At 64.9% G+C, this 57,671-nt stretch carries 30 protein-coding genes and 2 pseudogenes (1 of these 32 running past the window's edge); 21 read left to right on the forward strand and 11 right to left on the reverse strand.

The window, feature by feature from the left end:
- Nucleotides 1-5,846: 5,846 nt before the first annotated feature.
- The 5 genes from ACSYGN_RS41605 to ACSYGN_RS41625 form a co-directional block, all read right to left on the reverse strand.
- Complete coding sequence (locus ACSYGN_RS41605; protein ID WP_460406255.1) at nt 5,847-5,990, reverse strand: hypothetical protein; 144 nt, start codon at nt 5,988-5,990, stop codon at nt 5,847-5,849.
- 23,410 nt (nt 5,991-29,400) lie between these two features.
- Nucleotides 29,401-29,778, reverse strand: coding sequence for a Mu transposase C-terminal domain-containing protein (locus ACSYGN_RS41610; RefSeq protein ID WP_460406257.1), 378 nt, complete (start codon nt 29,776-29,778; stop codon nt 29,401-29,403).
- Entirely contained in the window at nt 29,739-30,743 is a 1,005-nt protein-coding gene (locus tag ACSYGN_RS41615) for an integrase catalytic domain-containing protein (RefSeq protein ID WP_460406259.1), read from the reverse strand. Before ACSYGN_RS41615 ends, ACSYGN_RS41610 begins: the two co-directional genes overlap by 40 nt.
- A gap of 76 nt (nt 30,744-30,819) precedes the next feature.
- The gene (locus ACSYGN_RS41620) at nt 30,820-31,320 is read right to left on the reverse strand and encodes a hypothetical protein (protein ID WP_460406261.1); all 501 of its coding nucleotides are present in this window, start codon (nt 31,318-31,320) and stop codon (nt 30,820-30,822) included.
- A gap of 27 nt (nt 31,321-31,347) precedes the next feature.
- Nucleotides 31,348-32,646 (reverse strand): helix-turn-helix domain-containing protein, encoded by a 1,299-nt coding sequence (locus tag ACSYGN_RS41625; RefSeq protein ID WP_460406263.1) that lies wholly within the window; start codon nt 32,644-32,646, stop codon nt 31,348-31,350.
- A gap of 406 nt (nt 32,647-33,052) precedes the next feature.
- On the opposite strand from ACSYGN_RS41625, the gene mauJ reads away from it, so the two are divergent.
- On the forward strand, nt 33,053-33,925 hold the full coding sequence (gene mauJ / locus ACSYGN_RS41630) for a methylamine utilization protein MauJ (RefSeq protein ID WP_460406265.1): 873 nt from the start codon (nt 33,053-33,055) through the stop codon (nt 33,923-33,925).
- Between the two features lie 95 nt (nt 33,926-34,020).
- Here mauJ and ACSYGN_RS41635 read toward each other — a convergent pair whose 3' ends face one another.
- Complete coding sequence (locus tag ACSYGN_RS41635) at nt 34,021-34,761, reverse strand: hypothetical protein (RefSeq protein ID WP_460406267.1); 741 nt, start codon at nt 34,759-34,761, stop codon at nt 34,021-34,023.
- Nucleotides 34,762-34,907: 146 nt separating this feature from the next.
- Nucleotides 34,908-35,645, reverse strand: a complete 738-nt coding sequence (locus ACSYGN_RS41640) for a hypothetical protein (RefSeq protein WP_460406269.1) — start codon at nt 35,643-35,645, stop codon at nt 34,908-34,910.
- 576 nt (nt 35,646-36,221) lie between these two features.
- Between ACSYGN_RS41640 and ACSYGN_RS41645 the strand changes: the two are divergent.
- Nucleotides 36,222-37,009: pseudogene (locus ACSYGN_RS41645) on the forward strand (IS5 family transposase).
- On the opposite strand, the gene ACSYGN_RS41650 reads toward ACSYGN_RS41645, so the two are convergent.
- Nucleotides 36,957-37,484 (reverse strand): hypothetical protein, encoded by a 528-nt coding sequence (locus tag ACSYGN_RS41650; protein WP_460406271.1) that lies wholly within the window; start codon nt 37,482-37,484, stop codon nt 36,957-36,959. The pseudogene ACSYGN_RS41645 and the gene ACSYGN_RS41650 overlap by 53 nt on opposite strands.
- Before the next feature lie 199 nt (nt 37,485-37,683).
- Here ACSYGN_RS41650 and ACSYGN_RS41655 point away from each other — a divergent pair, with 199 nt between their 5' ends.
- The 11 genes and pseudogenes from ACSYGN_RS41655 (at nt 37,684) to ACSYGN_RS41705 (ending at nt 46,962) form a co-directional block, all read left to right on the forward strand.
- Nucleotides 37,684-37,977, forward strand: coding sequence for a hypothetical protein (locus ACSYGN_RS41655; protein WP_460406273.1), 294 nt, complete (start codon nt 37,684-37,686; stop codon nt 37,975-37,977).
- Nucleotides 37,978-38,025: 48 nt separating this feature from the next.
- On the forward strand, nt 38,026-38,694 hold the full coding sequence (locus ACSYGN_RS41660; protein WP_460406275.1) for a hypothetical protein: 669 nt from the start codon (nt 38,026-38,028) through the stop codon (nt 38,692-38,694).
- Nucleotides 38,691-39,500: a TniB family NTP-binding protein gene (locus ACSYGN_RS41665; protein WP_460406277.1), complete on the forward strand. Its 810-nt coding sequence runs from the start codon at nt 38,691-38,693 to the stop codon at nt 39,498-39,500. The genes ACSYGN_RS41660 and ACSYGN_RS41665 overlap by 4 nt, the downstream gene beginning before the upstream one ends.
- Nucleotides 39,479-39,883, forward strand: coding sequence for a hypothetical protein (locus ACSYGN_RS41670; protein ID WP_460406279.1), 405 nt, complete (start codon nt 39,479-39,481; stop codon nt 39,881-39,883). The genes ACSYGN_RS41665 and ACSYGN_RS41670 overlap by 22 nt, the downstream gene beginning before the upstream one ends.
- Nucleotides 39,884-40,157: 274 nt before the next feature.
- The gene (locus ACSYGN_RS41675; protein WP_460406281.1) at nt 40,158-40,832 is read left to right on the forward strand and encodes a hypothetical protein; all 675 of its coding nucleotides are present in this window, start codon (nt 40,158-40,160) and stop codon (nt 40,830-40,832) included.
- A gap of 377 nt (nt 40,833-41,209) precedes the next feature.
- Nucleotides 41,210-42,139, forward strand: coding sequence for a hypothetical protein (locus ACSYGN_RS41680; protein ID WP_460406283.1), 930 nt, complete (start codon nt 41,210-41,212; stop codon nt 42,137-42,139).
- Between the two features lie 1,020 nt (nt 42,140-43,159).
- Nucleotides 43,160-43,569 (forward strand): annotated as a pseudogene (locus tag ACSYGN_RS41685) (roadblock/LC7 domain-containing protein).
- Nucleotides 43,566-43,910 (forward strand): DUF742 domain-containing protein, encoded by a 345-nt coding sequence (locus ACSYGN_RS41690; RefSeq protein WP_460406285.1) that lies wholly within the window; start codon nt 43,566-43,568, stop codon nt 43,908-43,910. Before ACSYGN_RS41685 ends, ACSYGN_RS41690 begins: the two are co-directional and overlap by 4 nt.
- Nucleotides 43,891-44,517 carry a GTP-binding protein gene (locus ACSYGN_RS41695; RefSeq protein WP_460406287.1) on the forward strand — a complete coding sequence of 209 codons (627 nt, stop codon included), beginning with the start codon at nt 43,891-43,893 and terminating at the stop codon, nt 44,515-44,517. The genes ACSYGN_RS41690 and ACSYGN_RS41695 overlap by 20 nt, the downstream gene beginning before the upstream one ends.
- The gene (locus ACSYGN_RS41700; RefSeq protein ID WP_460406289.1) at nt 44,514-45,746 is read left to right on the forward strand and encodes a cytochrome P450; all 1,233 of its coding nucleotides are present in this window, start codon (nt 44,514-44,516) and stop codon (nt 45,744-45,746) included. The genes ACSYGN_RS41695 and ACSYGN_RS41700 overlap by 4 nt, the downstream gene beginning before the upstream one ends.
- Nucleotides 45,736-46,962: a cytochrome P450 family protein gene (locus tag ACSYGN_RS41705; RefSeq protein WP_460406291.1), complete on the forward strand. Its 1,227-nt coding sequence runs from the start codon at nt 45,736-45,738 to the stop codon at nt 46,960-46,962. Before ACSYGN_RS41700 ends, ACSYGN_RS41705 begins: the two co-directional genes overlap by 11 nt.
- An 810-nt stretch (nt 46,963-47,772) precedes the next feature.
- Here the strand turns inward: ACSYGN_RS41705 and ACSYGN_RS41710 are convergent.
- The 3 genes from ACSYGN_RS41710 to ACSYGN_RS41720 all read right to left on the reverse strand — a co-directional run bounded on the left by ACSYGN_RS41710 (nt 47,773) and on the right by ACSYGN_RS41720 (nt 51,025).
- A complete protein-coding gene (locus ACSYGN_RS41710) occupies nt 47,773-48,444 on the reverse strand; it encodes a hypothetical protein (protein ID WP_460406293.1) in 672 nt (223 codons plus the stop codon).
- On the reverse strand, nt 48,441-49,061 hold the full coding sequence (locus ACSYGN_RS41715; protein WP_460406295.1) for an RNA polymerase sigma factor: 621 nt from the start codon (nt 49,059-49,061) through the stop codon (nt 48,441-48,443). Before ACSYGN_RS41715 ends, ACSYGN_RS41710 begins: the two co-directional genes overlap by 4 nt.
- Before the next feature lie 1,442 nt (nt 49,062-50,503).
- On the reverse strand, nt 50,504-51,025 hold the full coding sequence (locus ACSYGN_RS41720; protein ID WP_460406297.1) for a MarR family winged helix-turn-helix transcriptional regulator: 522 nt from the start codon (nt 51,023-51,025) through the stop codon (nt 50,504-50,506).
- A 506-nt stretch (nt 51,026-51,531) separates the two neighbouring features.
- Between ACSYGN_RS41720 and ribB the strand changes: the two genes are divergently transcribed.
- The 8 genes from ribB to ACSYGN_RS41760 form a co-directional block, all read left to right on the forward strand.
- Nucleotides 51,532-52,203: a 3,4-dihydroxy-2-butanone-4-phosphate synthase gene (gene ribB / locus ACSYGN_RS41725; protein WP_460406299.1), complete on the forward strand. Its 672-nt coding sequence runs from the start codon at nt 51,532-51,534 to the stop codon at nt 52,201-52,203.
- Nucleotides 52,200-53,459 carry a 1-acyl-sn-glycerol-3-phosphate acyltransferase gene (locus tag ACSYGN_RS41730; protein ID WP_460406301.1) on the forward strand — a complete coding sequence of 420 codons (1,260 nt, stop codon included), beginning with the start codon at nt 52,200-52,202 and terminating at the stop codon, nt 53,457-53,459. The genes ribB and ACSYGN_RS41730 overlap by 4 nt, the downstream gene beginning before the upstream one ends.
- Nucleotides 53,460-53,468: 9 nt before the next feature.
- Nucleotides 53,469-54,071: a hypothetical protein gene (locus tag ACSYGN_RS41735; protein WP_460406303.1), complete on the forward strand. Its 603-nt coding sequence runs from the start codon at nt 53,469-53,471 to the stop codon at nt 54,069-54,071.
- Nucleotides 54,068-54,826, forward strand: a complete 759-nt coding sequence (locus ACSYGN_RS41740; protein ID WP_460406305.1) for an SDR family oxidoreductase — start codon at nt 54,068-54,070, stop codon at nt 54,824-54,826. Before ACSYGN_RS41735 ends, ACSYGN_RS41740 begins: the two co-directional genes overlap by 4 nt.
- Nucleotides 54,826-55,245 (forward strand): SRPBCC family protein, encoded by a 420-nt coding sequence (locus ACSYGN_RS41745; RefSeq protein ID WP_460406307.1) that lies wholly within the window; start codon nt 54,826-54,828, stop codon nt 55,243-55,245. The genes ACSYGN_RS41740 and ACSYGN_RS41745 overlap by 1 nt, the downstream gene beginning before the upstream one ends.
- A gap of 1 nt (nt 55,246) precedes the next feature.
- Entirely contained in the window at nt 55,247-55,654 is a 408-nt protein-coding gene (locus ACSYGN_RS41750) for a hypothetical protein (RefSeq protein WP_460406309.1), read from the forward strand.
- A gap of 667 nt (nt 55,655-56,321) precedes the next feature.
- Nucleotides 56,322-57,332 (forward strand): beta-ketoacyl-ACP synthase III, encoded by a 1,011-nt coding sequence (locus tag ACSYGN_RS41755; protein ID WP_460406311.1) that lies wholly within the window; start codon nt 56,322-56,324, stop codon nt 57,330-57,332.
- Nucleotides 57,333-57,525: 193 nt separating this feature from the next.
- Nucleotides 57,526-57,671 carry the 5' portion of a hypothetical protein gene (locus ACSYGN_RS41760; protein ID WP_460406313.1) on the forward strand. Its footprint extends 40 nt past the window's final position, so only the first 146 of its 186 coding nucleotides appear in the window; it begins with the start codon at nt 57,526-57,528; its stop codon lies beyond the right edge, outside the window.

Here is a 57,671-nt window from a genome sequence, read left to right on the forward strand (position 1 = left end):
TTTTTTGCTATTTTTTTTTTATGGTATTTTTTTTTTTTGCCATGCCATCAGCGATATGCTCTATGTGCGACTGCCTCTCCTATTTGCCCTTTACTGCGCCCCGATTGTTATTGCAAACAGGATCGTAATCATTTGGGACGCGTTTGGGATCGCCTGTAGACCGGCTGACTTTTGTTGTTTATGGCACTTGTATCTGCTGTCTGGATGTGCTCTGTTTTGTGGATACATTTGTTCTATTGCTGGTATGGTGGGTATACTGTTGGTGGGCCCATAATTGATCGGGCTTTGTGATTTGGTGATCAGTGGTGGGCCCGGATCCGGTTGTCACGACCCTCACGTTCCATTCGACTCGGGGCTCTTGGTTCAGGTTGCTGCTCCCGGGGGTGTCGAGCCACCCCGAGCGTGCGCGCGGATATCGCTTGGCAATCTCGTGGTGCCAGCGCATCACGTCGGGTTTACAGGCCATTATATTGGTATAGGGCGAGTATCACTGGGCGCCGGTCGGTTGTGCTCATGCCTGGGCGTTTACGCTGGGGCAGATGAAGGGCCCACCCCCCGGGCTGGACCGGCCGAGCGGTTGATTGCTTTATGGTGCTCTGCTTGCTTCTCAAAAGCTCGGTCAGCAAGGGCCATCGCCAAATGGTAGGCAAGGAACTAAAGGAAACAGGATGTTGTATGCTGCCGCCACCGAATCAGCGCGGCACGCTGTTTCTTTGTCGTTTGTCCCGGGGCCCTTTCTGCTCCTTTTTGATTTTGTCTTTCTGGCAGAATCAACGGTCCCGTTTTCACTGCACCGCGCGTCTCGCCCCCGACTCGAATCCCAACTGTTCTGCAGCGCCTTTACCTCGGGCTGGTTGTTGCGCTGTTCGACTCCATTCGAAGTAGGCGCAACCCGCCGCGGGCGGCCTCCCCCAGCGGCGTTAACCTGTTTGCGGCAATCGTAGCTGGAGGGCCGCAAAGTGGCACCGTGCGCCGTCCCGATGCACTTCTGACGTGACCGGCAAGGGGGCGAGGCGGCTATGATCATGAAGATCAAGTGAAGAGTAACCCGGGCAGGGCATTCGTGCGATTTGCGATTCCGACTGCGGCAGCCAGCTGCGCCGGACTGGAACTTGATCTGCTGATTTTTGTGTGCTGAATTTGCTGTGATGCCGCGGCTGATTGCCAGATTAGGGGCGGACTCTTCACTCTATCTTTATATTGGTGGGTGTGGGGGTTTGTTGCGGGGTTAGGTTCTGGCACCTTGTAAAGCTTGGTTGGATGTCAGACGCGTTCTGGGCGGTGCGGTTGCCTACGCGGCGGCCGGCTTATTCTATTCTGTGGGCCTCTCCTTAACTACTTACCCTTTCTCTCTCCTACTCTCTCCCTATTCGGCACCGAACCCAAAAACTTACAACCACACAAAACGCACTCTACCGCCTCGGCAGCGGCCTCTTCTCGCTTTCCTCGAGGTCGGGTCTTTCGCGAAGCTTTTTTTGCTTTGCCTTTGCCAACTTTCTGACAGCTTGTTGTGCCTAGCTGCCTAGCTGCACAACTGCACCCTGCAACGCGCAGCCCGAATCTCGACCAGGAAAGAGGAAATCGATTAGTTTATTACAGGTTTTTTTGTGGTTTTTTTTTTTTTTGCCTCATTGCGAGGAGGGGCGCGTCGGACAATCCATTGTGATTGGAGCGCTTGTCTTTTTCGCCAGATAGCACTTCTTCGAAAGAGGGGGGGAGAGGTCCTTGGCCCGGGGGCGCCTCGGGAAATTTCGTTGTGGCGCATATTCCGGGTTTTTCCGCTGTCAGAATGGCCGCTTTTGTTTATGATTCTTCTTACGTGTGCGCCCTGGTTTTGTTCGAGTTGCTGGTGTTGGAAGAATAAAAAAGGGAAGGAATTAAAAGGAAGAAAAAAGAAAAGAGAGCTTTTTGCTTCTGGACGGGCGGGGACGCGCTTCCTCTTCTTTTTATTGAAGGAAAACTGAAGAGCTTTAGAGCTTTGTTTTTTCTGCAATAGAGATTTGCGGGGGCACGGGGACGCTCGGGACGGGGGTGCAGGGGACGCTCGATATTGAATTCTTCGATTGAATTGATGAATATTTATGACATTAATTACGCTCGTTAGATAAATCGCTCCGATATATGATATTTCGAATATATAGTGGAAAATTTTGATGAGTATTAATATACATTCCGACTTCGATTGAAGATAATAATGGATAATTGATAAAACGCTTTTTCGATTTATGATCCGAAAATCGTTCGATTATGTTACGATCGAAAATAATGTGGTTGGATTTAATTTTCGAATGACTCGATGATGGGATATTTTGAAATGAGGTCTTCTTTTCTTCTTTTCCTCGTATAGATTTCGACCAGGGGAATCCGCCCGGATTCGTCAGGCGCGGCAGCGCGCGAGCGCCGCCCCCAGCGACTGGCGAAGAAAAAAAAAAAAATAACAATAAGCCACTCCTCGCCGACTGTGGCTCCCTCGCACTTCCGAAAGGCTGAAGCAGCGACGCACGAGAATGAGCAAGTGGAAAGCAGGCAAAATTAATTATAATTTGTTTCGCCTCGGAACAAATGCACGCGCCCCCACCCCCCACCCCCACCCCCGCCGTCCACGAACCAGACTATCCTCCGGGCAAAATTCTTGCCTGGTACGTTATTTGCCAGGGGGGGGGGAACTGAGGGTGGAGGGGGAAGGGGGGGGGGGTACTGGTTGAATTTAACAGATGTTTTCAGGCAGTTATTGGAGTGTAATGTGAAAAGTGTGTCGCTCCCAGCTGGACCAGATTTGGATTGCGCTTTGTGCGCTTTTTTAATCCGATTTGTCGCCGCTGCCCGTTTGGTTTGTTTTTTATCATTGTCATTCGCGATTGCAGTATGTGCGCGGCGCTGCCGCCCCGGCCTGCGTCTTATGACCAAGTACAGATCTTCATTTGCCTTGGCGGGCGGGCCCGGGGGCGCCCACCCCCCCCCCATCCATCAGAAGGAGGGAGGCGCTGGCAGGGGAGAAAGGCTGGGCTTTCTTAGGCGGAGTGTGCCTTCTTCAGGCCCGGCTCTGCTTTCTCGGTTGGGCACGCCAACAGAAGCCAGGCTTATGGCGCCCCGCCCGCTACCGCATATAAAGAAGATGGCCTTCCATCCTCTTCTTGTTACTGCCGCATGCATTCATCTCCTGCTGCGTCCGTTACTGCAACCGGAGCGCACGGTAGGCGGTGAGCCGCAATGGGGATTGATTTTCGCGGCGCGCCGTTCCGGAGCGGAAGGGCCGCGGTACGGCGTGGGCGGTAAGTCGCAGTGTCGTACCTCGTCCTAATCGCCAGGCCTATTTGGTGTGCTCGCGTACCCTGGTTGCTTTCGCTTATCGTCCTTTTATCGCGCCGCGTTCGCCGTTCCACTCTGCTTTCTCCCCTTTGTCCTTTTCCTGCATCAGCAAAAATCCTGGTTCGTCGTCGAACTATCGCCGTTTTTTTTTGATGATTGTTCTGTAATGCCGCTCGGCAAGTCTGCAGCCGGTGCAACACCGGCGTCCGGTACAGTGTGCTGGTCAACAGCACGCTGGTGGAAAGGGCATATTACGTATGAACCTCTACCGGCCTCGGCCCACGCCTCTCTTGCTCTCACTCCTGCCTGCAGTCGTCTGCTCTCGCAGGGCCAAGCCCGCCATAGCCCGCAATATCTTTGCCGCCACATACACCCACCACCATCGATCGCAATGGCGTTATCGGTTTCGTCGTTTCCGCCATGGCGCGACCGGTTCGTGCCCGCGCGCGTCGTCGGTTTGCTGTTACGTTTTTGCAATCGTACTACCAACCCGACCACAACCGGTCCCTTTCCTATCTAAGCGCCCTCAATGAAATTCGGATTATTTATTCTATATCTTATTAATTGATTTTTGATTCGTTTTCTATTTATTCGAACATTCAACCAGGCTCCGTGATATTGGCCGATTGCTGGCCATGAAGGCAACCAAAATCAGTGTGGATGCGCCGACCGCCGCAATTCGCCCGCCCCCGCCGCCAACGGGCTGCCTGTCGACCCCGCCGCATCCATCGAGACTTTCATTCAGCGCCGCACCTATAGGCCCGCACAGGCCGCTGAACAAGCGGTTGTTTTGTCGTTTACGGGGGGGGCCTGGTATTGGCGCGGGGTTTAAGGTAGAATTCGCCGCACACAGTTTTGTTCTTCCGTCAGGATTCGCCCGTATCGTACATAGGCCAGGGTGCCATGCCGCCGCGAGGCTGCCTTCACCGCTAGCCCCCGGCCGGCCGGACCTTTCACTTTTACCCTTCTCAACTTTACACCAACCCCCCCCCCCTTTATTAAATCCCCCCCCCCTCCCCCCCCATCCCTCCCTCCCTTCACCCCCAACACCCTTCCCCCTCTCCCAATACATTCCCCCCCCCATCACCTTTTACTATCTCCTCTCCCTCTATTCCGTCCCTTGTTTCTCTCTACGTGCTCTCTTCCCCCCCCCACATACCCTCTCGTGTGTGTACCCATCTTAACACTCCTTACGTTCAGATTTATTCTCGTGTCTCACTCCCCCTCTACCACTATTCCTTTCTCTCCACAGTTTGCATATCAGTGAGGTGTGCATATCTCTCTACTACCTGTTCTCTGTCCCTCCCTCACACTTGTAACCCACTACCTTCCTCACCCAGAAAGATATCCCCCCCTTCCCCCCCCCTCCCCAATCCCCACTCATCAATCAGACCACTACTCTCTATCCTGTATCTCGTTCTGTCTCCCTCATCTGTGTTCCCATACTCACCCACCCTATCACTTGTTGTCGCCTTCACTTACACTCTACTCTTTCCATGTGTCCTTCCTCCACTGACACTGCAAGTGTTTGTCCTTCCTGTAACACCCGCTGCCTGTCCAGTAATTTCAATCCACCTGTGATATCCTTCCACCTTACCACCATCTCCCTCCGTTTTACTTTCTCCCCCCATATTTCACCCATCTTGTCCTCACTTATCTCCTCTCGCATCCTAATCTAAACATTACTCTTCTGTTTCATCGAACAACATTCTTGCTCTCAATTCCCTGTTTCCACCTCCCTCTCCAACTCCCGCTCGCTCTCAATTTCCCTGTAATTTTACAATGTCATCTCTAAGAAACAAGACCTACCGTCCATTCTGTTTGTGTTATCGCTATGTGTCACCCACAACAAGTGTAATTTGTAATCCTGTCCATGTGACCCCGTAGTGTCACCACTTACACCTTTGCCTACATCGCCTTCTATCCATCAATGAGACCCTACCTTCTGATGTTGTCCTCCACCGTACATGTTGCACAGACTATCCTCAGCGTCCTACGAATACTCCCCCTTCTTTACACAACTTCCCCCTGTGAAAATATCCCTTCTACTAGTGAATCTCACTCTCTGTCATCCTCTCTCTCCTCACACGCAAACAATTACTCCAAGAGTGATCCCCCCAGATCTAGAGTATAGAATCCTCTATCCTCCACTCACTCTCTCCACCAATGTAACATTCTCTTCCATTATATTTATGCCTCTTCCAACCTCCTCCTCCTTGATCCCAAATCCTATCCCCTCAAACCCCATACCTTCCCATCACACTTCTCCTACTCTCTACCACCTTCTTCCTCTTTCACCACTTCCCTCCCTCTTCCTCCTCTACTTGTCCTTGTCCCCATCCCCCATAAACAAAAAAATAAACACTAAAAAAATTGTTTTTTTTCAAATGTTTATAAGAGAAAATGTTTTATACTGCATCTCTGACCATCCACCCTGCACTACAACACCCAACTTACCATTTCCTACCTTCTTCTAGACCACCTTTCCCACCCACTACTCCCCCGCTGTTCCTTTACTACCATCTGTGCCCATACCATTAGTCACCAACCCTGACCCTGCCCTCCCCTCCTTCCAATCCATTTAAACTATTATCCATCTTCTCCTTAATTTTCTTTATTATTATCTCCCTAGTACTCACATTCATCATTCCCACCCTCCTAACCATCTCCCTCCTCTCCATAACCCTCTCCCCATCCCCTCCCCCCACCCCTCACATCAACCTCCCCCCCCCCCCCCCCAACCACCCTCTCCTTACTTATAACCATATTACTAATGACACTTCCTTAAAAATTCTTTACTGCGACTATACTATTCCTTCCCACTTGTCTTTCCTCCCTCTTCTGTACTTACCATCCCAACTGTCCTACACCGTGTCCAATTATCCCACCCTTCTCACCTCCATACTCTGTATCCAACGTATCTCCCCCCCACATCACACCACCACTCACCTCTTCATTACACCACACTCCCCCTCTTACCTCCCCCACTAGTCACACCCATTCAAAAACACGAGATTGACCAATTGTCACCTCTTCATCCTCCCTCATACTGTATGCCCTCCCCCTCACCTCCTGCCCACATATCCTTGTGTGTGTTGTGCCTTTTTCCCCCCCCCCCCCCCCCCCCCCCCCCCCCCCCCCCCCCCCCCCCCCCCCCCCCCCCCCCCCCCCCCCCCCCCCCCCCCCCCCCCCCCCCCCCCCCCCCCCCCCCCCCCCCCCCCCCCCCCCCCCCCCCTTTTTTTTTGCCCCCCCCCCCCCTGATGTGCCCCCCCCCCCCCCCCCCCCCCCCCCCCCCCCCCCGCCCCACGCCCCCCCGGGGGCCGCCCCCCCCCCCCCCCCCCCCCCCCCCCCCACCCCCCCCCCCCCCTCCCCCCCCGCCACCCCCCCCCCCCCCCCCCCCCCCCCGGTTTAGCCGGGCAACCTAGGGGTTTAGTAGTCGGGTGGTGCAGGCCACCGTCACCAGGCATGTCCTTCGCCCACCACGGCGGCCAACGGACCGTAGCCCTCTGGCACCGGCCGACGGGCTGAAGCGGCGCCCCGGTTTTCCGCCTCCGCCGCCCGCGTCACGCGCTGACGTTTTGGAGCTCTCTGGCATGCCGAGGACGCGCGCCAGGTGGAGTCCCATCTCCCCTGTTATACCTATGGTCCTCCCTAGCAGCTGAACGCTCTATCACCGCCGATCCAGGCTGCGATCTCCGCCGGCCGTCCAACACCCACAGCCTAGCTCCGCTTACCTCAGGGTACCGACGACAGCTTAACTCCCGCTAGTCCTCCACCGGCACCCGCTACCGCGCCCCACAGCCCCTCCCTGTCCCTCCTACCAGCATTCCCTGCACCGACGCTGCGCCATCGCGCGACCCTCTAGATCTCACCCGATTTCGCCCCGCTCAGCCACCAGCCCTTCGCTCCCCCCCTCGCCCCTCATCCCCCCCCCCCCCCCCCCCCCCCCCCCCCCCCCCCTCCCCCCCCCCCCCCCCCCCACCCCCCCCCCCCCCCCACCCCCCCCCCCCCCCCTTTTGTTTTTGGGTCGACACCCGCCGCAACCCCTCCCCTCGCATGCACCCATCGGCCGAGTTTCGCTGTGGCTTTGGGCCCGCAGACATACCAAACCAATCCTATTCCATAAAGCGCCAGCCGAAAAAAAAAAAAAAAACATACGCCAAAACGCCACATGCCTCCACTCATCCTCGAGCCACACATAGCGGCATACTGACCCAGAGAGCGAAAATCATAATTAGCGAGTCACGCTTCTTAATTTTCATCTTGCTTCTTCATCATATTTTTTTATTTGTTTTTCTTGCATTTTTTTACTTTTCATTTGTTATGTGTTTAGCTAGGATAAGCCAATTCTGAAACTATCATAGTAACCTCAAATGCTCCAACACACACCACCCACCCCATTGTTCACTAAAGGAATTTGTTCCAGTAGGCGGCCGCTGCCCCGGCCGGTTGAATTTTCGATCCTACCGTCGCTCATCGACCAGGGTCAGCGTGCTTCCGTTCTCCGCCAATGTGCTATTCCTCGCGCCGACCGCCAACATCTCCTAGATGGATCTCGAGTCACAGCCACTAGTCCAGCCCTGCATTCCTGCGCCGTATGCGAAGGGGCCATTGTGCGAGCGCGGCTTCGCAAGTCCGTTGGGGGACGCTGCTTCGCGCACAGTAAGTAGCGGGCATACACGGCTTCACACAGTCACGGACTGACAGCGCCAGTCGCTCGGCTCTGGACCGAGGAGACTGAGGCGTGAACTGCGACCCTTGCACCCGACTCCGAGGACCTCTCTCTAGGATTGAGGTGGGTGGTCAGCTGTCAGGTTGCAGGAACGCCGTCACAGCGAACTGCGCCATCCTTGATGCCGAGGCTGATGCCTTTCTACCAAAGAGATGTGGTGCAGGCCCCTGATCGGGATCAGCGGGCCACGTCGCTTTTTGCGTCCTTCATCCGCATCCCGTTGAAGGCACGCGGACTACATCGAACTACTCAACTTCCCGCACCGGCTGCCCCATGCATTCGCGCGCCTGAGTGGCATACGATTAGACTACCGCCACCTACGACTGCTCGTCGACACTCAAACAGGACCCACGTGCCCCGCCTCCACCGCGCCAGACGAAGTGGGAGCGTTCCACTACATACCTTCATACGAGCTTCCTCCGCTGTCTGAGGTACGCCTGCCCGACGGCCCTGGGCCGAGCCTGCGGCTGGATCAACCGCAACTTCTGGTTGCGCCACCCTTTCTCGACAACTAGCCTGCCGGGAGCATTCCGGTACCGTCGTCGAGCCCAGCGCCCACCGACGTGCCGCAGCGATGAGCGATCTCCTCGCGCCTAGCGCCCCACTCGCAACGCGTCTGCCTGCGTGCGCTGCCGCTCCTAGATTTTGATGATATTTCATACTAAATTATATGAACTGCCCCCCCCCCATAATCAGCGGCCACGAGACTAGGCGTTTTCCGTGGAACAGCCCCGCATAATCCAGCGTCCCCGAGCAGGAGCGAGCCTGACAGTCGGGCCGCTTCCGAAACCGCGACCAGTTGCCGGCCGTGCGTGCTTTCCTCCCCTGGGACCCAGACATGACCTGCCCGCTCAGCCCCCCCGCCGGTAATTGACGATCCTCACCGGCGAAGACGATCCCCCAAAAGAAAACAATGATAATACCACACGAGTCCAAAGCACCAGACGCGACGAAGCCGACTCGAAGGCCCACGACATCAGCGCCTCCAGGCATGTGGTTACGACGCCGCACCAGGAGGCAACTAAAGCGCTATGTGACCCTCGATGCGTCGAGCACGAAGCAAGTCCGATCCGTTCCGCCCCTTCGCCCGGACCAACTGGTGGCGACGTTGGATGCGAGTTCAATCGACCGGCCCCGAAATCCGATCCAGCCAGACCTCTGCCCGGCCAAGCGGCGCCGTGGACACTCTAGACGAACGCTACTCGACTACAACTCCCTGTTCGTGATCCTGTTACCACCTGTCCGGGTCATTAGGGCAAGAGCTCTCTTCGCGCTGCAGGCCTGCCTGGATGATCCTCATTACTCGGCCCGCCACAACGCGCACTACGCGCCCCAGCCGCTGGCGCCCTGATCGTACTCCGCGTCTGCCACCTCACCATCCGGCTCAAAGAACACAACCTCACCCCTCCAGCAGACCTCGGCCGCCCCACCATCCTTCACCTCGACCGACGCGCCCGCCACCGAAAAAGCCGGGACAGCGGCTGCCCGTGCTGCCTCTTAGAGAGACACTTGTAATATCGTTGTTCCTTGTCCGCTGTACGCCCGCCGCTACACACCGGAAGATGCTCCGTCTCCGAACTCGCCCGGTTCCTCGACTGCCCCTATCCCCAACCGCGGAGCATGAACCAGGCTTCCAGATCACCGATCACGTCTTGCCGCGCATGGCCCCCCTCCGGGCCCTGAGCCCACCCAGACCTTCTTATTGTTATTCATTTTTTATTTCTCTTTTCTTTTTCTTTCCCTTTTGCCCCCCCCCCCCCCCTTTGTTAGTGCCGCTGTGGTCCGACGACGTCCACTATCTCTCGACAACCGCACCCGCACCGGCGCAGCCGACCTCCTGACGCGAGATGAAGCACCTCAGCGAACCGCATCCCCGCCCCCACCTTCGTTCTACCGGCACCGGCTAGTCGACGTCGTACATAAGTCCCCGCCTCCTGGCCCGAGGCGTATAGAAACCGACGGCCGATTGCCCAGCCTCTGCCGGACGCTTCACAGAACTCGTCACCAAACCCGGGGGGGGGCGGGCGGGGGGGGGGGGGGAGGGGGGGGGGACCCTTGCTACGGCTAGCCCGCCAACACACACCGACCGCCTAGCGAAGGCGCCTCGTCGTCTGACCGCCCGTCACCACACCTGGTTGCTCCTGTTATTACGACTGCTTTTCTTCCCCCTACCCCTTTAACCTATCCCCATTCCCTTACTATCCGCCCGCCTTTCCTTGTTCTCCCCCTTTGTGTCTGTTTGGCCACCACTACCCTGCAGCGAGACCCTTTCACCTCGCTCATGAACACGCCCGACGACCCATCCACCTCCTCCTCATTGCCACCTCGAAGTTCCTCGCCCCGCCGCCCCACCGACCTGCCCCCACATCCGCCTGGGAAGCGCGCTGGAAAAGAAGCCTGCATCCGACTGACAGTCTCTCCACCCACGCCAAGGACCCTCAACCGAACGCTGGCGACGACACCGCCACCGGCAGACGAACGCATCTACGCTCCGCCCGCACCCGCTCGCATCAAGCCACTCCACCCGAACCCGCCCTGTGTGTGCGCCCTTCTGCCGCTCAAAGCCCATACCTCTCCCGATCATCGCCCTCGCCCAGCTCTTCACCACAACCACGTATGGCTCACCAATCCTCCTAGCACCCCATGCCGAGACCACCCCCAGGTCCACACCACCCTCTTCCCACCAATCGCCCATCGCATCTCCGATCGACCGGCCCTGGGCCCCTGACCGAAACCCGCCCATCTACCCCCACGCCCACCCACCGTGTAAAATACCATCACCTAACCCGAACTCACCCAACTCGGCTACTACCACCCCGCCAGACCCGGTCCGCCGCACTACGGCAAACAAGACGGTCCCAACGCCCTCAACACCAGATCCCCGCAGCCCACACCACTAAACGACAGCGTTCGACCTGAACACGCTCCGGCCGACCCGCCGCCCCCCAGCGCCCTCCTCCACTTAGGTGTGGGGAATTCTGACCATGGCCCGGCCCCAGGGACTAGGCGCCCCCAATACAAAGAGCAACTGGAACTGCCTGCAGGACCGAGTGCCTCACCCACATACGCAGGACAACGATCCCCTCTCACCACAGCACAGCCCCGAATTTCTTCGCCACGCCTTTCCGCCAGCGATGAGGGCCTTGCCCCAGCCAAGTCCGCCATAATCCATCTGGGCCGATAGTGACCGATCTCGAGCTATGCAGGAAACTTCGATGCCTCCGCCCCAATAAGCCCCAGCGTCGATAAGCCCGCCTATGCTAAGCCTCCGCTCAAATCGCCCACCAGGTCTCCCACAGTGTGACTACCCATTCCCCCCCCCCCCCCCCCCCCCCCCACCGCGAATCCCCCCTTCTGTGTGTAGCAGCACAATTCAGCCAAAGAACGGCGACAAGGACAGCCAAGTGCCGCCGATCATACAGCCTGACTGGCTGCGCCACAGCGACGCTGGTGCTCGAGCTCACGTGGCCAGAAACGGGTCAGTGACGCGAGAGCGCCGACTGGCCAACACCTACACCGCTTCATGATCAACGGACCTATACCGAGGCCGGTCTGGGCAATCCGAACTCGACGGCAGGCAGGACAAGCCAGTTTCCTCCTCAACCCGGCCTCAACGACATAGCTCCGCCGCCGCTCCAGCAAGCCCGCGCCTCGCGCGCCCCGCCTACCCGGTTAGAAACAGCCACCGCCGCCGCCAATACGGGCGCCTCTCACCCGCCGCCCCGACCTACCTCCAAGCGGCTCCGAGACGCCCAAACTCTATCTGACCGCACTGCCTAACTCTCGCCCCTTCAACCAGGTATCAACACCGCTAATGCCTCGCACTGACCGCAGACAGACCGTCGAAACATCCGGCACAGGACAACCTGCACATTTTTTACTTGGAGCGCGAGACTAGGCCAACTAACCGCCCCCACACCTCCTTGACGCGCGCCCGAGCCGCGGCCCCCACACCCCCCCCCCCCCCCCCCCCCCTAGATTTTCTTGTCCTCCCGCTCCTACCCCTGTGGTTATTGTATTCGTATTCCACGTCGCTGACCCCCCTGCTCTACTCATCCAGACCTCCTACACACGCGCATCTCTTCTCCTCCGATCTCTGAAATATCTCGGCCAGTGTCGGACGCCTCAATCGCCCATCACTGAGTCCAGGTAATTGTTCGCAACCGCGAGTCGAAGTGAGCGGTCACGAAGCCGTACCCAGCCGCGAATGATTTACGCCGCGTAGTCGACCCGCTCGTGTAAAAGCGCGCGCACCGATGGCACGCTTCCGCTGACAAAGCGGGCGATTCGCTAGCCAAAGTCTGTGGTCGCATTATTCCACATTAGCTCAGAACTCATGTGATACAATCGCATGTAGCGATTTTTCTCTTCCATCCTTCGTTGTTGTTGCTTGTAGACGCTCATGCGAGTATAGGCAGCAATTAATTTATGCGGAAGAGTCTCCGCATCTACACAAGTGACTTTTGCCCGCACGGCTCACTCGACCCCTGACCCACCCAAGTCAGAGTCACGGAAAGTTCACATATCGGCTGCTGCCCTCGTCACGAAGCCGCGCTCCTCGGGCCCGGAATCAACGCGCGTGGTGTACTCCGATTGAAGCTCCTCACTCCGTTGACACCTCTTTTTTATTGGCACCAGTGGGTCTAGACAAGGCAGATATTAGAGCGCACATGGCTCCTACCGCATTTATACTAGAGATCCCGCGATCTATTGCCGCGGCTGTATGTTTCTCTGTAGGTGCCTTTGGTTCTGTTGCCTGCATAGTCACTCGCCGCCCCTCGCAGACACGCATATGTGCTGTTCTGGGTCCCCTGCGCCAGTTCGACGACCGTCATCTTCCGCGTCTAGCTTGCTGAGTCAACGGTGTTGATCCATGGTGGAGCTAGGTTGGCCAGGCCGTGTCGAGGGCCTAGGTTGGGACGTCTCAAGGAGTCGCTGGAAGTTCATGCGAGTGATCCCATGTAGGGTCCTGTGCCGGAGCAGGCGCGAGTTGATGGCCGCCGTTATTGCGGCCAATTCTCGCGTCGGCTGGCCATGTTGTCTACGGGTTATGGTTTTATGCCTGGACCGCGCATAGGCAGCGGCTCTCCCATTGGTTCTTCGGAGAGAGCGGCCACGATATTGATAGCATGTCGTTGAGCCGTAGCATTCGGTCGCAGCGTGAATGATAAAGGCGAAACTGCTTTTTTGCTTCCGCCCTCGTACTGCATACCACCCCTACGCTTCGGAGTGCTCAGGAGTCGGCTCTCTGATGTGGATATGGGAGTCAGCATTCTGATCATAGGCTGGTTGATGGTGGTTTGGCCGCGTGCCGGGGCGTCTGGCCTCACCCGCCGGTTACTCCTACGGAAGCTCGGCTGCTGAGACTTCCCGTGGGCGCCCATGCCAGCCAGAAGCAGCCTGTATTGATCGCGGCCACTGCCCCTTGTCGTGTGTCGCCTCGTCTCTATGCCTGAGACAGTGAGACTAGTCCCACACTGGTGGTCGAGACTTGCCATATGCGCGCCGATTGTGTAAGCCGGAGGCTTGCATCGGAATCTAGGTGCTTCGCGCTGCTGCACCTAGAGGTCGGCGGAGAATGAAGTTCCTGCTACTTATGTATTCTTCCCTGCTCTTGAGGCACTCGTGTCACTACGGCCACGATGGCCTGGTTGCCGACTGCGCGCTGGGCGCCAGCGTCATCGCCTGTTTACGGCGTATAAAGGAGTCATCTTTCACAGTCGGTTCGTATAGCCCGAATCGCTCTATTCGCGGTGCTGTCGTGTGCGGATTATGTCGGAGCTGTGGCAACTACGTAGGTGATGCACTTCTGCGGCCCCAGCGTTCCACCCCTCGAGACTTGCCTTTTGTGGGGCCACAGTTCCTGCCGTGATAACCTGGCACGTGAACTTCATAGCCTTATGAGTGGGCGAGCCGCTGCGAGAATGCCAGAGGCGCTTAGCCGCGAGATGAGGTCTAGGCCCGAATAGAGTGTTAGGCACTCGTCTCATTCGGTCGTTGTGTGCGCTTTATATCATTGTGCCGGGTCCATTGGTGATTGAGCCCGTGACTCTGTGGCGCGTTCTTAGTAATTCCCGCGGTATACCAGCCGGCTTGGCAGGCTGTGTGGGGTAGGTAGCCGAGTTTGTGTAGTGTGTTGGAGGTTCGCCAAGACGTGTGTTAGTGTTTTTACAGGTAGCGTTGGGGGAAACAGTTGAATGGGAAGGTAGTGCGGCGGGGTTTCGCGTCAGCCTAAATTCTCAGGGCTCACGACCGTTCGGAGGCGAGGGTGGCGTATATCCCGGTGGAGTGCATGAAGAAATGAGAGTGAGATGTGGTTCCGGCCGGGGTGCTGAGAGGATAGTTGGCAGCTAATCGTGAGCACTGCCTCGCCTGGTAGGGTACAACTTGAATGAGCCATGGAGCGTGATCGAGCGGCGCTATGAGTTCCGGCGGCCTCAAATGGTGATGGCCTTGGCGCAGATGGTCCGTAATCCACAGGCGGTCCGTTTCTGTGGTGGGTGCTGATGCGGTCGGGGTGCGTCGGACGGCGCAGATAGCGAATTATCGTTCTATGCCGGTATTTCATAATAGTACGTCTGCCTTCGGACTATGTCCCATCTGTTAATGAGCACAGTGCAGCACGCTGCGTCGACAAGCGTTTCAGGTTGAGCAGTGACTATCTGTACTCTTATCAAGTGGCTCATAGCGCCGTGGCGTTGAGCTTGTGTGTTGTTAATGTGTAGGTCGGCGGCCTTACTTTCCAGCGTAGCTTCGCAGGCGCGATCGCCGTGCCCGTACAGGCTCCGCCTCGTGGTCGGTCTTGGTGCGAAGGCATCTTCGTGGTGCTACACGGGTTAGACGGTCGGTTTCAGTGCTTAGGCGGAGACAGCGGCGGTCGCTCCGAATGTTCAAGCGCGATCTGTGCGTGCGCGCCGTAGCACAACCAAAGGGTTATGATTTGGTGAGACCGGCTTGGACCCAGACGACGCAATGGGCCCTTACCCCCCTCACCAAGGCTGCCAGGGTGGTGCACCGATGATCGGTAAACGTGCGGACGACGAGGCCGTAAGGCAAAGGGGCGGGTTGGTGTCTACGACCGTTTGTATTAAAGGCAGTCCCTGGCGAGCGGGCATCCTCGCCTATTCACTGGCTACTCCCGGCCGACAGGAGCCGGGGAAATTGTCCGAACCGAATCTATGTCGACGCGGCCGTAGACACGTTCTGAGACGCTCCGTTGCGTGGACTCTATGGCGCTCCTATCGCCATTTTTTTCTTATTTTGCATTCGATGGTAAGCGGTCATCTTCGCAGTATTCGTTTCGTTTATCTAACTGATTTTACATGTTTCTTTAGCAGGACGGTCTCCAATGCGCCGCGCGGGTGCGGGCTGTAGCGGCGGTTTGATACTGAGAATTCATTTCTTATGAAAAGGTGAGAACGGTCGTCGAACCTCACGAGACCGAGTGACGAGTGGCCAAGCCTCCCGGAGCGATATGCCCGCAAGACGTCTGTCGGCTATTTTAGCTTCTGGGACCCTAATGGTCTCATACGCTTTTGCGTTAGTGAGATGGGCGAGATCGTGAGGAACAGATCCGGACGAGTTCGGAGACGAGCGATCTTGTCGCGTTTTGTGCATGTGGGCGGCTTAGGGCGGTACGGACAGGAACACCAGGGCAGCCGACACTGTCCGCTCTGGCCTTGGCTGGCCTGATGGGCCTTGCGGTCAGGACCGCGAGTCTGAAGGATCGTAGGCCGCCGAAGCTGCCCACTGGAGGTGTAGCGGCCTGGTCGCCTTGCCCCGTGTGGGGTAGAGGCCTGGTCCACTGGAGCACCGCTCTCGAACGCCACCGCGGCGACTACGGCCGTACTGCTCGTTGTGCATGCGCCACGCCGGTCTTTTGAGGATCATCACTGGCATCCGGCGGCAGCGCCGTAGGGAGGAGATCTTGCCTCCCATAGACTTTGGGGGGTTAGTGGATCTAGCGATCACGAAAACCTGGGCACAGAGCTAGCTATAGTAGGTATAGTCGATGGCGTTCGTCGGAGATGTCCACTTGCGCCGCTCCTTGGCCTGGGCCAGGCTGCAGCCGGGTTTCTGGCCGCTCGATGAACTTGCCATACCACTCCCTCTCAGGTGGTCGGCCCGATGAACGAAATGCCCGAACGAGTCATCAGGCTTGCTCCGTAGTCGACGCATTCGAGAAGGTCCCAACCAACGCCTGAAGGCCTCCTAGGAGCTTGCGCGCTCGAACGGCATCGACCCTAGGCCTTGATTGTCACGTTTGCCTTCGTCCCTCCGTTCGTCCGTCTACGTCTTGCCCTCACTGCTCGTCCTTTGCGCCGGTGGGTTTGTCGCATACTGGCGCTGCGGGCAATTCAACGAGCAGGGTTTCCGACTCATGTGGATCCCGAGACACGGCTAGAGAAATCTTTAGGCCGCGATTTCAGGACGCGCTGCTTCTGACCGGCTCCTTTCTGCTATTGTGCGGCGACGACTGGGCGGTCTTGTGGTCACGGACGCCAGCCGATGGCCGGTGGCGGCGACAGTCCGACAAGCCAGGCTAAGGACGTCAGATTATAGCGTGATCGATGGGTGATCGACGAGGAATTTCTCTACAATGCTCGGCACGTCGTCGATGCGCTGCTCAGAACCGACGGGACTTCGGAATATAGCCGCCCAAGGCGGTAATGAAAATATGTTCGGAAGAAAGGCTGGCTGACTCAGGTTGCGGGTGGATACAGCCCGCCGCCGCATCGCGGCCCCAGCCGTCTAGCAGCGAGAGGCGTAATGTTCCCCAGTATCAAGGCGGGTCGCAGGGCTGTTAGTGGCGAAATTTGTTAGGATGGAAGAATATCGCTACCCAGAGCTTTCCGTCTGGCGCGGAACATGGAAGCTTCTAGCTACCGTAAAGCCTGTGGCCGGTTTTGCATGACCGAGCAATCCGTGCTGTCGCTTAATAGTAGTGCGGTAGGCACAAATTTCGAATCGGATCATGCACCTCGCGCGCCGCTCAGAGGATGGCAGCCACCGCCGGAAGCAGGGTCTTAGTAGTTCGAATTGTAGAATCTGCTTTGGCTTCTAACGGGACGGCGACTCCTAGTGCCCGCCATGATCCGAATCAGAGCGCCCACATCTCGTTGACGGGTTGTAAGCATCTAGCCTCGGCGATCAGAGGATGGCGCCAGTTCGCTGCTGTCGGTTACCGTTTTCACTGCATACCGACATGACACACAACACTCATCCCAGGATCGGTTCACTGGAGTTGGCGGCCTCATGTGGTCCAGCCAAGCCTCTAGTCCTCGGTCAGCCATAGGCATCGCGCTCGTCCCGACTTGTGATTGGTTCGAGCCTGCGTGGTGTAGCCGCTGACGCTACTGCTTACGCAGAAACCAAGTCCCTGTACCCCACGGATTCTTCGACATGCGACGCATCCTACATGCCCCCTTCGCTATGGCTCGGAAGCGGGCGCGACAGGGCTCGGTGCCTGAGACTTCCCCCGAGATGACTTACGAGCGGCCGCGACGGAACAGCTACCTGCGAGACTGAACACGTCTGACCTCTTGGGTCATCTCGATGACGACGTTCCACCGTTCTATGCGTGGACGCGAAAATGATCACGGGCCCTGGGCATGCAGCGCCCCACTCGAACAAATCTCAGTATAGTTGGCCATCACTTAGGCTATGTGGCGTGGTGTGTTGAGCTGAGCGGTTACTAGTGATTGCATTTCAGAAGCCGTATACTCACCCGAACGTGGATTCGCTTTGATTTTCCGCTGCGTCAGGCTCATAGCAGTAGCTGGCCCCTCTGGGACCCAGATTGATGGGAGGCTAATAGTGGCCTCGGTCCTTGTCTTTCGGCACCCCGCCTGCCCCTCCCCCAGCCCCCCCCCCCCCCCCCCCCCCTGACTCCTGTGATCGAGCAGGCGTGTGCATCCCTACGGGTGCATGCGATGGCGTACACTGGTGGACTAAGTCGGAGAATGCCTCTTGCCGGATAGAGAGCCGGGTATGAGCAGCGTGCTGCCGTGTGTGCCGGTGACAGGATCCATAGACGGTGAGGGATAAGACGCTGCGCGGCTCCATGACACCGCCATAACATAGAGGTTGTTTGTGAGAGCACCGCGAGAGATAGAGCTATTGGAATCGGCCGTCAGGCTTGAATCTCGCAGCGCGAGAGGTACTGGTAAGTATGGCTCTGAGCGGCCTCCTTCGCGCTGCATCGCAGCACCATCCGCCGTGACGGGCGCGTGAGCGGCTTGGAAATCCGGTATTTTGGCCCCTCGCCGAAGACCGGTCACGGCTGCTCTGGTTGTAATGCCCGCCGTGGTGCGAAAAGACGACCTGCCTAGACCAGTTGTCGGTAAGCTGAGCCACCTCCGACTACAGCCGGCATCTGGGCCAGTGCGATCAGCACGCAGCCAGGCCTGGCCCGGCCTGGGCCAATGGATACCACATAGAATCGGACCACGGCGATGGTCGACGCACGCCTTTCTGCGATCTGGAGGCTTGGATATGGAGACGCAACGACGAGCGCATGTAGATGGGTCGTTGCGCCCATACGAAAGGCGTCCTGGCGTCTTGGCCGGAGCGCTGGGTGGCTCCGTTGCAGTGGAACGTCTAATGCGGATTTTCTGCGGGGAGGACATTAAGACGACTCCTGAACGGCTGGACCCGAACCAGCCCAGTGCCCTCCCTTGCCTTCTGGCTATCTTGTGCCCAGACGCCGTCCCATCGCGTCTGGTCTAGTATGACCATTCGATCCACCTAGCGCATTATCGCACCGCCTCGGTCTCGCCGTGACGCGGACTGAGATGGGGCAATTGGTGATCTCGTTATGCTTCCTCGTCCGGATCAGTTCGCAAGCGTGGGGATGGATTCACTCAGCCATGCACGAAATAAATCGTTAGACCGACCTCCAGCTCACTCCAATTTGTGCTGCCGCCTCTGTGGGCCAGCCACCACGAAGCCCTTGTCATGTCTGTACTCGGCCCAGGCGTGGGTGACGATTCTCCCAGGATGTCTAGGGTCCGAGTTCGACTGCGGTAGGCACCGTCGGGCGACGAAGCGAGAAGCCGCCCTCCCGTGTAGCCCAGCGCATGTCGGCCCAGACTGAGGCGTGATTGTCGCGAGTGCTCAGTGTCGGCGCTCCTGTTGCCGCAATCAAGCAGGCCCGCCTGCAGGTTATTCAGTCCCGGCCGTCGCCCGATGCTCGCCGCTCACGCCCGTTCGACCATGCGGTACATCGCGCCAGATAGGAGCAGGCCTGAGTGGTGTCGGTCGACAGATGAGGCCCGCTTGCGGCCACCCGGACAGCCTTCTTCCCGCCTCCCTGCCTCGATCGATAGCTCCGCGCTGAGGAGCCGTGGACACATCGTCGCGGCAGGCCCGCACCGATTCTCTGAAAGCCTGTCGCATTGATTCCGCCTTACGTGCGGCTCGGCATCGCCGCGCCTAACTCGTGCTCAAGCGCACGACCCTCGAGCAGCCGCCCAAAGCGGGGCTCGCACAATGGCAATCTCGGGCGCACTCAGTCCTGTGCTCGCACACGCCAGCGGCACGGTGATTAAGGCGTCTTGACCCATTGGACCCCAGCCGATACAGCCGAATGTACCCGATGGGGGCATCGCCCGCAGGACGATCCACGCCCGCGACCAGGTAGCGGATCATTCGCTTGCTCCAGCTGCTGGCTCCACCGGCCTGCCCTCGGTCCACCCCCCTCACCCTCCGCGGCCCGCCGCCCGCCCTGGCGAGTCCGTTCAGCCAGGCCTCCATTTCGGACACACCGGCCTGCCAACGGACCGCGACGCCGACCCATCTCCGCGCATCCGTCATAGTCCATAGACGTGATGTACCTGGCGCACCCGATCGGGGCTCAACATGGTCTCAGCCGCATTTGCCCGCTACACCGTAGCCGCGACCTGCACAGAAATCACACAAGACTGGAGCGGCCCGAGTTGATACTCATGACACGGGCCTCAGCCGACGCGCACCCGACAACAACGACACCAAGGCTAGAGTGCGTCAACCCGGCCTCAAGTACTTCGGTTCGACATTCGCATCCCCGAAGCTAGCCGCGAGCCCCAGCCCATCTCCATGCACGCGTAGATCAGCCGGAAAGATCTACCCCGGCGCGCGGAATACCTGTGTTCATCCATCGCACAGTTCCATGATCGCGTTTGAGACTAGGCTTCTCATAGGATTTTTTTTGCTTGATCCACGCTAGTGGTGTGAGTTCTCCTAGATTGCTTTGGACTGGGGCATCCTCGTGGTCGACTAAGGCTTCGGAAGTCGGGGTTATGCCGCTATACAAGCGAATGTGCAGTATCAGTAAGATCATTTCCGGAAAGTGTATGCGTGCATCTCCGGCTAATGTGGGTAATATCTTCTATTCATTAAAGCTGTCATGGTTGCTAGGTTTCTGGTTTTAAGATTGGTCCTTAATAACTTCATAGTCTCGTTGGCTGCTGCGCTCAGGGTGTGGCTCCTGGCAGTCGTCATCCAGGTCAAGAGTGTTAGCCCCCCCCCCCCCCCCTCCCCCGAGGACTGTCGTGAAGGGGCCCTCAGCCAACTGGCGACCAGTCATGACGCGCTTCACAGTCTGCGTCATCTGTTGTTGGATACCGTTTCCCCTTGGTGTGTACGGTGTCAGTCGGTCCGCCTCCCTAGTCTTTGGGCCACAGAGACATTCAGCGCCTGATGCCTCGAACGGCCCTGGGTCTGCAGTGAAACTCCCGGGCCGTATCCCTGGCCGTCTTCACCTTCCTTTATCTAGACGCGTTTCGAGCGCTCACGGACAACCCGCTTAGGCTGCCAGTTACGACTACGAGCCCGAACACTCTGCGAACCATGCCGCACTAGTGTCTCGCCGCGTCACTTTACGCGTTGATGGCGGGTGACGCAGGGGCATGTAAGGGAAGCACGAAGAAGAATGTGAGGGAGTCGTGCAGGCCTCACGCTCCGGCCCGCGAGGACGCACCTCTCCGACGCTCTCGGACGGCCACTCATACCTGTGGGACGGGCCTGCGTGACTAACACCCGGCGACAACCTCGTGTTGGAGTAGGAATGAGGCGGCGGAGACGCCGAATATCCAGGCGCATCACTTGACTGCGTCATCGTGTTTCCGACCGTCTCTTAAGGCCGTGTACCGCCGATCGCCACGGGAGCCCTAGTACGGCGCCGATGACTGTTCGAGACAAGCTCCGGTCACCCCCCCCCCCCCCCCCCCCCCCCCCCCCCCCCCCCCCCCCCCCCCCCCCCCCTCCCCCCCCCCCCCCCCCCCCCCCCCCCGCCCTCCCACCCTCCTCACCATCCCGTCGCGTCGCATCCTTCCTGATCCTTACCCACCACAGCACCCCCACGCCGACCGCCCAGTCAGCCTCGAAAGCTAGGTGGAGAGGCGTTTTCGGACTGGGTCGGCGATGGCGTCGCTCGGTCTGTATCAGCCGCACTAAGTCCGGGCCCAAGCGGTTATGTTGCCCGCAGGCGTAGAGCCGTCCGTGTTAGTTCCCTGCCTCAGTGTCCTTATGGGCGATTACCCTGAAGACGCCGAGCAGAGTCGTCACGAGGCCCTATCCAGACTCATAGGGCTGAAGAAGAAATGATCGCTCTGCTACTGTTGGGCACAGAGCATCTGGCCCTCCTTCCAGCCGAATTCCGAACCGCGAGGTTATGCGTCCCTGGACACGCCTGCGCCGACCGGTAAGCCGAACTCCATGCCAAGGCCCCTGCAATGCGCCCTCATTGCTAGCGCGCGCTACGGCCACGACCTTCCAGCCATGAAGCCATGGGTCCGGTATTCATTTATTGAGTAGCAGGCCCTGGAACGACGACATGTCCAAACTGGTGACTGGCCGCCCAACGACTGCCGCACCTGGTAACCACACAAGCGGCAGACTGGACCGCGTACACACCCTGTACGATCCGCTTCTTCCTGCCGGGCGCATCAGCAATTTAATTCCAACGGCGTAGCATGAATGTGACCTACTGAACACGAGAATGAAAGATAATCGACACGAGAAGGTAGAGTGCTGTACGAGAAACACTCATGGGCGCGCTGAGAGAAGGCCCAGAGCCGTTGTACGTGCCCGACGAGCGCACTGACCTATTCTGTTCCCTGCGCTAAGGGTTGTATGCCGCTATGGATCATGAGCTGGGTGCACTCTGCAAGCGCTTTTACTCAATTCTAACGGTGATGCGGCTGTCCGGTCAGCCGGGTAGGACGAGACTGCGTGCGAAGTGCTTTAGGGACCAGAGCGGCATTGTGTCAAACTCTCGCACTGGCTACGCTCCTCGTCAGTGTGCGATCCCCGCGGATTGACGCCGAGTTGAGGGATGTCGCGCACGCCCTCCCGGTGTCCCGTGACAGCCGGCGCATGCGAAGCGCATATTGCACACGGACGGTGACGAAAATGATTCTTCCGCCCCGCACACATGTGTTAGGTCGTCACCCGGGCAATGCCGATTACTGACGTCCTGCGCGTTCGCGATCCTAAACATGACACACTAGCATTCTCGCTGTCCTATGAGCTAGGAGAGCACGACTTCATATGTAGTCTGACCGCGCGACATGTGTAGCCTGGCCGGGAATGAAGATATCCCTCTGGCTGATGTCCCACAATGACGGACATTTCGCGGCCAATTGAGTGACGGCTGTAGTTCCTCGGCACTTGAGGAGATCTTTTGAAGGAAGCAGGTGAACAGGCCTATCGACGAATGGTTCAGGTCACTTCGAAGAGAAGTTCCTTGCCCAGCCCGAAGAGGACTTCGTGGTGTCTTCGCCGGCGTCTCAAAATCCGGAGTCGGGACCACGATATAGGCAAACTGACGCCATTAGCGGTATGCCGTGAAAATAGGACGCTGCACACTTGCGCTGGATAAGCGCGCAGATTAAGCGCCCGGCATGTGTGCGAGATGCACGATCGGCAGTTCTGCGCCACAAACACGAGGGGCGATTTGGTGACCCGTGTATTCGGCCCGACTGTACCCACTCCTGTGACATGCGCGCTGACTCTTGAGGCAACCGCAGAAACTGCTGCTGCGAATGTCACCGTGACAGCTGGAACTGAGGCGTCTGCAGTAACCTGGGCGCCCTGTGTTCGCCTGGACCCGATGTCCTTGCCCAATGACCACCGTGCCTACAGACACCTCTTAGGCAGCGCGCCAACGTCACCCGGGCCCTTCCAAGCAAGTGTAGCCACGGCCCGCGCATGCGGGGTTTTTAGCTGTCTTTTGCTTGAGCGATCGGCAGACGGCCTCACGTAAAGGTGCACCTTCAGGTCTCTCGAGCCAAGACTTGCAGGCGTCGCAGGTCATGCCACATGTGTTCGTCACAGCGACATACGTGGCCAGAGAGCGAGTTCTTCAGCCAGTGGGCAGGTCGGTCTAGCCACGATCAATCGACTGACTGTTGTCCGATCTCGTCGTGATAGAGATTGAATGATCCTTTACTTTGCCGCTGTATGCCAGCGGCCTCCAGTTGGTGATTGAGCGGATAAGATGGTTCTTGCGCAAGCGTGTATCTCGAGATTGTCGGATCTGTTACTTCTTGTGCTGACACCCACACAAAAAAAAAAAAAAAGGTGGAAAGCTCTTGCAACACGACGAGGTCGTAGCTGCCAAGATTCATCGTTTAGAATGCCACGAGAAAACACTCGACGTGGGTTTCTCCTCTAGCGTGTTCCGAAGAATAGCTGCAGAATAGAGTCAGACAGTCATTACCGAAGTAGGTTATTGACACTCTTACTCGAGAGGAATCGTGTGAGTTTTTAGTTGGTCCAGTGTGAAGTCAAGCTGCGTTGCTGCTCCGTGGCGCTTCCAGCATATCGCTTTGTAAGCGATTTTATAGTCTCCCATGTATCCATCGTTGCTGAGAAAGGTCAATGTGTGTGACCCCTGTATATAAGCCATGACGCGTATAAGTAGCCCAGGCCCGCCGTTCGGTGGCGCTCATGCGCGAGACCGGGGCATCTTTTTGAGGTCTGGATCGGAGCAGAGCCGTTGAGCGACTCATTGCACGTGCGTACCGGAGTCCGCAGCATGTCGGCGTACTCGGATCTCGTGGGCCTGCTGCGCGACGTGTACAGTCCAGTGGTGTCATAGGGTAGTGTGCGATTGGCGGCGACAGCCTACGGGCGTTGCGTGCCCCGATTGTTGTCTTTAGCTTGGGTAGAAATAGGGTGCAAGTGGTTCCGGCTCTGAGGGGTTCCGGTGACGACGTGGGGGAGTCGTGGTTCGCGACACGCGCATGCAGTCCCGCGACGAAGAAGCACGGCCTCAAGACTGGACGGCGCGCTGAGGGATGCGTCGTGAGTCCCCTCCTCGAGTGAGTGGGTTAGGTTGATATTATTGGTACCAGCAGACCGCCAAGCTCGGAAGAGAGGTTCTTGCCATGCCCCACTGCCGTCTGCTCGGAACTCCTCGATATGCCTATGCCCGGTTGCGCGGATGCCTGTAGGCGAGACTCGGCCAGTTGATTCCTATGCACGCACGCGTCAAATAGGATAGGCAGCCGCTAACGGACAGCTTGCCTTCAGGCTCGGTAGTGAGAACCAGGCGAATCGTCCTTTCAGTGCGCAAACAATGAGTCGCCGAGTGGCCGCCATGCGAGCGCGTTAACCCCGTTGACTGTAATGAGTCGCTGCGGTGACCCGGCGTGCCGAGAGTCCACGGAGGTCGCGCTTCAGCGCCCACGCGGACACTTCGGTGACCTCATCCTCCGGAGTGCGGGCGGATGTCGTAGGCCCTCGTGCTGTAAGATGGGGGCTTTGCTCCGTATGCCATGGTGCGGAAGGAGTTGGGGTCTGGGCATTCAGGGACGGCGTCGTGTTCCAGCGGTCTCTTCACCGTGCCCTGTATGACGTCGATCTGGTTGATGTCGCAGCTGGGGGACGATCCTCAGTGCCTGCCAGTCTGATCACACTGGGTAGCGGCCTGCGCGTGACGTGGGCTTGTCTCTGCGGGAAGGTCATCGAGTGACCAGGTGTTTGGGCACAGACAGAGCACATATGCTACGCAGGCGGTTACGACGCGCCTGGCGCGAGGAAGCCCCTAGCTTTTCCCATCCTTCCTCGACAGCGGAGTCTCGAAAAGCGCCGCAAAGCCTCAGGCCCCAAGTACGGAACACTCTGTCGCACTTGCGCGACTGCTGACGTTCCACCGATGACCCGGGCCCGCCTCTACCGGGTGCATGCAGCGGAATGCTGTGCTAGCAGTTGCCCGCGCGCAGTGACGGGCACCTTCTCTGTCCGAGACCGGCACAGTCGTCGTCTACCGGTGAAGGGCGCTGTTGTGTGGCTTGTACGCCGTCATCCAGCCGCGCACGGGGGGGGGGGGCCTGCGTGGTGCGGGCAGCACTGGTTATGGTACGAGTGGACACGCGGATCTCCCGATCCCCGACACGCCCGCAGACGTTCACCGAGTGGCTGGGCCCACACGACATCGGCGCGGGGCCGACGGGCTGGAGACGAGACGCCGCACCTGCCGTTCGGGACGGAGGCAGGGCCCGCCCCCCCATTTTTAGTGCGGGAGGTTCCTCCTGATGATGCAGCCTGGAGCCCTCACACTGTTCGAGGCCTAGTTTGACGTGCATCTTCCAGTGAAGCGGATGCGGCACGCTGTGTCCTCTTATGCATGGGGGCGCGGCGAGTCTTCGTGGCCCGTTATTCAGGCCTGGCGCTGATAGGCCCAGTCGAATTTTTGGCCCCGCCCTAATGATATGCCCTACGTCATAGTCGTACTATTTTCCTCCAGTAGTAGGATACGTCCAACACTGCGCGGTGACGTCATCGACGGCATCGCTCCGACGACGCATGGGACCGGGACATGGACGTCTCACAGCGATAGGACGGAAAGCAATGGACCTGTACCAGAGACCGGCACCGCGCCTACGGCGCTTGGGCCCCGTGGTGAGCGCGAGGACTGCGCCACGTACGAGGCGTGTTGTACGAAGAGGCATCCCACCAGCCCCTGGAGCGAGGACGTCGACCCAGGCGGGTTGTCCGCCTGCCCGGCTTCCTCGGTTCCATCCTCGGATCCCGTACGACCGAGTCCTAAGTCCGACCCTCACTACGGCCCGCTCGCAAAGCCGTTTGTTCGCGCGGCGGACACCACCGAGACGCTGTAAGAGCGCAATGATTTGGCACGTTGTCAACGCGCTCAAAGCCCTCCGTGGAAGCCCGCTGAAGTCCAGGACTCGACCTCCGTACGACGCACGCCGGCTCCAATCCTGGATATGTCAAGTCCCGCTGATCGAGCTTCCCGAGCGCTTTTCGAACAGGCTAACAGGCAATGCCCCCCGACGCCCAAGTCTCCCTCGGCTACCTCCAACTCCTCGCCCTGGAGCTTGCACCCAGACGGGTGCCGCACCGCCCCCAGCCATGCATCCGCAGGCCATCTTCCCAGCCGGTGTGTATATGTCACTGCAGATCACCATGTAGTACGCCACCACAGTGTGAGAAATCCCCGTGTTCGAAGTGGAACTCACGGCCTGCGGACGCCCCACCAAGTCCGGCAATCCCTGCCTTATTGTGCGCAGTTCTCCGGTCGGGCTTCGCCATGCAAACTGCACACAACGCCGACCACTCGAACAAGCTCCTCGTGGAGGCTACCGGCCAGGACCTTGAGACGGCCTGGTAGGCGCCAAGAAAGGAGTGGAAGACAACGCGCAGAGGCCGCACAGGTCGAAAACACCTGAGCGTGCAGATACGGTACCCACTGCGCGGGAAGAAACTTCAGACGCCAAGAACCGCCGTTATCGAGGTCGACGGGCGACCAGGCCTCGTCACCGTCGACGTGCTACGGGATTGTCGTGGAGGGGGACCTCCGGCACACTCCAAAAGTCGAGCGACCCGTGTGCTCTCCTGCCCCGTGAACTAGACGTCAGCGCCAACTGCGCCACGACCCGGGCCCCTTCCCCAAACGTGACCGAACTGGGCACCCACTACACGGGACCCTCAGCTACGATCATCTCCCCACCGCCCGCCGCCCACGGCAGACCGGCTGAAACCACAAGCCTGAGAGCACCGCGCATCGGGAGCGATGCCCGCACCGACCGGTTCGAGATCACCGATGAGATCCGGGTGTTTGCTGGCCTACTGGCACGGCAACGCCTCTCGCGGGTCTCCGCAGTCGCACGAAACTCGGTGCCGCGCCGCCGACAACCGCCGATCGAGACCGAGCCGACTCCCGAGGAGGGATATGCCTCGAGCACCGACCTCGACCTACACGGCTCGCCACCGCCATGCCAGGGCGGCGCTCCTGCCCGCGGCCGATGCGCTGACTGACACCCGGTTCCGTGCATGCGACTGTTCCTGCGAGGCAGTGCGCGGGGAACATCACGCGGAAGGTCGGGGTAGGGGGCTCGGGCTACGAGGTGGCCCAGGGACTCCGGACGCGTGCTGGGACGTGTACGCCAAGCGGCCCCGATGAATATCCTGGCGGCAGACAAGCGTCTGGTGAGGCCGATATCATCGTCCCAGGCCCCGCTGCGAGATAAGTGGTCGCCGACGGCGACCTCGTTGCGCCGTTATGTCACATGGTGTCATCTCGACCCTGCGCGACCAAGGCCTTCAACGGCGTCGCGGGTCTCATCACTCCCGCGCTACTCGACGCGCGCTTCGATCCTGGCCGCGCTGCGTTCCGCGATCGTGGCGCACGGACCCCTACGGTCCCTTCCTCGGCGGGCTGCCCGAGCACGTGCGGTTTCGGACCGGGGCAGGGACTTCCTCTCGCGCACCTGTCCGCCGCGCTGACCGCGCTGGTATGCGGACATCACGTTCCTGCCCGCTCCACTACCAGCCGCACATAAAGGCACGGTGGAGAATCTCAACCTCAACGGCCACCGAACTGCTTGTTCGCCGCACCTAGCCCGGCGCCTACACCCGGATAGAAGCTCGATCCGCCGACCCTCGATCGCACTCCTGGCCACGCGCGCAGCCCATGGTCTCGTTCACGGCGTTGTTATAGGACCTACGTTCACTGAAAGAACTGCTGGCCTATGGGCGCAGTTGGTGGAACACCGAACACCGCCTGGCCGAACTGCATGGCGCCCCCACCCCGCTTCAGCCGTGCTGGCAGATGCGAAGCCCCCTTAACGACATTCCCCGCCGCGGACGTGTGGACGTTCACGCTCAGTGGCACGACATCCTGCGCAATCCCGTCACCAGCCAACGGCGGTGCGCTTTCAAATGCCGCGAACTACGTCGACGGGATCTGGTATGAAGCCGGGCAGCCTGGTCAGCGGAGGTCATATGGTGCGCTTCATTGCCCTCACCACACCCACGAGATCGAAATCTGCGACCTGCACGGTCGTCTGTCTGGGCATCCGCCCACCGTCGCCGAACAGCAACCCCTGAGCAACTCGACGTACTGGCGCCGTCTCCATGTGCCACCCGGCGCGCCCGTGCGCCTGAAGGTCGATGGCAAGGCCGCCGAGAACAACTGCTCCCGTGCGCAACCTTTCAGCGATCGTTTCGCCCACCACCGGGAGGCGGCCCCTTAGCTCGCCGCCTGGGGTACGCGATCACTGCAACCGAGGCGGCACCGAGATACTGGCCCAGCACCGTTTGAGAGCGACCTCACCAGCTGGCGCTGCCCGATCTGTGATCCCGCCCGCAGCGTCCACCCGCCGACACTGGGCCATCCCGTGACCCTCAATAAGCCCGCACCCGACCACACCCAACCAGCACCCTGCTGAGGACGATCCGCCACAGGGAAACTTCCGCAACTGGGCCCGCCGCTCGCCCACACCCAGACGGCCATGGAACGCACCGGCGGGCCCGCGTCGAGTCCAGAAGTATCATGCGCTGGGCCTTTCAGCCGTCCTCGGCTCTGGGCGCATGTTGACTCACGTCGCCACGCCCGCGCCGCGTTCTTCAAGCGCATTCGTCCTGTCTCATGCCATGTACGAGGAACCGGTGAAGTCGTGCTTGCTGTCGGGCCCCACTGCCCGCGTGCGTGTACGCCGCTATATACTCGCATGAGGGTCTTTTCCTCCTCTCCCGTTGTGTTGTTTTGACGCGTATGCGCAAGTTATATAGTCGGCGTGCGTTACGGGCGTGTGCAGTGGGCATGGGCCGACAGCAGCACGACTCCCGGTTCCCCGTCTGGCATGAGCAGGCGATGCGCTTGGAGAACCGGCGCGGGCGTGGCGACGGGTCTATGCGCCCGAGCCGAGGCGGCTGAAGGCCCAGCGCAGTACTTCTGGTCGACGCGGGCCCGGCCGGTGCGTTCCATGGCCGTCTGGGTGTGGGCGGTCAGGCGGGCCCAGTTGCGGAAGTTTCCGTGGCGGCGTCCTCGCTGGGGGCTGGTTGGGTGGGTCGGGTGCGGGCTTTGAGGGTCTCGGGGATGGCCCAGTCGGCGGGTGGCGCTGCGGGCGGGATCAGATCGGGCAGCGCCAGCTGGGTGAGGTCGCTCTCACGGTGCTGGGCCAGTTCTCGTGCCGCCTCGGTTGCAGTGATCGCGTCCAGGCGGCGTGCTGGGGCCGCCTCGGTGGCTGGGGCGAAACGATCGCGGCGCAGTTGTTCGGCGGCTTGGCATCGGCCTTCAGGCGCTGGGCGCGCCGGGTGCGGGAGCGGCGCAGTACGTCGAGTTGCTCAGGGGTTGCCTGGTCGGCGAGGTGGGCGGTGCCCAGACGACGACCGTGCAGGTCGCAGATTTCGATCTCGTGGGTGTGGTGGGGCATGAAGCGCACCATGACCTCGCGGCCGGCCTGCCCGGTCATCCAGTCGGCGACGTAGTCGCGGCTTTTGAAGCGCACGCCGTGGCTGGTGACCGTGCGCGTGTCGTCCTCGAGCGTGAACGTCCACACGTCCGCGGCGGGGATGTCGTTAAGCGGGGTCGCATCTGCCTGCCACGCCTGAAGCGGGGTGGCGCCATGCAGTTCGGCCGGGCGGTGTTCGGTGTTCCACCACTGCGCCCAGGCCAGCAGTTCTTCGGTGAACGCCGTGAACGACATGGGCGGCGCCGTGTCAGGAGTGCGATCGGGCGGCGGTTCGGCTTCTTCGGGGTGTAGCCGGGCAGGGCGGCGAACAGCATGCGGGTGGCGTTGAGGTTGAGATTCTCCACCGTGCCTTTGAGGTGCGGGCTGTAGGGCGGCAGGACAGTGATGTCCGCATCCAGCGCGGTCAGCGCGGCGGACACGGTGCGCGAGAGGAAGTCCCTGCCCCGGTCGAACCGCACGTGCTCGGGCAGCCCGCCGAAGGGACCGTAGGGGTCCGTGCGCACGATCGCGGAACGCAGCGCGGCCAGGATCGAAGCGCGCGTCGGAGTACCGGGAGTGACCGCGACGCCGGTGATGGCCTTGGTCGCGCAGTCGATGAACCAGGTGACATACGGCGCAACGAGGTCGCCGTCGGCGTCCACCCGCAGCGGGGCCTGGACGTGATCGGCCTCCCAGACGCTGTTGCGCCAGGTACGGGGCCGCTTGGCGAACACGTCCCAGGCGCGCGCGGCCTGGGGGCCACCTCGGTAGCCGACCCGCTCCCCCGGCGTGAGGTCCCGGCGCACTGCCCGCAGGAACGTCGGCAGCGACGGAACGGGGTCCAGCAGCGGCACGGCCGCGGGCGGAGCGCCGCCCGGCAGGGGCGTGGCGGGCCGTGAGTCGAGGTCGGTGCTCGAGGCATTTCCCTCCTCGGTCGGCTCGGTCTCGTCGGCGGTGTCGGCGCGGGCGACGAGTTCGCGATGGACCGCAGAGGCGTTGCCGTGCCAGTAGGCCAGCAACACCCGGATCTCATCGGTGATCTCGAACCGGTCGGTGCGGCACGCTCCCGGATGCGCGGTGCTCTCAGGGCTTGTGGTTTCAGCCGGTCTGCCGTGGGGCGGCGGGGGTTGGGGAGATGATCGTGCTGAGGGTCCCGGTGTAGGTGGTGCCCAGTTCGGTCACGGTTTTGGGGAAGGGGCCCGGGTCGTGGCGCAGGGCGCTGACGTAGTTCTCGGGCAGGAGCACACGGTCGCCGACTTTGAGTGTGCCGGGGCCCCTCCAGCGGTATCCGTAGCCGTCGACGGTGACGGCCTGGTCGCCGTCGACCTCGAAACGGCGGTTCTTGGCGTCGAGTTCTTCGCGCAGGGTCCGTATCTGCCGCTCAAGGTGTTCGACCTGTGCGGCCTCTGCGCGTTGTCTCCACTCCCTTTCTTGCGCTCGGCCGGTCTCAAGGTCCTGCCGGTAGGCCTCCACGAGGGCTTGTTCGTGGTCGGTGGTGTGCAGTTTGCAGGCGAAGCCCGGACCGGAGAACTGCGCACGGCAGGGATTGCCGGACTTGGTGGGGCGTCCGCAGGGCCGGTGATGTACCTCTTCGAACACGGGGATTCCTCACACGGTGGTGGCGTACTACAGGGTGATCGGCAGTGAAATCACCGGCTGGGAGATGGCCTGCGGGATGCAGGCGGGGGCGGTGCGGCCCGTCTGGGTGCAGCTCAGGGCGAGGAGTTGGAGGTAGCCGAGGGAGACTGGGCGTCCGGGGGGCTTGCCTGTTGCCTGTTCGAAGCGCTGGAGCGTAGCGGGCTTGATATCCAGGTGGCCGGCGGCGTCGTGGAGGTCGAGTCCTGCGGCTTCGCGGGCTTCCCGGAGGGGTTGGGCGTTGTCGTGCCAGATCTGCGGCGCCGTCTCGGTGGTGTCCCGCGCGACGGCTGCGCGGGCCGTAGTGAGGGCGGCTTGGACTCGGTCGGTACGGGATCCGAGGAGGAACCGAGCGAGCCGGGCAGCGGACACCGCCTGGTCGACGTCCTCGCTCCAGGGCTGGGATGCCTCTTCGTACACACGGCCTCGGGCCGTGGCGCAGTCCTCGCGCTCACCGGGGCCAGCGCCGTAGGCGCGGTGCCGGTCGCTGGTACAGGGCAGTGTGCCGTCCTTCGCGAGGTCCATGTCCCGGTCCCATGCGTCGTCGGATTCGATGCCGTCGATGACGTCCCGGACGTGTTGGCGCTCCTTTGGGGAAAGAACGCTTGCGAGGGCTTCAGCGGCCTCCTGGGCTTCGCGCCGGCCGGCGGGCTCGAAGCCGCCGCCCCATGCATGGGACACGCGTGCCCCTTCCGCCTTCTGGAAGGCCACGTCAATGGCCTCGAACGTGTGAGGGCTCCAGGCGTGCATCATCAGGAGGACCTCCCGCACTGCCTCCTCCCGAACGGCAGGCGGCGTCTCGTCTCCAGCCCGTCGGCCGCGCCGTGATCCGGTGTGGGCCAGCCACTCGGTGAACGTCTGCGGGCGTCGGGGGTCGGGAAGATCCGTGTCCTCGAACCACCGTGCTGCCCGCACCACGCAGGCGTGCGCGTGCTGGATGACGGCGTACCAGCCGAACAGCGCCTCCCGGTAGTCGTCGACGTGCCGGTCCTGAGAGAAGGTGCCGGTCTGCGCGCGGCAGTGCTGCGGGCATTCCGCTGCATGCACCCGGTAGAGGGCGGCCCGGGTCTCGGGGAACGTCAGCAGCGCAGTGCGCAGGTGTTCGTACTTGGGGCCGAGGTTGCGGCGCTTTTCGAGTCCGCTGTCGAGGAAGGAGGGGAAGCGGGGTTCCTCGCGCCAGCGGGCGGAACCCCTGCGTGCATAGGTGTCGTCCTGCCAAACACCGGTCGCGATGACCTCCCGCAGAGACGAAGCCACGTCACGGCGCAGGGCCGCACCCAGTGTGATCAAGACTGGCAGGCACTGAGGATCGTCCCCCAGCGCGGACATCACCAGATCGACGTCATCGTGGCGGTGAAGATGACGCTGGAACACGAACGCCCCCTGAATGCCGCAGACCCCAACTGCCTCCGCACCATGGCATGGAGGCAATCCCCCATCTTGCACGAGGGCTACGACATCCGGCCCGCACTCCGGAGGATGAGGTCACCGAAGTGGCGCGTGGGCGCGGAAGCGGCGACCATCCCGTGGACTGCTCGGCCGCAGGTCACCGCAGCGCTCATACCGTCAACGGGGTACGCGCTCGCATGCGGCCACTCTGGCGACTCATTGTGGCGCACTGAAAGGACGATTCGCCTGGTGTCACACAACCGTGCTGAAGGGAAAGCCGTCCGTGCGGGCTGCCTATCCTTCTTGCGTGGTGCAAGGAATCAACTGGCCGAGTCTTGCCTACGGCATCCGCATGCCGGGCATAGGCATCGAGGAGTTCGAGGCCGACGGCAAGTGGGGCATGCAAGAGCTCTCCGAGCTGGGTCTGCTGGTACCCCTTCCCCTCAACTCGGAGGGGTTCTACGACGCTTCCCTCACGGCGCCGTCGCTTGAGGGCGTGCTCTTCGTCGCGGACTGCATCGCGTTCGACCACGACTCCCCCACGGTCGTCACCCCCCTTCAGGAGCCGGCCACTGCACCCTACGAACCAATCGGGCACGAACGCCCGTGGCTTCCCGCCAATCGCACCTACCGTGACACCCTGGACTCCGTCGCGCAGCAGGCCCACGAGATCCGGTACACCGACATGCTGCGGCTCCGGTACGGCACGTGCAATGATCCGCTAGCCCGATTCAGCCGCCGGTTCGCGGCTCGCACCGAACCGCTTGCCCTTTACGCCATGGCTATCAGGCACGTTGACCTGCTCGCCGAGTACATGGGGCTATACCGCGTGCTGGAAGCGCCACGGAGCAGCAACGGCTTGGACTTCATCACGGACCACCTCGATTCCCTCGAGGAGCACGACTTCGGAAAGCTGCTGACCATTCCAGCATTTCTTCCGGAACACGCTGAGGAGCCCGTCGAGGTGTTCTCCGTGCTCAAAGAACGGGCACTCGGTCGTGTGGAGGCTCTCACAACAGCCGGCATCGATACCGCCAAGCACCTCTACGCCATCCGCAACGGCCTGGCACACGGCAAGAAGGATCTCATTCTCAACGACTTCGGCAACGCAGTCGATGTCGTGGCAGCCGACCTGCCCCTGCTGAAACTCCTGGCACGTATCGCTGTCGAACAGGGCTGACCGCCCCTCAGTCTGGCTCAGCCGAGGACCGTGAGGCCGTCGCCGATCCCAGCAAAACCGCATGCGCGGCCGTGGCAACTGCTGCCGCCGCGCGCCTAGGGTGTCGTGCCCGGTGGTTGCAGGATCGGGTTCCAGGCGAACCAGCCCAGGTTCTCGGCGCCCAGTTCCCACGGGGACTCCAGCAGCAGTTTCCGGGTTGCCTCAAGGTCCGCGGTGACGGGAGTGGGAGCGGGGCCGATACGGGTCATCAAATCGCCCCGTGTGTGCCAGAACTCCTCGTCCTCGTCGCACAGCCGGCGCATCGCCGCTTCCACGCAGGCAGGCCATTTCGGCATACCGTAATGGTCATCGTGGGTCCCGATCCGGGGAGCGCCGGCGAAGACAAGGAAGTCCTCCGGCGGCAGTCTCTTCTCGAAGTGCCTGAACATGTCGATACGCTGTTTCACCTGCTTCTTGATCTCTCCGAGGAACCCCCAGCCGAAGTCCGTCAGGGACCCCTCGCATCCCGGCCAGACCATGTCCCGGTCCAGGACCAGGTCCTCCAGCTCATAGAGACGGAACTGGTCATCGGAGCCCAGGACGTCGAATGCCTGCCGGGTGAGCCAGGTGTTGCGGGCGAACATCGTCCCGTCGTGCAATGCCTTGCGCCGGCTGGTCGGCCGGGAGGCGTGCGCGTCCTCAATCGGGCCGTTGCGCCACACGGACAGGACGAGCCAGTGAGCCGCTGCCCACCGCAGTCCGTCCTCCGCCTCGAAGACGCCCATCTCCTTAAGGCGCTGCCGTGCCCAGTCCAGCGCATCCCGGACGTCCTCGTCCACCGGCTGCCTCTCCCCCATGGTTCCCCGCTCCCCCTCTGTCTTTTTTCTTCGCTGTTCGTGTCATCCGCGCGATGCGGCGCCCGCAGGAAGAACCGGATCGTACGCGGCCTCGCCGGCAGGCCCAGGTGCCGTCTGCGCCAGCCGTGGCGTCCGCCGGGCCGCTCTCAGACGGACCCGGGCTGCTGGAAGGCCGTGCCGAGCGCGCGCAGTTGAGCGCGGCGGGCCTGCATGAGTTCCTCCGGTCGGCGCAGGGCGGTGTCCAGGAGCCATACCCCGCGGCGGAACGGCTGGAAGCCGATGCTCTCCCACAGTACGGCGATCTTCTTCTTCGCCTGGAGCCGATAGGCCTCGGTGACCTGCTCGCGGTCTTCGGGGTACTCGCCCATGCCGGGAAACACGGCTACCGCGCAACAGCCCCCGGACAGGCGGCGGATCGCCTCGACGGCCAGCGCCGGACCCAGTCCGAAACCCCTCCACGCCTTGTCGAGGCTGACGCGGTCGAGGATCAGAAGATCACCGACGGGATGTGTGACCGCTTTCTCGAACGCGGCGCCGTAGCCCGTGCGTCCGGACCGGCCAAGGACGGCGGAAACAATGACCTCAAGATCGCCGGATTCGGCGTCCGCCGCCTCCCACCGGTTGTCGCCGGTGTAGTCACGCAGCCTCCACAGGATGAGGTGCCCGATCTCGGTGCCCGCGGCCGGAGCGTGGCCGCCCCCTTCTTCTTCGTCTTCCCACTCCTCGTCACCCGCCATCCCGTAAGTGACCGCGACGTGCCAGGGTTCCAGAGTGTCCTCGTAGTCGTACGGCACTGCGGGATGTCCGTGACCGTAGTGAAGGTGAAGACGGGCGGGATCGCCCGGGAGTTCACTGACCGGCCGTTTCGGCATCGCTGATGTCATGGCCCAAAGACTAGGAGCGGACACTGACACCCCACCGGGAAACGGTACGAACGAGACCACGGACGCGGCTTGACCCCAATTGGGCTGAGCCCCTTCACAGTCCCACCTCTTGACCTGGATCGACCCGCCAGACCACCCCTGACCAGCACAGACCAATCCACCAGAACCACCCAGCAATAAAGAAATCCCACACCGATCACTACATTCCGAAATGATCACTGAACTTGCACTTCAGAGCCTCCCCGACTTCCGAACCCCCACGGATGCCCCACCTCAGAGACACACCACACCACAGCAAAAAATCCTGAGAAGCCGTATCTCAACCGATCATGGAACGTGCGGATCGAACAGTTTCCCGCCGGGGTGATCTTTCCGCTGTACGCGCATGAAGGCAGGGCCTCGCGGTAGCTCGGGGATGCGAATCGAACCGAGTACTGCCGGGAGGCCCTGGTGTCGTTGTTGTACGCGTCCGAGCCCGTTCAGTTCAACTCGGCCGCTCCATCGTGTGATTGCCTCGCGCACGTGTACGGCAATGCGGCTGACCATCCCGATCGGGTGCGCCGGTATCCGTCGGACATGACGGACGCGGAGTGGGCGGCCGTGCGGCCGTTGCTGCCGGTGCCGGCCTGGCTGAACGGCCGGGGCGGGCGCCCCGAGGGCACCGCCAGCTGCTGGACGCGATCCGCTACCTGGTCGCGGGCGGGATCTCCTGGCGGGCGATGCCCGCGGACTTCCCCGCCTGGGGCCGGGTCTACGCCTTCTTCCGCCGCTGGCGCGAGCACAGGCTGATCGCCGAGTTCCACGACCGGCTGCGCGCCAGGGTCCGTGAGCACGAGGGCCGCGATGCCGAGCCCACGGCGGGAATCATCGACGCTCAGTCGGTGCGGGCCGCCGCGACGGTGCCGGCCGCCTCACGCGGCTACGACGGCGGGAAGAAGGTGCCGGGCCGCAAGCGGCACATCGTGACCGACACCCTCGGCCTGCTCCTGGCCGTCGCGGTCACCGCGGCGGACATCGGCGACCGGGACGCCGCGGCGGGCCTGCTGATGCGGCTGCGCCGCCTGCACCGCGACATCACCCTCGTCTGGGCCGACGGCGGCTACACCGGCCCCCTCGTCGACCGGTGCCGGGACGAACTCGCCCTGACCCTGGAGATCGTCAGACGCACCGACGACATGACAGGGTTCGTGGTGCTGCCGCGCAGGTGGGTGGTGGAGCGCACGTTCGCATGGCTGATGAACTCCCGCCGACTGGCCCGGGACTACGAGACCCTGCCCGCCACCAGCGAGGCGGTGATCCTGTGGTCGATGGTCACGCGGATGGGACGGCGTCTGGCACGGCCACGGGCCGCCGCCCGACGCTGAATGCCCCCGACGTCTCCTGCAGGAGCCACCCGCGCTCCGCCAGACGCCGGACCTTCGAGCGCACCCCCTCGACCTTCGCCGGCGTTGTCTCCAAGCCCAGCCGAACCGTGATCTCCCTGGCCTTCAGTGGTCCTTGGCCCGCGGGCCGCCGCTCGTCGAGCACGCCCAGGATCCGCTGGTAGTCGGGTGCCAGCACCGTCACCGGCAGTCCTTCGCACCACGGCGGCACGACCGAGCCCGGCACCGGCGCGGGCGAGGCCCCGGTTTCCGCCTCCGCCCCGGTCACGGCGGTGGTCTCGGCAGCCGAGGCCGCCAGGGCCTCTACCAGTTCCTCCCGCGCGATCACCCGCCGATCCAGCTCGATCTCCGCGGCCTCCAACACCCCAGCCAGCCGCGCGGCTTCCTCCCGCAGTCCTTCCACCCGCACCCGGGCCGCTGCCTCCCGCTCCTCCAGCATTCCCAGCACCGACGCCATCGCGCACCCCTCGATCACGGAGCCGAAACAAGACGCCACATGCCTCCCTCATCCCGAGCCACACCATGCCTGACCAGCGAAAATCAAGCGATCACGTTCGGTTGAGATACGGCTTCTGAAACAATCACTAGAACCCCAGCTCAACACACCACCCACCCAGTGATCACTAACGGATTTGTCAGGGGCCGCTGCCCGGCCGGTGATCTTTCCGTCCACCGTCGTCATCGACCAGGGCAGCGTGTTCGTCTCGCAGTGCTTTCTCGCGGCCGCCGAACATCTCGGGATCTCGGTCCAGCCCTGTCCGCCCGCTTCCGGCCATGCGAAGGGGCATGTGGAGCGCGGCTTCGAATCCGTGGGGACGCTGTTCGCGCAGTACGTCGCGGGCTACACCGGCTCCCACGTCGGCGAGCGCGGCCGGCGGACCGAGGACGAGGCGTGCTGGACCCTGCCCCAACTCCAGGACCTCCTGGATGAGTGGGTGGTCAGCGGGTAGCAGGAACGCCGTCACAGCGAACTGCGCCATCCTCTGATGCCGAGGCTGATGCTTTCACCCAACGAGATGTGGGCGGCCCTGATCGGGATCAGCGGGCACGTCGCCGTCCCGTTGAAGGCCGCGGACTACATCGAACTACTCCCTTCCCGGCGGTGTGCCATCGGCGCCGAGGGCATCCGATTCGACTACCGCACCTACGACAGCACGTCGCTCAACGGCCACCGGCACCGCTCCACCGCGCCAGACGGAAAGTGGGAGGTCCACTACAACCCCTACGAGCCCTCCCGCTGCTGGGTACGCCTGCCCGACGGCTGGGCCGAGGCGGGCTGGATCCACCGCAACCTGGTCAGCCAGCCTTTCTCCGACACCGCCTGGCGGCATATCCGGACCGTCGTCGAGCAGCGCACCGGACGTGCCGAGCATGAGGAACTCCTCGCCCGCGCACTCGACGCGCTGCTGCGGCGTGCCGCAGCGGCCACGGCTGGCGTCCGTGAACAGCCGCCCAGCGTCCCCCGAGCAGGGGGCGGTCGGGCCGCGTCCGAAACCGGCCAGTTGCCGGCCGTGTCCGGGCCCACGGACCCTGCGCTCGCCCCGCCGTATGCCGACCTCACCGGCGAAGACGAGCAGGAGCAAGACCAGACGGACGAACGGGACGAAGGCACCGACATCAGGCCCTGGCATGTGTTCGACGCGCACCAGGAGGCTCAGCGTTGGTGACCCTCGATGCGTCGGCCACGGAGCAAGCCGATCCGTTCGCTTCGCCGACCACCTGGAGGGAGTGGATGCAGTTCATCGACGCCGAACCGGCGCAGCTGCCCGGCCAGGGGCCGTGGACACTCGACGAACGCCTCGACTACCACTCCCGGTTCGTGATCCTGTCCACCCCCGTCATGGGCAAGATCTCTCTCGCGCTGCGGCGCCTGATGATCCTCAACCGGCGCCACAACGGCACGGCCCGCCGCGGGCTGATCGTCTCCGGGCCACCCACCACCGGCAAGACCACCACCCTCCAGCAGCTCGGCCGCTCCTTCCACCTCGCCGACCGCGCCCGCCACCAAAGCCCCGGACAGCGGCTGCCCGTGGTGTTCCTGTCCGTACCGCCCGCCGCCACACCGAAGATGCTCGTCTCCGAACTCGCCCGGTTCCTCGACCTGCCCATCCCACCGCGGATGAACCAGGCCCAGATCACCGACAACGTCTGCGGCATGCTCCGGGACCTGGCCACCCAGCTCGTCCTGGTCGACGACGTCCACCTTCTCGACACCCGCACCCGCACCGGCGCAGAGACCTCCGACCAGATGAAGCACCTCAGCGAACGCATCCCCGCCACCTTCGTCTACGCCGGCGTCGACGTCGACAAGTCCCCGCTCCTGGCCGGGAACGCGGAGCCCAGCTCGCCGGACGCTTCAAACTCGTCACCAACCCGCCCCTTGCCTACGGCAGCACCACACACACCGCAGCCTGGGAAGGCCTCGTCGTCTGCCGCCGTCACCACACCTGGTTGCTCGGCCACCACACCCTGAGCGGAGACCCCTTCCCCGCCGAACACGCCGACCTCACCCGTGCACCCGAGATCCTCGCCGCCCACCGTGCCCACATCCGCCTGCGAAGCCGCTGGAAAGAAGCCGCCGACCACAGCCTCACCCACGCCATGACCCTCACCGAACGCTGGCGACGCACCGCACCGGCAGACGAACGCATCTGGCCCGCCCGCACCCGCCGCATCAGCACCACCCGAACCCGCCTGTGGTACGCCCTCGCCCGCCAAGCCATCACCTACCCCGAACCATCGCCCTCGCCCAGCTCTTCACCCACCAGCCACGATGGCTCCACATCCTCCAGCACCCCGGCCGAACCCACCCCCTCCACACCACCATCGCCACCCTCCTCGACCGGCCCTGGCTGACCGACCCCGCCCACTACCCCCCACGCCCCACCACCCGTAAAAACCACACCACCGAACTCACCCAACTCGGCTACCACCCACCCCGCCAGACCGGCCGGTCCCGGAAACAAGAACGGCCCAAGCCCTCAACACCGGACCCCGGCACACCACAACGACCAGCGAGCCTGAACACCTCGGCCGACCCCGCCCCCACCGCCCTCCCCACTAGGCTGAGTTCTGCCAGGCCGGCAGGGAACTGGGCCCCAACAAAAGCAACTGGAACGCCTGGGCCCGAGTGCTCACCTACGAGGACACGCCCCTCGCCACAGACAGCCCCGAATTCTTCGCACGCCTTTCCGCAGCGATGACGCTGCCCCAGCAAGTCCGCCAAGCCATCGGGGCCGTAGTGACCGATCCCGAGCAGCAGGACTTCATGCTCCGCCCCCTGGCCAGCGTCGAAGCCGCCATGCAAGCCTCCGCTCAAATCGCCCACCAGGTCTCCCACGTGTGGCAGCACTTCAGCAAAGACGGCGACACGGACAGCAGTGCCGCGATCTACAGCCTGCTGGGCTGCGCCCACGAGCTGCGCCGAGCTCACGTGGAGACCGGCGTGACCGACGCCGACGGCCAACACCTCACCGCCATGATCAACGACCTCATCGAGGCCGTCCTGGCATCCGAACTCGACGAGGCGGACAAGCAGTTCCTCCTCACCCGGCTCAACGACATGCTCGCCGCCGTCCAGCAAGCCCGCCTGCGCGGCCGCTACCCGGTAGAAACAGCCACCGACGCCGCATACGGCGCCCTCACCCGCCGCCCCGACCTCCTCCAGCGGCTCCGAGACGCCCAACTCCTCGACCGCCTGGCCAACCTGCTCACCAGGATCAACACCGTGCTCGCACTGACCGGACAGACCGTCGAACTGGGCCAGGACACCGTGCACATGCTGGAGCGCGGACTAGGCAACTAACCGCCCCACACCCCTTGACGGGGATCTCTGAAATCGGCCAGTGCCGCTCATCGCCTCACCTGGTCCGGAGTTCAACGGAGTGAGGAGCTTCAACGAGTACCCGCGCGTGATTCCGGCCGGAGGACCGGCTCGTGAAGGGGCACCGATGGAACTCCGTGACCAGGGGCGACGTGCCAAAGTCTGGTGGTCGCTTCCCATGCTGCCGGAGATCGTTTCCCACCGTACGCGGCGCGTGACGTAATCAAGCTGCGCCGTCGTGAGGCGAGCTTGTCGGCGCCGCACGGGAGTTTCGTCGGTGCCCCGTGAAGTGTGCGGGTCGTGTCGGAAGGCCAAGGGCACCATCGGGGTCCACCGCAGCAGCCGTCTACGCTCTCGGCATGCAGCGCAGCGATGTCACGAGGGACGACGGCACGTGGGTGGGCCTGTCCCTGGACGTACAGGACTGCCGCCAGCCGGGGCTGTGCGTGTTCAGTGCCGGGCCGCAACTGCTGATCTCCCAGCTGTCGCGGCCTGTGCTGCTCGCCGTTGTCGACAAGCTCCAGGGTGTGGACTTCTGGCGCACCGACGAGTACCGCTCCTTCGTCGCGCCGTTGCGCGCCGATGTGGGGCGCGCCTTGGCGGGCAGCCCGGAACGGTGGGCTCACCGCTTTGCGCAGTACCTCATCGACTCGCCGGACAGCCCGTTGCACGAGGGCCGGTGGCTGCTCTCGTGCGAGAGCCCGCTCCCGCGCTGGCGCCACGCCGACGTTTCGCACGCCGAGTACTGGAGCTCGATGATCGTCGACGGCCATCCGAACGGATACATCGACTGGTTCATCCATTCTGGTTCGTGGGAGGTCCTTCCGCTGCGGCCGATGCCCGATGCCGACGACAGCCGGGTTAAGGCGTACCGCAAGCAAGCCCGTGAAGGGACTCTCCCACCCGTCCTGTTGTGGTGGGTAAGTGGCCTGGACTGCCATCTGATCCTGGACGGTCACGCGCGGCTCGCCGCGGCGATCGCCGAATCCGTCGAGCCTCCGCTGCTGCAGTTGCACCGCACGGTGCCGCGCGATGACCTGTCCGCGCGCATCAACGAGGCCGTGGGCTTCTACGAGGACGAACTGGCACGCTTCGCCGAACTCCGCGCCGTCCACGGCCCCAAGGTCCCGGACGGCGCTGCTACCGCCGGACCACAGCTCGTCCACCTTCTCCACGACCTGAACACCGCGGAACAGCCGACCTGGGCCTGGCCCCTGTCCGGCGGGGAGGACCAGTGGCGCCGCATCGCACGCGAGGTGACAGCCGGCCAGGACTGGCCCCATATCTGAGTCCTGCCGTTCTCCCTCTGATTGTTGCGTCCGGGTGTACCGCCGTACCGCCAGGAGCGCGCACACCGCGGTGAAGGGCCACTTCTCCCAGGCATCAAGCTCTCACGCATACGCGGGCTCTGGCGCAAGCCGCTCAGCGGGCGTCGCGTGGCCGAGTTGGGCTGCCCTGCCCCTGGAGCCCACCGGCTACGGGCAACGTGGGGAGCTCCACTGAGCAGGTCTGGGGTCACCGCTGAGCAGGAGATGGCCGATTCCAAAGAGCCATCGCCCTCAGGCCACGCAGGCTACGGCGTAGGACCACGCACCACCCCGACAACCACTCAAACCGCGCAGCATCCAACCAACCTGCGCAGCACCCCATAGACACCCGCATCGCCCCAGCTCAAACACCAGGCCTACCGCCAACTCAGCTCACCAGCAGCGGGTGATCAAACCCCACCCACCAACCAGAAAACCTGCACAGTCCCAGCTCACAGCCCTACCCACTGCGCAGAAAAACCGGGCCCTGACAGGTCGGGCGGCTGGCGCGCAAGTACGGGCTCAGGGTGTCCTTCAGGCCTTCGGCCCGGGGCGGTACCGGGGTGCTGGTGCTCGTGCCGCAGGAGATTCTCACCAGTGCGCACACCGTCGGCACGGGCGGGCCGGTGGCCGTGACGTCTGTGCCGTCGCACCCGGTGCTGCCCGTGTCCGGGCGGGGACCGGTCAGGCCGCATCCCGAGCACTCTGCCGGTGAGGGTCCGCAGGAGGTCGTCGGCGGTGGGCTGTCCAAGCGGCGTCGCGGGCGTACGCTCGCCGCCGCCGAGCGGGCGCAGCCGGCGGCGAGCGGTGCCGGGCGGCCCTCACAGCCGGCGGTGGCATCGAGGCCCGTGCCGCCCGGTTCGGCAGTTTCCGGCAGGCCGTGCGCGCGACCGGGGCCGCGGCCGGGGCCGGTGATGCGCCGCCGCCGTCGGCGGCGGACGGCGGGACGGCGTCCGGCAGATCGTTCCGCTCCCACGCACACCCGGAAGGCGGCACCACCTCATGACCGGCACGAGAACTGCGGACGAGAAGCTCACCTGGCTCATCGAGGGTCTTGTGGAGCGCACTCCCGGCGCCCGGCACGCGCTCGTGCTGTCCCGTGACGGGCTGAGGCTGTGCAGCACCCCGGAACTGACGGTCGATCAGGCCGACCAGCTCGCCGCGATCGCGGCCAGGATCCAGTCCCTGTCGCACGGCGCCTCCGTCGAGTTCGGCGACGGCAGCGGAGGCGTGCGCTCGTCGATGACCGAGTTCCACGGCGGCACCCTCTTCATCGTCGAGGCCGGCCAGGGCGCGCACCTCGCCGTCGTCACGACCGAGGACGCCGACTGCGGGCTGGTCGGTGGCGCACCATGAGCGAGCTGGTCGAGCAGCTCGGCGAGCACCTGACGGCCCAGCCCCGTACCTCATGAGCCGGCCCGGCCGGGACGACGCACCGGACCGGCTGTACACCCTCGTGGGAGGGCGCAGCCGCTGTGGCCCGGACAGTCCTTTCGACCTGGTCACGCTGGTGGTGGCCGAGTGCGAGCCGTCGCTGGGGATGCAGTCGGAGTACACGGCGATCCTGCGGATGGCGCAGGCTCCCGTCGCCGTGGTGGAAGTCGCCGCGGAGCTCGGGCTCCCGGTGAGCACCAAGATCCTGTTGTCCGACCTCCCGGCGGCGGGCCGTGTCAGTGCCCGTCGTCCCCGCAGGCCGGCCCTTTCCGACCTCGACACCCTGGAGCAGGTGCTCGTTGGCCTCCGCAATCTCTGACGTGCGTACCCCGTTGGGTGCCACCGCCGACAGCGGTCTGAAGATCGTGGTCGTGGGCGGTTTCGGCGTCGGCAGGACGACCATGGTCCGTTCGGTCAGCGAGATCCGTCCCCTCGGCACCGAGGAGACGATGACCCGGGCCGGTGAGTGGGTGGACGACATCAGCGGGGTGCGGGGGAAGACCTCGATGACCGTCGCCTTCGACTTCGGCCGCATCACGCTGGACGCGCGCAATGTGCTGTATCTGTTCGGGGCGCCCGGGCAGGAGCGGTTCTGGTTCCTGTGGGACCGGTTGTTCTCGGGCACGCTGGGGGCGGTGGTGCTGGTCGACACGCGCGGGATCGGTGACTGCTTGTACGCGATCGACCGGCTGGAGGCGCACGGTGCGCCGTTCGTCGTGGCCCTGGACGACTTCGGCGGGCCTCGGCATCCTCACGCGGACGTCCGTCGGGCGCTGGATCTCGATGGGCATGTGCCGCTGGTCGGCTGCGACGCACGCTCCCGACGGTCGAGCAAGGAGGTTCTCATCACCCTGGTCCGGCACGTCGGGAACCGGTACGCCGCAGGGCCGGTCCCCTCCGCCGCCCCGCCGCGGGAGTCCGTGTGAGCCACGACGACGCCGTCCCGCTCGGCCCTCCCCGTTTCCAGGCCGGCCCCGCCCGGGTGTACCGGGAGATGCGGCGCGAGTACGGTGCCGTCGCCCCCGTGCTGCTGGACGGCGGCGTGCCGGCATGGCTGGTGCTGGGCTACCGCGAGCCGCATCAGGTGACCGGTGATCCGGTGCTGTTCAGCCGTGACTCCGAGCTGTGGAACCAGTGGGACACGATTCCGGGTGACTGGCCGCTGCTGCCGGTGATCGGGCGGGGGCAGCCGTCGGTCCTCTACACCGTCGGTGAGCGGCACCGGGAGCGCGCCGCCATGATCAGCAGTGCGCTGGAGGCGTCCGATCCTTTCCGGCTGCGCCGGGACGCCGAGCGGTTCGCGGACGAGCTGATCGATGCCGTCTGCGCCCGGGGCGAGGCGGATCTGATCGGCCAGTACGCGATGCTGCTGCCGGTACGGGTGCTGGCACGGCTGTACGGCTTCCCGTACGAGGAGGGGCCGGGTCTGGTCACCGCGCTCAACGACATGATCGACGGCCGTGAGCGGGCCCTTGCCGGGCAGAGCCGTCTGGCCGCGTCCATGGGGCGGCTGCCGGCCGAGCGCAGCGCGGCGCCCGCCCGGGACGTCGTGTCGCGGATGCTGGCCGGCCGCGGCGGCTTCGGTGACGAGGAGATCGCGCAGGACCTCATGGTGATGATGGCCGCCGGTCACCAGCCCACGGCCGACTGGATCGGCAACTCGCTGCGGCTGATGCTCACCGACGGCCGTTTCGCCGCGTCCCTGTTCGGCGGGCGCAACAGTGTCGCCGAGGCGATGAACGAGGTGCTGTGGCAGGACACGCCGACCCAGAACGCGGCCGGCCGCTGGGCCGCCCGTGACACCCGGCTGGGCGGGCGTCACATCCGCGGCGGTGACCTGCTGCTGCCGGGTCTTCAGGCCGCCGACTCCGGCCCTCAGGTACGCACCGACGGCGCCTCGCTGACCGGCGGGAACAACGCGCACTTCTCGTTCGGGCACGGCGAGCACCGCTGTCCCTTCCCGGCCCAGGAGATCGCCGAGGTGATCGCGCGGACCGGTATCGAGGTGGTGCCGGACCGGCTGCCCGACATCGATCTCGCGGTGCCGGCCGACGCGCTTGAGCGGCGTTCCTCGCCGTGGCTGCGCGGGCTGACCGAGTTGCCCGTGCACTTCACCCCCACCCCTGCCCCGGGAGGCAACCGGCGTGACGAGTGACACCGAGGCATTACGGATCGCGCTGGACCCGCTGGTCGGCGACCTGGACGGCGAGAGCGCGAGGCTGCGTGCGGCCGGGCCGCTTGCGGCGGTCGAACTGCCCGGCGGGGTCCGGGTGTGGGCGGTGACGCATCACGCGCAGGCCAGGGCGCTGCTGACAGATCCGCGTCTGGTCAGGGACATCGAGGTGTGGGGCGCCTGGCGGCGCGGGAAGATCCCGCCCGACTGGCCGCTGATCGGGCCGGCCGATCCGGGCCGCTCGATGCTGACCGCGGACGGCGACGACCACCGGCGGCTGCGCTCACTGGTGGCGCAGGCCCTCACCCCGCGCCGGGTGGAGGCCATGCGGGCGAGGATCACCCGGCTCGCCGGGGAGTTGCTGGACAGGCTCCCGGTGGACGGGGGCGTCGTCGATCTCAAGGCGGAGTTCGCGTATCCGCCGGCGATGCACGTCGTCGCGGACCTCATGGGTCTCGACCAGGCCGTGCTTTTCCGGCTGAAGGTGCTGTTCGAGAAGTTCTTCTCCACCCGGACCCCGCCTGGCGAGGTCGTCTCGACACTCGTCGAGCTGGCCCGGCTGATGAGCGAGACGGTCGCGGCGAAGCGGGCGCAGCCGGGTGACGATCTGACCAGTGCGCTGATCCTCGCCTGTGAGGACGGTGACCGGCTCACCGACCAGGAGATCGTCTCCACCCTGCAGCTGATGGTCGCGGCGGGGCACGAGACGGCCGTCTCCCTGATCGTCAACGCCGTGGTGAACCTGTCCGTGCATCCCGGGCAGCGGGCGATGGTGCTGTCCGGGGAGGCGGACTGGCCGGCGGTGGTCCAGGAGACGCTGCGTTTCTCGGCGCCGACCTCGCATGTGCTGATCCGGTTCTCCGCCGAGGACGTGCCCGTCGGGGACGGGGTGATCGGGGCGGGGGACGCGCTCATCGTGTCCTACGGTGCGATCGGGCGCGACGAGCGGGCGCACGGGGCCACGGCCGGCGAGTTCGACATCACCCGGCAGACGGCCGTGAGGCACATCTCCTTCGGTCACGGGCCGCATGTGTGTCCCGGCGCGGCGCTGTCCCGGCTGGAGGCGGGGGTGGCGCTGTGCGCGCTGTATGCCCGGTTCCCGGGGCTGGATCTCGCCGTGCCGGCGTCGGCGTTGCGGAACAAGCCGGTGGTGACGCAGAACGATCTGTTCGAGCTGCCGGTCAGGCTGGGCGGGTGACGGGTCCGTTTCCTTCTTCCCTCCGGTGCAGGGGCGGTGTTCCGCTGCCTTCCCTCCGGTGCAGGGGCGGTGTTCCGCTGCCTTCCCTCCGGTGCGGGGCGGTGTTCCGCTGCCTTCCCTCCGGTGCGGGGCGGTGTTCCGCTGCGGTGTGAGGCGGTGTGGTGTGCGGCGGTGCGGGCCGGGGGCGGGGGGCGGTGCGGGCCGGGGGGGCCGGGGGGGGCGGTGGCGCGTCGTCCTTCTGCGACGCGCTGGATCTGCCGGCCGGCGGCCTCCTGGCGGGGCGGTGGCGAGAGCGCCGGGGAACTGCTCGGGCGGCCGGACGGCGACGGGCCGGCGGACGATGGTTCGCCGGCCCGGGCGGGATCGTCCCGCCCGGGCGGCGTCTGCCCGCCCTGGTTCTGCCCGGGCACGGCGGTGGGTGGGACGGGCATCGTGACCGGGCGGTTTCGGGGAGGACTGCTTGCGTGGGCGAGGCCCTCGGCGAGGTGCCGGGCGGCCGGTTGGCACTGCCGGCGGGTGCGGCTGCGGTGAACCGGGAGTTCACGCCGGGGGTGCCGGAAAGCCCCGTTCCCCCCAGGACGTGCTCGAAATCGCGGGTAGGCCCGTGACGCTCACCGGTCCCTGCCGGTGAGCGTCACGGGCGGGTGGCCGAGGCGGGGTCATGGGAGGTGGTGCCGGAGCCAGAGGAAGAGGAGACCGATGGTTCCTGTGCCCAGGCCGTAGCAGGCGCCTTTGAGGATGTGGATCAGGGCTGTGCGGCCCCGGTGGCCGCTCGGGTGGGACGGGGGCATGGGCGGGGCCTTTTGGGTGTCAGCGGCCTGCGGTGAACTCCTGGAGGCGGGCGACCAGCCGGTGGTCGGGGCGGGCCACTATGACGGAGCAGCCGGGGGTGCGGGCGGCCAGGCGGTCGACCTCGTGCTCCAGGAGGCCGGTGGGGGGGACGGCGCCGGAGCCGTTGGTGCGGACGTAGCGGGCGAAGATCTCCAGGCCCTGAAGGAACGCGGCGTCCGGTGCGGCCGTTTCGGCCATCGAATGGGTCAGCTGGTGGAACCAGTGGCGGGCTCTTTTCGATTCGCCCACGGCAAGGTGCTGGAGGTGCAAGCAGTAGGCGGCGGCCCTGCTGCCCGCGCCGGCGGCGAGCTGCCACCAGAACTGTGCCGACTCCGGGTGTCCGGTCAGATGGAGCAGACAGCCGTAGACGAGCGCGCCGTCCACGTCCATCCGGTCCTCCGTCAGGGGGCCGCGGTCCGGGCCCTCGGCGATCTTGTCGACGTGCCCGGCGGCGTCGGGCTCGTTGAGGGCCCAGCGGCACACCACGCCGAGGCGCTGGCCGGCCTGGGCGGCGCGGGTGATGTCCGCGGTGGGCCTGCGGCGGGAGGCGTCCAGGGCCAGTCGCCGCAGTCCTGCCGCGATGTCGAAGCCGCGCGGTGCGGCGGCGGGCAGTTCGGCCTCGGCCAGGAGTGTCTCGATGGTGGGGGTCACGGTCCTTCTCCCTTCTGCCGGGGCTTTTTGCGCTCGTCGGGCAGGCCCAGCTTGATCCGCAGGCGCTCCCTGCCGCGGCGCAGATGGTGGCCGACCGTGCGCTCGTCGATGCCCACGTACCAGGCGACCTTGGAGGTGGGGTAGCCGAGGACGTAGCGCAGCACGATCACCTCGAACTGGCGGTTGGGGAGTTGTGCGATCGCTTCGTACAGGCCGCTCGTGGACTCCATCCGCTGGAGTTTCTCCCGGGCCGTCGTCAGGGCTTTGGCCAGGGCGTGGGTGATGGGGCCGTTGATCACGAAGGCGGGTGCCCGGCCCTCGGTCTCCAGGCGGTCGTGCACGGCGCGCCGTACGATCGCCCACGCGCCCTGTTCGAGGTTGCCTGCGCTCAGCAGCTGGGTCCAGCCCGCGTGGATCTGAAGGAACACCTGGTGGACGACCTCCTCGGCGGCCTCGCGGGTGCCGAAGTGGACCTCCGCGTACCGGTGGAACACCTCCTGGTGGCCGAGGTAGAACGCCTCGAAGTCCAGCGGCAGTTCGAGGGGCATGTGGAGGGAGGTCAGAGCGGCGCGGTAGGCGGGTGGCGGGGTGTCCTCCCCGGCGGCGTCATGGCTCATCGGAGCCTCCCGTCGGCACAGCACATGGGCAGGGCTCCTCTCCGTCGGGGGTCGGCAGGGACCGGCGTCAACTGGTGTGCGCCGACGGCCCGTTGGGCCTGTCACCTACCTAAGTGATTCCCGGGGCGGAACACTCACCGCCGTCGGAAAAAGTCGTCACGGGGGGCGGGCCCGGCTGGTGGTGTGTCATTCAACAAACACTGCCAGTCACTCCTGGTAGTGCTCTGACCAGTCCTGATGCGTGCGGGTGACCGTGAGAACGGGTCTTCGAATCTCCGTCGGGCATCTGCGTGTTCTGGGTCACAGCAAGTCCGGTACCCGGCTCGTACCCGGCGCTGAGCAGCGCGCGCCCCTCGCCCGCGCGCCCCCTGCCGTCACGGCGAGCGGCCGGTCCCCGGCCGACCGGCCGCGGGGCGAAAGGGGATCGGTGCCCGGCCGACCGGCCGCGGGGCGGAGGGGACCGGTGCTCTCTTTTGCCGTGCAGTGCTCTGCACGGCTTCGGGTGCAGCGCTCTGCACGGCAAAAGACCGGTGTCACGGGCGCTGCACACCATGCGCGTACCCGGGCCGGGACCGGGGTCGGCGCCGCCGTCAGGGACGAGGCGCGGCGGCAGCCTGCGGCCGGGGGCCGCCGGGCTCTCCTCACGGGCTGCGGCGCGGGAGCCCGGGACGGTGCCGCGTCCGCGCTCTGCCGGTACTTCCCCGGCCGTGACTGGCTGCTGAGCGCGCTCGTCACCGACGCCCACGACTGTCTCGGGCAGGTGGCCGAGGCCGCGCACGACACCGTGGCCGGTGAGCCGCCGCCCGGGCACCGGGTGGCCGTGTGCGGGGCGGTGCGCGGGCGGGGGCTGCCCGGCCGCACGAGTACGCCCTCCTCCACGGCTCCCCCGTCCCCGGGGTGCATCACCGCCCGGGCGGCCGCCCGGGCACCTCTCGTGCTCACCGGGGCGGTACGTGACGCCCACCGGCAGGGCGGCCGGCCCCTGGCCCGCTGCCCGGCGGACTGCAGGCCGAGGCCGCGCGGCCTCGGCCGCTCCCGCCGCCCGGTCCGCCGCCCGAGGCGGTGGCGGCGCTCGCGGCGGCCCGGGCGCAGCTGTACGGCCCGGCCGGCTTCGAGGTGTCCGGTGTCCGGGCCTTTCGGGGGGGGTGTCGAGGAGCGCGGGCTGTTCTTCAGGGACGCGGTCACCGTTCTCGCCGCGGGGGAGGGTGGGGCTGCCCGGGGAGAGCCTCCGGTCCGGCAGGGCCGCAGACTTCCGGTCCGGCAGGGCCGCAGGCCTCCGGCCGCCGGGAGCCGGGTCCGGGTCCGGGTCCGGGTCCGGGTCCGGGGGGCCGGGCCGGGGCCGCAGGCCGCAGGCCGGGACCGGGGCCGGGGGGTCAGGTCGTGGCCGGGGCCGGGGGGTCAGGTCGTGGGCTGTCGGGGCCGGTTCCCGGGGCGTTGTGGGGTCACCTCTGGCGCATGAAGCGGGCCGCGAGGGCGGCGCCGCTGGGGGTGCCGTCCAGCATCTGGCGCAGGCCGCGGGTCATGATCTCCTGCTCCTCGCGGGTGAGGTGGCCGGTGACCATGGCGTCGGTCCGGGCGTCGATGTCGCGCAGCGCGGGGATGAGCGCCTCCCCGCGCGGTGTGAGCCGGAGATAGACGACCCGGCGGTCGACCTGGCCGGGCTCCCGGTCGACCAGGCTGCGTTTGGTGAGGGTGTCGACGATGCGGCTGGGGCTGCCGCTCTCGCACACGATCAGCCGGCCCACCTCGGCGAGGGTGAGCGGGGCGCGGTCGGCGAGCACCAGCAGGATCTCCGCCTGGGCCGGGGTCAGGTTGAGGGGGCGGAGCTGGCCGGTCATCTGCCGGGCTCCCTCGCGCTGGGCGGCGAGCAGGAGGTAACGCAGTTCCGAGTCGGTCGGGTCGTGTCCTGGCGCCCGGCGGGCCGCGGTCGGCGGGAGGTCGGCGGTGAGAGGGGGGTGGGTCATGACGGCTCCAGTGGGGGCGGGTGTCGGTCCGGCGGGCGGGGTGCACGCCGACAGGAACTGCGGACTACGGACTGTGCGGCTGTGCGGCTGTGCGGCTGTGCGGCTGTGCGGCTGGATGATTTCTCGGTGATGCGTCATCCATGCCGCATCATTCGATGATACGTCATCGACATACAGGCTGCACCTGTTCTTCAGCAGGTCGCAGGGCTTCTTCAAGCCGTTGTGGCGGCGCTTTAGCGGAATCACGGCTCCCACTTCTCTCCGGGACGCCGAATGGTGTTGCAACAACGATGGCGTGACATGCATGATGAAGCATCGGTGTTGGGACATCGATTGCAGGACATCGATGTTGGGTCATTGATGTGTTGCGATCGGTGATCCGGTCACCGGGGGCCGGCCGGCCAGAGGCCGTCCGCCGGTGACCGGCCGCCGGCACCGGTACCACGCTCCGACGCACGCCCTTCACACACACCCCATGCCAAGCCATACCAAGCGAAGGAAGCAAAATGACCGCGCAGACCCTGGAATTCGGCACCACCGCCCTCGACGAGCCGATCGTCCTCGACGACGCCGCAGCGGCCGTTGCTGCCATCGCACGCGGTGAGCTCATCGTCGTGGTCGACGACGAGGACAGGGAGAACGAGGGCGACCTCATCGTCGCGGCCGAGCACGCCGACGCCGCCGCCATCAACTACATGATCACCCACGGCCGCGGCCTGGTCTGCGTCTCCGTCACCGAGGAGCGCGCCGCCGCGCTGAACCTGCCCCCGATGGTCGAGTACAACGAGGACCACCACGGCACCGCGTTCACCGTCAGCGTCGACGGCGGCCCGGAGCACGGTGTGACCACCGGCATCTCCGCCCCCGACCGTGCCAGGACCATCGAGCTCATCCTCGACGGCAAGGGCGAGGACCTGCGCCGCCCCGGCCACATCTTCCCGCTCATCGCCCGCCCGGGCGGCGTCCTGGAGCGCCCCGGCCACACCGAGGCCGCCGTCGACCTCGCCCGCTTCGCCGGCCTGCGCCCCGCCGGTGTGATCGTCGAGATCATCAACCCGGACGGCACCATGGCCCGCCTCCCCCAGCTCGCCGAGTTCGCCCGCCGCGAGGGCCTGGTCCTCACCAGCATCGAGAAGCTCCGCGAGTACGCCGCCGCCCAGACAGCGCGGGTGCAGTGAGCCGTTCCTCCCGGTGGATGGCCGGTGCGTCGACCACGCTGACACGACCCGCGGTCACGCACCGGTTCCTCACCGGAGCCGAAGGAGTGGGCCATGTGCCGGTGGACGGACCGTTCGTCCTGATCCCGAACCACAGCAGCTTCGCCGACCACCTCGTCCTCGACGCACTGCTCACCGTGCTGCGCGACACCCCGACCGGATACCTCACCAAGGCGGAGGCGTTCGTCGACCCGGTGCGCCGCCGCTGGACCGAGGGCATGGGCGGCATCCCCGTGGACCGGGACAGGCCCGGCAAGCAGCTGCTGGCCGCCGCGGACGCCGTCTTCGCCGCCCGCGGCGCCCTCGTCGTCTACCCCGAGGGCACACGGGGCCCGGGCTGGCCCCTGCTGCCCTTCAAGGACGGCGCGTTCCGCTTCGCGGTCCGCTCCGGCGTACCCGTCATACCCGTCGCCCTGTGGGGCGCCCAGCACATCCTGCCCAGAGGAGCCTTCCTGCCCCGCCGGGCCGGGGTGCGCGTCGTCTTCGGCGCCCCCCTGCCCGACGACACGTCACTGCCCCGCCCCCAGCGCATCGCCGCCCTGACCCGGACCGCGCACACGGCCCTCACCTCACTGGTGGAGACCGCGCGCACCGAACCCGGCCCCGAACGGGCCGCCCAGGCCGCCCTCGAACTCGTGCGGCGGGCCGAGGACACCGTGGAAACCATGCTCAGCCGCACCGACCCCCTGCCCGCCGCACACCGGATGCGCCAGGCACGCCGGCTGCTCCGGCTGGCCGCTCTGACCGCCCCCGCCGGCCCGGGCGACCCCGTCCGGGCGGACGCCCGCGTCCTGTCCGCCCGGCTCACCGGGCTGCGCGCCCTCGACGCACCCGCCCCGCTGCGGCCGGTCCTGCTGGCCGGCCTCAGGAAGGAGACCGAAACCGTACTCGAGCACCACCCGGACCATCTGATGGCCCGTTACCTGCTGGGCCGCTGGCACCTGCTGATGCCGCGCGTCCTCGGCGGCGACCGCCGGGAGGCACTGCGCCACCTCCAGCACGCAGCCCGCACCGGCGCCCACGACACCCGCTACCCCATGGCGTACGCCGAAGCCCTCATCACCGCAGGCCGCCGCACGGAGGCCGCCGGGCAGCTGCGCGACGTCATCGACGCACCCGCCCCCGACCCGCGCACGGCCGAGCGCCGCCGCCGGGCCGAAGCCCAGTACCACCAGCTCGCCGCCGCCGGCGGCACCACGACCACCCGGAGGGGGTGAACGACGTCCATGACCGGATCAGCGCTCCTGCAGACCGGCAACACTCTCGTGGTCTTCGACGGACCGCGCAGGCTGACCTGGCACACCTCCGCCGGCGGCGACTACACCCCGGCAGCACTGTGGCCGACCCGGGCACAGGCAGCCCACGTACTCGACCACCTCTACAGCGGCGGATGCCTGCTCGTCCTGCTCGAACAGGAACGCACCTCCGTGCCCATGTACGCGGAGGAGGCCGAACGGCTGCCCGACCACGTCGCCGAACAGACCACCCTCACCAGCGACGGCGTCCTGAGCGAACTGCACGTGCCCGCCCTGAACTGGATGCCCCGCCCGCTGCGCGAACGCGGCCTGCGCTTCCTCGACGACAGCACCGCCCTGATCGGCTCCCGGCCCGACCTGCTGCTGCCCCACCTGCTCGTCGAGAAGCCCCCCTACCAGCCCGGCAACCTCCGCTTCGCCCGGCTGCGCACCCCACGCCCCTACTCCGACGGCCGCATCGGACCCGTCACCGACCACCTGTTCACCACCGGCACCGCCGACCCCCTGGCCGCCCTGGCCTGCCCCGCCGGCGCCGCGATGAGCACGGTCCCGACCTGGGAGACCCTGCCATGACCAGTCCCACAGACCCGTCACTGCGGGGCCCCCTCAAAGGCCGGGTCGTCGCACTCACCGGCGCCGGACGCGGCCTCGGCCTGCTGACCGTCCAGACCCTCCTCGACCAGGGCGCCGCAGTCGTCGCCAACCACCGCTCACCCTCCGACGAACTCGACCGCCTCGCCGACAAGCACCGCGACCGCCTGCGCCTCGTGCCCGGCGACGTCGCCACCGACGAGACCGCCGCCCTCCTCACCGCCGAGGCACGCCGCTTCGGCCGGCTCGACGCCCTCGTCCACAACGCCGCCGTCACCCGCGACCAGCCCCTCGTACGGATGCCCGTCGAGGACTGGGACGAGGTCCAGCGCGTCAACCTGCGCGGCGCGTTCCTCGCCACCAAACACGCCGTCAAAAGCATGATGCGCACCCGCTACGGCCGCATCGTCTACGTCTCCTCCGTCGTCGCCCTCACCGGCAACCCCGGACAGGCCGCCTACTCCGCCTCCAAAGCCGGCCTGCACGGCCTCGCCATGACCGTCGCCCAGGAATACGCCTCCTACAACGTCCGCACCGTCACCCTCGCCCCCGGCATCCTCGACACCGGCCTCGGCGCGAACGTCGCCGCCCCGCAGAAACGGCGCATGACCGACCGCGCCCTCCTCGGCCTCGGCGAGGCCGAACAGACCGCCCGGACCATCGCCTTCCTGGCCTCACCCGCCGCCGACTACATCAACGCCACCGTCATCCGCGCCGACGGAGGAATGAGGTACTGATGAACACCGCCAGCTCCCACATCCTGATCCCCGCCCCCGCCCACACCGTCCGCCAGATCCTCCTCGAGCCCGCCTCCCTCGCCGACTGGAACCCCGCATTCCTGTCCGTGCGCGGACCCGCCGAAGCGACCGTCGGCGAACGCTACCCCCTCACCGGCCGCGGCGGCCTGCGCGGCCACTGGGAATACCGCTCCATCGGCGAAACCCTCATCGACGCCTACTGGGAAGTCCCCGGCCTGTCCGAGACCAACACCTGGCGCATCCTCCCCCACGCCGGCGGCACCCACGTCACCCACTCCTTCACCAACCACGGCGCCCTCGCCACCCTCCTCGCCCCCGCCTTCGGAGGCGTCGCCGACCTGCGGCTGGGACGCCTCGCCGAACGCGCCACACGGCGCTCACCCGCACAGGTGTCCTGACATGAGCCCCGCCGCCGTCGCATCCGCCGCCGCCCTGCTGTCCGCCGCACCCTCCCTCCTCCCCAAAACGAGTACCCGGCCCCGCCATTCCGGGGCCGGTGCCCGGTCCGTCCACCCCGGGGCCGGTGCCGCGTCCGTCCACCCCGGGGCCGGTGCCGCGTCCGTCCACCCCGGGGCCGGTGCGGCGGGTGCCGAGTCCGTCCACCCGGGGGCGCCCGTCCCGTCCGCCGTCCACCAGACGCCCGCCGCCCGGGCGTCCGTTCACCGGGCACCCGGCCAGGTCCTGCCTTCTGCCGCGCCCGCTCCGGCAGCCGCCCGCTCCGACTGCTGGGCCCCGCCCACCCCGCTGCACCTGGCACGCCTGGAGGGCGAATGGCCCGAGGAGCACATCCTGCGCGGGCTCGACTGAACCGGGAGCCCCGTGCGTGACGGGCCCGGGCACCTCCCCCTGCCCGGGCCCGTCACCACGTCCGGCCCACCGCCCGCTTCTCCGCCCGCATCTCCGCCCGCATCTCCGCCCGTGTCCTCGTGCGCTGCCCCGTCCGACTCTCCCACCGCTGCCCAGCCCGACTCACCGTCTGTTCCGCCCGACCTTCCGACCGCTGCCCAGCCCGGCTCACCCTCTGCCCCGCCCGACCTTCCGACCGCTGCCCAGCCCGGCTCACCCTCTGCCCCGCCCGACCTTCCGACCGCTGCCCAGCCCGGCTCACCCTCTGCCCCGCCCGACCTTCCGACCGCTGCCCAGCCCGACTCACCCTCTGCCCCGCCCGACCTTCCGACCGCTGCCCAGCCCGACTCACCCTCTGCCCCGCCCGACCTTCCGACCGCTGCCCAGCCCGACTCACCCTCTGCCCCGCCCGACCTTCCGACCGCTGCCCAGCCCGACTCACCCTCTGCCCCGCCCGGCTCTCCGGCTGTTCCGTGCGGCTCTCCGGCTGTTGTTCCGTGCGGGTCTCCCACGCCGTCGCCGCCGGTACGCCGCGCTCGTTCCGTTCCTTTGGCGTGTCTTTTGCGCCACGCGGTACGCCCTTCCTGTACGCCTCCCTTTGTCGTCCCTCCTGCCCGAAGGACCCACCGTGTCCACTCCCCCTGTGCTGCGGCCCTCCAGCGGTCCCGCATACGCGCGTATCGCCGGCGTGGGCGGCTACCGGCCCTCCCGCGTGGTGCGAAACGAGGAGATCGCCCCCCGTATCGACTCCAGCGACACCTGGATCCGCGAGCGCTCCGGCATCGCCGAACGGCGCCGGGCGGGCGAGCAGGAGAGCGTCGCCGTCATGGGAGCCGCCGCCGCGGGCAAGGCCCTCGCCCACGCCGGCGTCACCCCGGACCGGATCGGCTGCGTACTGGCCGCCACCTCCACCCACTTCCGCCAGCTGCCCGCCCTCGCCGCCGACATCGCCCACCGCGTCGGCACCGCACAGGCCGCCGCCTTCGACCTGTCCGCCGCCTGCGCCGGCTTCACCCACGCCCTCACCGTCGCCCACGACCTCGTACGCGGCGGCAGCGCCGGACACGTACTGGTCGTCGGCACCGAGCGGATGTCCGACCTCATCGACCACGACGACCGCGCCACCGCCTTCCTCTTCGGCGACGGCGCCGGCGCCGTCGTCGTCTCCCCCAGCGACACCCCCGCGATGGGCCCCGTCGTCTGGGGCGCCGACGGCTCCCAGAAACACGCCATCGACCAGTCCGCCTCCTGGCTCCAGCTGCGCCACGACCCGCCCGAGCGCTTCCCCGCCCTGACCATGCAGGGCCCCACCGTCTTCCGCTGGGCCGTGACCGAAATGGCCCGCGCCGCCCGCAAAGCCCTCGACACCGCCGGTATCGACGCCGCCGACCTCGACGCCTTCATCCCCCACCAGGCCAACCTCCGCATCATCGACGCCCTCACCACCACCCTGCGGCTGCCCGCCCGCGTCGCCGTCTCCCGCGACATCGTCCACACCGGCAACACCTCCGCGGCCTCCATACCCCTGGCCATGGAACAGCTCCTGGCCTCCGGCACCGTCCGCAGCGGCTCACTCGCCCTCACCATCGGCTTCGGAGCCGGCCTCTCCTACGCCGGACAGGTCGTCACCCTGCCCTGACACCGCACCCCGCGCACCGCCACCCGTGCAACGCACCACCCCGCACCCCGCAGACCCCGCACCACAGCCCCGTACCGCCGCGGACCCCGCACCAGTTCCCCCGCACCGCACCGCCGCGGACCCCGCACCACAGCCCCCGCACGCACGGCCCTGACAGCCAGCCTCCCTGACCCACCCTCCTCAGGAGCTTGCCATGACCATGCTCAAGGACTCGACCGCCCTCCCGCACCCCGTCCTCGCCGCACAAGGCGCCGCCGGCCCGCTCGTCCCGGGCGAGGAACTCTTCCCCGCCACCCTCCCCGGCGACCCGGACGGACCGCAGGCACCCGAACTCACCAC

Source organism: Streptomyces sp. YIM S03343 (genome assembly GCF_054729195.1).

Coding starts and splice junctions, on each gene's coding strand:
- ACSYGN_RS41605 (WP_460406255.1), bottom strand. CDS start 5,990: ATGGAGAGGAGGGAGATGGTTAGGAGGGTGGGAATGATGAATGTGAGT.
- ACSYGN_RS41680 (WP_460406283.1), top strand. CDS start 41,210: ATGCAGCGCAGCGATGTCACGAGGGACGACGGCACGTGGGTGGGCCTG.
- ACSYGN_RS41740 (WP_460406305.1), top strand. CDS start 54,068: ATGACCAGTCCCACAGACCCGTCACTGCGGGGCCCCCTCAAAGGCCGG.
- ribB (WP_460406299.1), top strand. CDS start 51,532: ATGACCGCGCAGACCCTGGAATTCGGCACCACCGCCCTCGACGAGCCG.
- ACSYGN_RS41720 (WP_460406297.1), bottom strand. CDS start 51,025: ATGACCCACCCCCCTCTCACCGCCGACCTCCCGCCGACCGCGGCCCGC.
- ACSYGN_RS41690 (WP_460406285.1), top strand. CDS start 43,566: ATGAGCCGGCCCGGCCGGGACGACGCACCGGACCGGCTGTACACCCTC.
- ACSYGN_RS41745 (WP_460406307.1), top strand. CDS start 54,826: ATGAACACCGCCAGCTCCCACATCCTGATCCCCGCCCCCGCCCACACC.
- ACSYGN_RS41650 (WP_460406271.1), bottom strand. CDS start 37,484: ATGGCGTCGGTGCTGGGAATGCTGGAGGAGCGGGAGGCAGCGGCCCGG.
- ACSYGN_RS41750 (WP_460406309.1), top strand. CDS start 55,247: ATGAGCCCCGCCGCCGTCGCATCCGCCGCCGCCCTGCTGTCCGCCGCA.
- ACSYGN_RS41735 (WP_460406303.1), top strand. CDS start 53,469: ATGACCGGATCAGCGCTCCTGCAGACCGGCAACACTCTCGTGGTCTTC.
- ACSYGN_RS41640 (WP_460406269.1), bottom strand. CDS start 35,645: ATGACATCAGCGATGCCGAAACGGCCGGTCAGTGAACTCCCGGGCGAT.
- ACSYGN_RS41715 (WP_460406295.1), bottom strand. CDS start 49,061: ATGAGCCATGACGCCGCCGGGGAGGACACCCCGCCACCCGCCTACCGC.
- ACSYGN_RS41660 (WP_460406275.1), top strand. CDS start 38,026: ATGCTTTCACCCAACGAGATGTGGGCGGCCCTGATCGGGATCAGCGGG.
- ACSYGN_RS41635 (WP_460406267.1), bottom strand. CDS start 34,761: ATGGGGGAGAGGCAGCCGGTGGACGAGGACGTCCGGGATGCGCTGGAC.